Raw genomic sequence first — 57671 nt, forward strand, 5'->3', positions numbered from 1 at the left:
GAGCGGCTACCGCGATCGTCATCATCGTTGTCATCACGACTGCGACCTCGGCCACCTGAGCGGCTACCACGATCGTCATCATCATCGTCATCACGACTGCGACCTCGGCCTCGTCCGCTAGAACGGCTACCACGATCGTCATCATCATCGTCATCACGGCTACGACCTCGGCCACTTGAACGGCTACCGCGATCGTCATCATCATCGTCATCACGGCTGCGGCCACGACCTCGTCCGCCTGAGCGGCTACCGCGATCATCATCATCGTCGTCATCACGGCTGCGACCTCGGCCTCGTCCGCTAGAACGGCTACCGCGATCGTCATCATCATCGTCGTCACGGCTGCGACCACGGCCTCGATCACCTGAACGGCTACCGCGATCGTCATCCTCATCGTCATCACGGCTACGGCCACGACCACCTGAACGGCTACCGCGATCGTCATCATCATCGTCGTCACGACTACGACCGCGTCCACCATTTTTATGGCTTAAAGCACCCGCTTCACGCGCTTCCTCAGAGGTAAATTCATGTGCGTTACCACTTGCATGCGCTGCTCGGCCAGCTTCACGAGCTTCTTCGGAAGTAAATTCATGCGCATTACCACTCGCATGGGCTGCTCGCCCACCTTTACTCGCTATTTCTTTAACTCTTTCAGGATCCATACTTGCAAATCCACGATTTGAAGTACCTGTACTATTACTATTGTTATCATCATCTTCGTATCTAGTATTAGCCATAGTTATATCTTCCTATATTTAATTATAGTCACTACCGCTTTTAATTAACGGATTTAATAAAGATAGAAGATTTATAATATTTTCCCAACCAAGTGATGTATCAATCCTTTTAAATGTATATAAAACAAGATTGCAAATTATTTATAACTTTATTATTTATAAAATATTTTAAAATTTTAAATTATTATAATTTTTACCTTTTAAATAATCCACATACCCATTATTACTCAATCAAACATTACAATATATTTTTACAAAGGCATTTAAATAAACAACACTCACAACAAAAAATTTCAAAACGTACAGACTGATAAAAAACAAGAACACACTTACCGTTGAGCAAATATTTAACAAACAATTAATTTAATTATAAAACAATCACATATGCAATTACATTTTCAAAAAAAATTTACTTGCGAGATTAAAATGAATATTTAAAACTAATTTAAAATGATAGGAGTAATTAAACAATGCAATTAAAAAATCAATACTCAACTCTACAATATCTGCATATTTCTATACCTGAAATTTTATTAGGCCATATTAAGTCTAAGAATTCATGGCAGAGCTACGATCAAGAATGGAGCTATAGATTAGATCCTCCTCATGCTAGCCATCCATTTCAAAGAGATTTATACATTATTAAATCAAAGAATATTCAGCAAGAAGATATATACTCAAACTCAGACGACATATCTATTAAAAATTCAGAAGATATAGAAGCCGCTAAAAAAATAATTAAGCAAATATTAGACCTATCTAATAATCTACCGATAGAAAACTGGTTAGAGGATACAGAAAATCGATTTATTATTAAAAGTATGATTGATAAAAATAAAATCAAATTAATAAATATTATTTAACTTTTAAATATAAAATATTTATTTACATCCTTATATATAAAATAACAAAGACAACTTATTAAAAAATTCATTTTACTCATATTTACGTAGCAATAGATCATTATAGAAAAATTAGATATTAAAGCAGAGGTATTTGAAACATGGAAAACTCAACCAATCATTATCCAACATCCGCCCCCGCACAAGTTCAATCTCATCAACCAGGCGATCAGGAAAAAATGCATCCTGAACCAGAAATTATAAAAAGCTCCCATAAAGGAAGCGATAAGTTAAAAGATAAAGTTGCCGTTATTAGTGGTGGTGATAGCGGTATAGGTCGTTCTGTTGCAGTATTATTTGCCCGCGAAGGCGCTGATGTTGCAATCCTTTATCTTGAAGAAGATGAGGATGCCGAAATCACCAAAAAGCTCGTTGAAAGAGAAGGACAACATTGCCTTTTATTAAAAGGTGATATTTCTGACCCAGATGTTGCAAAACTAGATATTGATAAAGTTCTACAACATTATGGAAAAATTAATATTTTAGTGAATAATGCTGGCGTGCAATATCAGCAAAAAGAAATTGAAAGTATTAGTAATGAGCAATTAGAAAAAACATTTAAGACAAATATTTTTTCAATGTTTTATCTGACGAAAGAAGCAATTCCTTATATGGAAGAAGGCGACAGTATTATTAACACAACCAGTATTACCAGCTATCAAGGCCATGATGAGCTGATTGATTATGCCAGCACAAAAGGTGCGATTACGACTTTTACACGTAGCTTATCGAACAATTTAATGAAACAAAAAAAAGGAATTCGGGTAAATGGTGTTGCGCCGGGACCAATCTGGACGCCATTAATCCCGAGTAGTTTCGATGCAGAAACTGTCGAGAAGTTTGGTAAAGACACGCCAATGGGAAGAATGGGACAACCAAGTGAAGTTGCACCTGCCTACCTTTTCCTTGCCTCAGATGATGCAAGTTATATTACAGGTCAGGTGATTCATGTAAACGGTGGCCAAATCGTAAATGGTTAATCCGTAAGATATAAAAAAGCCCTGAAAGATAAATCTTTCAGGGCTTTTTTTGTTTATTAAGCTGGTACCTGAGCGGCTATTTGTTCTCGTGACCAAACACGATGAGCCATAATCAGTTTTTTGAATTTTTCAGCAATAGGCTGGAATTCATCTTCAACTAAAGTACCTTCATCAGCAACTAAACCTAGCGGTTCAAGCAAATCAGATTTATTACCTAAAAACGCAATTGGTTTTAAATGCTTATAAGCTTCGAGTACATAGTGGCGCGCTACACCATCTTGCAGCACAGCATTTAAGTTATCGCCATCAGGAATAATTACCGCATCATAAGCAATTGAAGGTTCAGCCATTTGCATACCATCAGCGGTAATAATGTTGTCTTTATGGTCTTTTACTGGAGCCAAGCTCGGCGCTAGTAAATGAACAACCGCACCTTCTTTAATCGCCCAATTTTTAATAGCTTCAAGTGTATCTGACTTCACAAGGTTATGAATAAGTACTGCAACTTTTCGGCCTTGAATATCTGCAGGAGGGAAAGCCAAGAAAGATAATTTAGCCGATTTTTCAACTGCGGTTTTCTTATAATCTAGCGTCAAATCAGGAACTTCAATTCCTAAATTAGCGCCTACTTGTCGAGCTAAGTCGAGATCAATGTTTGCCAAAATTTGTTGAACTTGGCGCTCACGAATGTGTTTTCTTTGCACTTTACTTAATTCAAAAGTATAGGCATCGACCACATGCTTTTGCTCGTGAGGGGCAAGGCTTTTGTAGTAAAGGCGCGGTTGTGAAAAATGATCGGAAAAGGTTTCACTTCTTTGACGAAGCTTGTGTCCGCTAATTTGTTCAGGATAGCTTTCAAAGCCACCATTTGAAGCAGCGGGTGGCGTTTCTGCTGGCCAATCATTATCAATTGAGTTTGGTTGATATGAAGCCTGCCCTTTATGAATCGTATGTTGGTGAATACCATCACGTTGATTGTTGTGGAATGGGCATACCGGTTTATTGATCGGAATTTGATGGAAGTTCGGTCCCCCCAAACGACTTAACTGTGTATCGGTGTACGAAAATAGGCGTGCTTGTAGAAGTGGGTCATTTGTAAAATCAATTCCTGGCACAATATGTCCCGGACAGAAAGCCACCTGCTCTGTTTCTGCAAAGAAATTATCTACATTTCTATTTAAAACAAATCGGCCGATTGGTGTTACTGGAACCAACTCTTCAGGAATAATTTTAGTTGGATCTAACAAATCGAAGTCAAAGTTCATTTCATCTTCTTCTTCGACAATTTGTACACCCAACTCCCATTCAGGATAAACCCCATTCTCAATTGCTTCGTAAAGATCTCGACGATGGAAATCTGGATCTTTACCTGCAAGCTTTTGAGCCTCATCCCACACTAAAGCACTTAAACCTTGTTTAGGGGTCCAGTGGAATTTCACAAAATGTGATTTACCTTGAGCATTAATAAGACGGAATGTATGAACACCAAAGCCTTGAATTGAGCGTAGATTACGTGGAATAGCACGGTCTGACATTGCCCAAATTACTGCATGAGCTGACTCAGGGACTAAAGATACAAAATCCCAGAAAGTATCGTGTGCAGTTGCTCCTGTTGGCATTTCTGTATCTGGTTCAGGTTTTACCGCATGAACAAAGTCTGGAAACTTAATACCGTCTTGCACAAAAAATACTGGCGCATTGTTGCCGACTAAATCGAAATTACCTTCTTGGGTATAAAATTTAATCGCAAAACCACGAATATCACGGACGGTGTCAGCAGAGCCACGTGATCCCTGCACTGTTGAGAAACGTACAAAAATTGGCGTTTGGATGCTTGGATCAGTTAAAAATCCTGCTTTTGTTAAACGTTCATTTCCTTCATACGCTTGAAAGTAACCGTGCGCGCCTACACCACGCGCATGCACGATACGTTCAGGAATACGTTCATGGTCAAAATGAGTAATTTTCTCTCTTAAAATAAAATCTTCTAGTAGCGTCGAACCACGAATACCCGCTCTTAAGCTATTCTCGTTATCCGCTATTTTAACACCTTGGTTTGTGGTTAATGCTTCATTGGTTGCATCGTCTCTGACTGAATCTAATTGTTCAGTTTTTTGGGTAGTATTGGCTTTATTTGCAGCATCAGCTCCAGCCATTTCACTTGTTTTATTTGTTGATTTAACATTATCAGTCATGTTCATTACCTATGTTTTAAAGTTAAACGTGGGGTGAATTAAAAACTTCAAGAGTTAGTTTTTGTTAAAGGAACTTAAATATGGAAAAAGAAGCTCGACATATTTACGCGTGCTCCAAAGTCCAATGCTTTTATGGTGTGAATCTGGGGCCAAAAACGGAGTCAGCTTGCATATTTTTATGGCGAGATCATGTGATTTCTGAACACGCTCTTGTAAGGCATCAAGTTCGCCATCAGAGATATAGCTAAACAAATAATCTTGAATACGTTGGCTATTATTTAATGCCCTGCTATATGCCAAGACATTAGAAGAATGATCATCGCCTGCAATCCAGTCATGAATAATTTGACGCTCTACAGGGTTAAACACCCCAAACATTTTTCCATTTTCTTCATTAATCATTCGCCAGAACACACTCAGTTCAGGGTCAGCCTTAAATTTGATCCACTTGTGTTCAATTAAATGTGATAACAGGCCGCTAACATCATCTGGATTTGATAACCATTGATTAATCGTTTTACATCCGAATTGTCGGCTTTCGTTATGAATTAACTGACCAACTAAAGCTTTTCTTTTCAAAATTTTAAGGACTAAATCTTCAAGATTTAAATTTTTAATAATTTTTGAAGATGAAACACCATGACCATTAAGAGCAAAACCGCGCTTCAATTTATTAAAGAAAAGTTCTTTATCTCTATATTTATCGTAAATATTTTCTATAACTTTAATTGCTTTATCTGCATGCCCGTTATCAATGTTATCGATAGTGATGTGCAAATTAAAATATTTAGAATCAATACCTAATTCTGCAAGCTCATAATTGCTGATGAGTAGATGAAGTGGTAATTGCTCATAGCCTAAATTAAAGCCCACAATCTCTGGAATGAACTCAGACGGAGCATAACCAAGCGCCAACTGAATTACGGCATTATGGTAATATTCATCTTCTAAAAGCACATCAAAACTATCGAGACCCAAACTACGTAGCAAGTCATCATAAATACAGACATGGTTTGCTTTCGGCTCACCTAGTCCCAGCTCTTCTAGATAAGTAATAATGAGGTCATGAAAAATCGGATCATTCCAGTAGTGAACTGAACTATAGAGCCATGCACCATCTACTTTTTTAGTTGGGGAAACCTTAATTAAAAATTCGAATGCCTGACCGACATTCTTAAAATACTCTCTCTCGCCCCCGTTTTGTCTACGGTTTAGGTAAGTCTGAAATAATTCACAGTTTTCTTTATTGTCATTCTCACACCATGCTTTAATCATATTTATATTTGAAGGAAAATCTATTTCCTTTTGATCTAGTTTATCTATTTCTTTAATCAGAAAATCTCTTGCTTTCTTTTCTTTTTCAAAACTAGAAATATCAGGATCAAGGAAAAAAACAAATAATTCGTAATAGTTCTGTTGATTATCTTGTAGTAGGTCTAATAATCTTTCTTTCACTACAACAGGCATTTCTATTCTCCTTTAGTGAGATATAAATTACCATACTTTAATCAAACCATAATCCCAGCACCCCTTTGTTATATTACGTTATTAAGAAACAATCATTTCCCACAAAAATCTTAAAATTCAATACCATGAAAATTAACACAACATTACATTCTCAACTTTAGAATAAATTAACCTTCTGTTTTTATAAAAAATATATAAATTTTAAACTTAAATTACATTTGAGTTACTTTGAAAAGTATAAATATTAAAAAATTAACAAAAAGAAATTAAAAATAATTTTATAACTAAATTAAAAAACATGTAAGGAGAAAACAAATGTTTAACTCATGTTGCAAATTATTAGCACAAGAAAAAATTAAAATTGCACTTTTTGAAAGTGCTTCTGCGGGCTATCTAGCTTACCGCTTTTCTTTAAGCCCCTATTCGGGCGATATTCTTATTGGAAGCTTGGTCAGTTATGACTTACGTGTCAAAGAAAATACACTTCATATCTCTTCGGAACTTATTGAAAAATATACACCTGAATCGATGCAAGTCACCATAGAGATGATCAAAAAAGGCAAAGAACTCTTACATGCCGATCTTTATATTGCATGCACAGGACTCTTAAAAAAGGGAGGTTCTGAAACTAAAGAAAAACCTGTAGGGACCTTCTTTTATTCTATTTATTATAAAAATCAGTTCTATAATTTTAGACGAATATTCAAAGGACCACCTTGCCTTAAAATAAGACAACTTATTTATTGCATTTCTAAAGATATAGAATACATAATATTAGATAATAAAAAATAGATATTCCTAAATATAAAATAACAAATACACATTTAGAAATGATCATAGTATTTCTTTAACACCAATGTACTTAAATGTAATTTAATCAACTTTCATATTAATTATGTTTATTTGATAAAAATTACATTTTATAGAAATCAATGTTTTATTTAATTTTAGAAGTTACAGTTAAATATTGGGTAACACCCTTAAGCTTCACATTATAAATTTTCATGCTTAAATAAACCTATCTGAAGCTCTCAGATAAAACACACATCATAAATGATATGAGGTAATTAAAGATGAGCACTACTAATAATCAAAGCAATCAACGTGATAATCAACAGCAACAACAACAGCAAAATGACAACCGCAATAACCAGCAACAGCCAAACGGCAACCAACAGCAAAATGATCAACAGCAACAAAACAATCAGCAACAACAGCAAAATGACAACCGCCGCCAACAACAAGGCTCTAATCAAAAAGATTCAGGCCAACAAAACTCAAATAACAACAATCAGCAACGCTAATCCATTGCTGACTTGAATGTCATTTGATGCGGTCATTCATTTTATTTAGGAAGGTGAACTCACCTTCCTAAATTTAACATAAGCATAAAATTAAATAATAGATGAGGAAAAACTGATGACAGATCAAAATAGCGATCACGCACGACTGCCAGCTGGCGACCATAATTATTCTGACACTTATTGGCGCGAAAGTTACCTTACTCGTCCTTATTATCAAGAAGCTCAGCTTACTACACCAGATCTAGATTTCGATCGAGATTTTTCAGCAGCCTATGAGTTAGGTCATCGCGCACGTACCGAATCACAGCAAGGTACTCAATTTGAAGATGTCGAAGGCGGCCTAGAACAAAAGTGGGAAGAACTCAAAGCTGAATCTCGCTTAAAATGGGAACATGCAAAACAAGCGATTAAAGATGCATGGAATGGAAGATAATTTCTTTTTTTAATATTTTCTATTAACCCAAAACTATGAGCTTATTTCCGATTGGCCCTCGGAAATAAGCTCTTTTTATATGTATCTATTTAACTTTCTTTTTTCTTAAAATATTCAATAATTTCTTCTCCGTTATTTACAGGCGTTTCTGAAGTAGAATAAGTTTCCTCATAAGCGTAGGTAGGTAAAGCAACCTTCGCTTGGATTGGTGGTAACTTTTCTTGTCCACCTGTTGTAATCCGTTCAATAAAACCTGCAAGCCATAATACAAATTCTTGAGTATTCCTACTCTTAGGAATAATACTTAAATCCAATTTAATTTTAGATTCTTGTAGAGGTTTAATCAGTAATTCAGCAAAATCAATATAATTGTATAAAAGCTTAAGCTTTGTCCCCTTAAGCTCATGTCTGAGTTCAATCATCAAATTGTTGAGATCTTCCATAGGCTCATCTGTAAAGCCTTTTTTTTCTTTAACATTTTGATATATTTTCTCAGCTATTCTTAAGTACTGGGGCATATCCTTACCTTTATAAAACTGTCATCACTAAAATGAATTTTGGATGAATATAAGTAATTTATTGTGTTTATTTTATTAATTTTTTGAAACGATAACTCATCCTAGCAACAATTTATTAACAACAAATTTATAGAAAGACTATAACTCACTAATTTATTGATTAATTTTATATTTTCATATAATTATTTTTTTTATTATGTTACATATTTTATAGAAAATAACGATAAGAAAACCCACCTAAAAGTGAGTTTTCTTAAATGAAATAATTATGAGTTTTTATTCATTTGCTGAGGAACGGTTGGATCATTAGAGCCATGTGTTCCATCATCATCTGTTGAGTTTCGATCTTGGCAAGCGCTCATACCCATAGCAATTGCAACGACCATACTCACTGCACAAAAAATTCTTACCATTGCGGTCACCCTGATTAATTTTAAGATGTAGGCTTATGAATAACATTATCTTCTGTTGGCCTACCGCTGCGGTTCTCTTAACTTTTGTAGATTATGCAAGCTTTTGTAAAAATCAAAATTAAATAAATGATTAAAAAATACCATTCTTGCAATTGATATTTTAATTAAATTTTGGCACTGGCTAATTATTTAAGATTGTTATATTCAGAAAAGTAAAATTGCTCACCCTTTCTAAGTTTGTGTCTTATTAAGTCAATGATTGCAAACAATATATAAATTAACAATTAATAAATATTTGATATATAAACATTTAAACTCAAACATTAAGATTAGGTATAATAATTAATCAATCGTCTAAATTCTAAATAATCGCTTATTTTATTAATCAAAATTTAAAAATATTAATATTTGTTTATATAAACCAATCTTTTATTTTTGCAATTGACCCGCTTTAATGCTCAGCTTATCATGCTCCGGCTGACCTATTTTGTCAGTCGGTTTTAGCAGATCGTCTACCTAAGTGCACTAAAAACACGTTTTTTGGTGTGGAGCCCCTCGTGCCTTTGACGGAGGAACGGGAGTGGGACACCTTCGGGTGTGCTGGTTTCTTAGGTATCAGTCTGCTAACCCTCTTTCGTTTCACCACCATAATTAATAGCAGTGATTGGGCGTAACTTCTTTTATCAAGGAGTCTCTAATGACTATTATTTTATATCATTTTATTTTTCTTAAACTTCATTATCTTATCGTTCAGCTTAAAACACTTTTAAAGAATTCCTCTCATCTTTTCACCTATCCCGACTTTTATCTTTACACGGAAAAAATCTCAAGATTTAACGCCAGCTAAAGATTAGCCCCTCTATAAGCATAACTTAACGATAACAACAACCAACGAAGAGCAATAATGATGTTTTTTTCATATCGTATTGTTTTAGTGTGCACCCTATTAATAAGTTCTATAAGTTTATTAGGTTGCAGATCTATTAGTAAAAACGAATTCAATACCCATTGTATGTGGTCAGGCCGTGCGCTCTCACAATGCAATTGTATTTATAACTCTTTAGAAGAACATTATTCGCCACAATTTGTACAAGACCTACCAAAAGTAAGCTTACAAAATATTGACGCGAACATGAACTTTGTGGAAACCATGAATGAAACAATTCACCAATGTCAGTTAAGTGCAAGAAAAGACCCAATTAACTGATATTTGCATGCTCTACCAAGAAATCTAAAAAGACCCGTACACGTTTAGGAACATATTTATCATGACCGATCCAGACAGCATGAAATTCTTCAGAAGCATGAATATTCCAGTCTTCAAGAATTTTAATTAACTGCTTTTGTTCTAGCGCTTTTCGAATTTGAAATTCATTTAGCTGTGCAATGCCAACATCGGCAAGCGCTAACTGCAAAATCGCTTCTCCATGATTTACTCTTAAAACCTGAGTAGGCAGGAGTGCGATTTCTTGATCTGCTTTTTTAAATAACCATGTTTTATTCTGGCGTTGATAACTTACGTCTAAAAGTTGGTGTTCGTAAAGTTCATCTGGATGCTGTGGACAACCGCACTGTGTAATATATGTTGGTGAACATACATAATGTTTATGCGTGCTCCCCAATGAACGCGCCACTAGATTTGAATTTTTTAATGGCCCTGTCCGAATGGCAACATCAATTCTTTGCTCAACTAAATTAATGACTTCATCACTTAAATGAGCCTCTAATTCAATTTGTGGATAGCGCTGATTAAATAAAGAAATACAAGGTAATAAAAAATGCGTCCAATATGAAAGACTGGTATGAATTCTTATTCGCCCTTTCGGTGTGTGTTTGGCAGTAACCGATTGTTCAAGCTCATCTAGCTCACTGAGTATTTGAAGACCCTGCTCATAAAACTGGCATCCTTCACTGGTGAGTTGAAACTGGCGTGTTGAACGGTTAAGTAACCTTACCCCAAGTCTTTTCTCTAAACGAGCAATTAATTTACTGACAGCAGACGGCGTCATGTCGCATGCTCTTGCTACAGCAGAAAAGCTTCCTAACTCGACCACACGAATAAAAATTGCCAGCTCGCCAGATCGATTAATATCAAAATATGACATAACGAAATCTATTTATGAATCTGTTTCACAAATCTTATTCCGCTTAGACCGCTATAACAAGCCAGCAATTTGTTTCAAGATAACTTTAATTCGTTTTAAAGAGTTCATGAGATGAAACTTTATAAATCCGCCCTATTCTCTCTGGTTTTAATTACGAGCTTTGCACAAGCAGAAGTACAAAAGAGCGAATGGATTACCACTTGGGCAGCTAGCCCCCAAAAAGTCTGGGATAAAGATTTTGTTTTCCCGACTCATATTCCTGAACAAATATCTAACCAAACGATCAGACAAGTGAGTCAAATTAGTTTGGGTGGTGTAAGTGTTCGACTTGTTTTTACCAATCAATATGGCAAAAAACCGCTTTATATTGATAAAACAACAATTGGCTTAGCGGACACAGCAAGTCTGAAATCTAAGAGCGCCTATCCTGTGTATTTTTCTGGGCAACTTAAAGCAAAAATTTTACCGGGCAAACAACTAGTGAGTGATCCAATCGAATTAGCTGTTCCCGATCATGCGCAGTTAATGGTAAATAGCTTTATTCAAAAGCCAACAACCTTTAAAACATTCCATTGGGATGCTAAACAAACCAGTTGGATTATTACTGGTAACCAGACAGCACACTTAAGTGTTCCTACGAATGCTCAAGCAACAACGGCGAGGTTATTATTGTCGGCAGTAGAAGTAAAACCGAAGCGTAAAGCTCATGTTGTTGCAGTTATTGGAGATTCCATTACCGACGGCGCAACTGCAACTCTAGATGCAAATTCTCGATGGACTGATTTTTTAGCTAAACGTTTATCAGCAGACCATGTGGCTGTCATTAATAGTGGAATTTCAGGAAATCGGTTACTTAACGACGGTATGGGTGACAGTGCTTTAAAACGTTTAAAAACTGAGGTGTTTCAATACTCAGGGGTTAAAACTTTAATTGTGCTGGTGGGTATCAATGATATTTCATGGCCCGGTACAGCTTTTGCACCTAAACAACAAATACCGTCTTTTGAAGCATTAACTGAGGGTTATAAACGTGTTGTAAAGGAAGCTCATGAGCAAGGTATTCAAGTGATTGGGGCGACGTTACTTCCCTTTTCAGGTGCTTTACCCAATACACCTTTAGATAATTATTACCAACCCAATAAAGATGAATTACGTCAGCGAATCAATCACTGGATGAGAACCAGTAAAACATTTGATGGGGTTCTGGATCTTGAGCAAGGCTTAAAAGATTCAAAACATCCTGAGCGATTGAATCCAATTTATGATTCTGGTGATCATTTACATCCAAATGATAAAGGTAATCAGCAAATGGCAAATCTGGTTCATTTAAACCAGTTACTTAACAAATAAAACTTCCAAATACAGGTAGGAATAATTTCCCTACCTGTATAAATATGTATTAGCCACCCTCTAGTTCAGTAGAGAGTTTTGGAGCAATATTTTTTTCTTCAACAGCATGTCGTCGCAGAACCATAACAGCGAAAAGCGCCAAAATTGCAGGGATTGCGATCATCACGAAATTCATCTTATGGGGCAATTCTAATACTAATAACATGCCTGTTAAGATTGGACCAACAATTGCCCCAATACGACCAACACCAGAAGCACAGCCAATCCCAGTAGAGCGCACACTCAATGGATAATATTGTGCAACGTAGCTATAAAGCAGAATTGAGGTACCAATCGTTGCAGCACCTGCAACAGTAACCAAACCATATAAAACATAGGCTGGTGACTTAAAGCCTAAACCTATTAATGCAAAAACACCCGCCAGCAACATTCCCATAATTACAGGTTTTAGATGGAATTTATCAGACAAAATACCACCGCCAATTGAACCGATCATTGCGCCAACATTTAGGGCAAGCAAGAATAAAATACTTTTGCCCAATGAATACCCTGCTGCAAGCATGAGTTTTGGTAACCAGCTGCTTAAGGCATACACCATGAGTAAGCACATAAAGAACACGAGCCAGAACATGAGCGTATTAAATGCACGACCTTGTTGAAATAATCCTTTTACAGAACTACCTGTGGGAACATTATCTTCATTAAGTACTAATTGCGTATTGATCGTTATGGTTTGCTCAGGTGAAATTTTTTGAATAATGCGCTGTGCCTGTTCAGTTTTCCCAGTCTTAACCAAGAAGGTTAAAGATTCAGGTAAAAACTTCCAAATAACAGGTAATAAAAATAGTGGAATACCGGCAATTAAAAACATAATTTGCCATCCCTGACTTTCAACCAAATAACTACCAATTAAGGCTGAAAGAATTCCCCCAATCGCATAACCACTAAACATACTCCCTACTAGAGTACTGCGTATGCGTTTAGGTGCGTATTCCGAGGTCAGAGCAACTAGATTTGGCATGACCCCACCAATGCCTAGCCCCGCCAAGAACCGAAGTACCCCAAACTCAAGTGGACTTGATGCAAAAGCGCCTAAAAAAGTGAACCCGCTAAAAAGAGTGATACAAATTAAAATCACATTTTTACGGCCTATTTTATCTGCCAAAGTTCCAAAGAACATTGCCCCAAACATCATTCCACATAGAGCCGTACTTGCTAACATTCCCGCCTGTACAGCGGTCAACGACCACTCTTGCATTAGCAAAGGCAGCACTACTCCATAAATAACCAGATCATACCCATCAAAAATAATAATTAATAAGCACCAAAGTAAAATACTCCAGTGATACGATCTAAACTTGGCCTGATCAATAATTTCATTTACATTTAATTTAGAAGTTGTCATTTACCCACCTCCTCTGTGAGATAAATTCATATTCAATTCTTTTAAAAAGAAAAAACAGATTATTCAAGGTTTTGTTGAGTAAATTAAAAGTCATAAGTCGCCATCATATTGAAGCGGTTATCAATCCCGTTACGTCCATCAAAAGTTTCTCGTTCGCCATACACATATTCGACACCCAACGTAATTGGCTTGTAAGGGTTATAAAGTGCATTTACCCAGCCCTGCCAAAGCTGTTTGTTTTGAGTGGTGCTATTACGTTGTAACTCGGCAAAACGGTTGTCATCTTTGGCTTTCATATAGCCATAAGCTAAGGTTGAACGGATTTTTGGCGTAAATTGATGAGTAATACCCAAAGAAACGGTGTCAAATTCATTGCTATGCATATTGTTTTGATCATCTATTGCATAGCCGCTATTACTCCATAGCAAGAAACGCCCATCTCCTTTGACATGGTAATAATCGGCTTTGAGTAAGGTATCGGGCGTAATTTGATATTTACCGCCGAAGCCCACGCCCCAAGCGACTTGCTCATCATTATTAGTTCTTTTTTCGGCAACTAAACTACGGGCAGATAACATCGAACCATTGGCAAATTTATGATTTAAGCGTCCTACCAAAGCTGGTAAGCGCATTTTATTGTCAGGGTCAGTTGTCGCAGTATATTTCGGGTCTTCAACAGATATTGCAAAACTCGTATTGGCAGTTAAGTTATCGCTATAGCGGACGAGAGGTGATCTTAATAATGCACTGCCTACAAATGTGCCTGCATCAATCGTTTCAGGATAATATTCAGGTGCGATAAATGTTGACCACGTTTGACCGATGAGCCATTTATCAAACGTTAAATAAGCATGGCGTATCCGAAACTGATCACGAGTTGCAGCCCCAAAGAAGTCCATTTCCAGTTTCCCGCCGACATCACCCGCAGCAGTTGGAGTTTTAAAATTCAACCCAAAACGTGTCACATTAACGGTACTGTGTAATTGGTCTTTTTGAGCAGATTCTTCTGGCGTATTTTCGAGTGGAACACCGCTAATATTGTTATACATGGTAGATGCGCCCTTCATTTGATATGAAGCATCTGCCCGTATATATCCATATAAGTTAAATTCAGCACCAGACTTAGTTAACACTTGTTTTGTAGGCTGAGCAGCTTGAGGAGTTGCAGAAGTTGCCAGCTCCACTCTTTGTTGCGATAAAGATTTTTGAGCTTGTATATTTGCTTGTAGCATAGCCCGTAGTTCTTTTACTTCTTGGCGAAGTTGTTCTATTTCAGGATCTGTTTGACCTGCAAAAGCAGAAGACACAAACAGGGTCACAGAAATAGCTAATAGGCTTTTTTGAACCGTTGTATTTAAAGCATTTATCATAAAACTTTCCTTTTTTGATCTTTAATTAGACTTAAAGATCTCTACGTCCTTTTTGTTATGTGCCTATCTAAAACAGGCCCTTAGAAATCTGACTTTCTTCCTCTAGAAAGTCTTTCATCATATTTTTTAGACAAAACCTCCCTTAAGCAGCATTGAGGCCACTTTTTAATGTGTTATAGGTAAAGCTAGTTCTTCTAATTTTTTTCGTTTTTTATATTCTCATCCTCTTTGAGAATATTTAGGTGTTAAGACAACATTCCCTTGTCTCTACTGACATTATTTTTTTGCAATAAAACCCTGATACGTCAAAATTTGCGTATATGGCTGTATGCTTTCAAAGCCAGTTTTTTCCAAAAGTTTTATATACCCTTCTGTAGTTAAGCTAAAAAAGTCTTGCGCCATACGCTCTAACATTTTCTGACATTGCTCTTCAGTTAAACCTTGAGCCAAACATAAATAACGTAGTGCTTGAAGCTGCTGTGGGTTTACACAAGTCATTAAATCGTAGGTAAGTAAAACTGCTTTTTCTTTTAAGCGATCATAAATATCTTTAAAAAAAATAGGTTTTATGTCGTCTGCAATAAAATGAGCCACGAGAATAGAAAGTGCAGCATCAAAGCAATTTTCCAGAGGCAAAGCCGAAGTTTCACCATGAACAAAGGTCACTTGAGAAGATTTACCTAAAAGTTCAACCTGTTCTTGGGCTTTGTGCAGCATGGTCAAAGAGGGATCAACTGCTGTAAATTTCCAGTCTGGATGCCGTTTAAGTAAATATTCAAGTTCATAACCCGTACCACAGCCCACAATTAAAATATGAGCATTAGGTTTCAACACCGATTGTAAAATGGCATCCACCTGTTGATGGATGACTTCATAACCTGGAATTAATTTACGAATATGTTCGTCATATCCTTCGACTACTTTTGGGCTATTAAAGTCTTTTGCCATTTTGTTTTATCCTCTATTTAAACTGCCTTTAATTTTATAGTTTGCTGCACTTTGAACGGGCTTTAGATTTCTTTAGTCAAAGACATTTCCAGTTAAGTTAAGTTCAGCTCGCATAATTTCCTGCAATTTAAACTTTTGTGCTTTGCCTGAAGCGGTCATTGGAAACTCATTAAAGAATCGGACATAGCGCGGCACTTTATTATGAGAAATGTGCTCTTTGCAGAATTGGCGAATGCGGTCTTCATCAATTTGATGATGCTCATGCAAAATAATACAGGCACAGAGTTCTTCACCATATCTTGCATCTGGCAAACCAATGACTTGGACATCGCTCACATCTGGATGGGTATATAAAAAGTCTTCAATTTCTTTTGGAAAGAGATTTTCCCCACCACGAATTACAACATCTTTAATGCGGCCTTTAATTTTAATAAAACCATCTTGATCCATTTCGGCAATATCACCTGTATGCATCCAATCAGCTGAATCAATGACCTCTTTGGTCTTTTCTTCTTCGCCCCAATAGCCAGCCATCACTGAATAACCACGAACGCATAGCTCACCCAAAGTCCCTTGCGGAACAATCTGTCCTTCTAAATCGACAATTTTAATTTCAACATGCGGATGAACATGTCCAACTGTACTCACACGTTTATCAATCGAATCATTTACCGAACTTTGTACACTTACTGGTGAGGTTTCAGTCATGCCATAACAAATCGTGATTTCAGACATATGCATACGGTCTATGACACGTTGCATAATTTCACGTGGGCAAGGACTACCTGCCATAATGCCTGTTCTTAAGCTCGATAAATCAAACTCATTAAATTGCTCATGTTCTAAGGTGGCAATAAACATGGTTGGCACGCCATAAGCTGCCGTACAACGTTCTTGATGAATCGCTTTTAAAGTTTCTAAAGGATTAAATACCGCCGATGGATAGACCATCGTTGCCCCATGCGTAACGCAGGCTAAATTTCCCATGACCATACCAAAACAATGAAACAAAGGCACTGAAATACAAACTTTATCTTGGGGGGTTAAGCGAATCCCTTCACCTACAAAATAACCATTATTTAAAATATTATGATGGGTCAACATGGTCCCTTTGGGATTCCCTGTTGTACCTGAGGTAAATTGAATATTAATGGTTTCATCAAATTGATGTTGCTTCGCTAATTGTTTTAATTGTTCTAGCTCATCAGAAGTTGGCGTAGTAACTAAATCACTAAAACGATGAATGCCCGTATGTTGTTGGTCATCAATTTTAATCACAAATTTTAAATGTGGTAGTCGCTCTGAACTAAGCACTTTATCCGGACTGTTGGTTAATTCAGGGGCTATTTTTGTGAGTAATTCTTGGTAATCAGTGGTTTTGAATTGAGAAGCAATAATCAATCCTTTGCATGAGACTTTATTCAACACATATTCAAGTTCATGGCTTTTATAAGCTGTATTCAGGTTGACTAAAATAATCCCTGCTTTAAAAGCTGCAAATTGGGTTACCGTCCATTCCACACAGTTAGGTGACCAGATGGCTAATCGATCTCCTTTTTTTAATCCCAATTTTAAAAGGCTACACGCAAAAGCATTTACTTCATCCTGTAAAGCTTTATAGGTTAGTCGTCTGTTTTGATGAAAACTAACGATTGCTTCCTTTTCAGCATATTGCCGACAAGCCTGATCGAATTGTTCACCAATGGTCATACCCAATAAGGGCTGTGTGCTTGGTCCCGAGGCGTAGCTTAACCGTTCTTGTTGCATTGAATCATTCTCCTTGATTCTTTTAATTCTCTTCATACCTGATCTAATTGTTGTTACTGCAACTACTTTTCCAAACCGCCTGCTTTGTAATGTTTATCCTTTATATGTCCTATTTCTTCTGCACAGCATCTACACAAAAGTCAGCAATCTGTTTTGAAAAATAGTCTTTGTGTGCATGATCAAACTTTGTATTTTGAGCTGGGTCTAGGGGTTCAACCACCACATAGGTCATGGCGCCGACAACACAAAGTGCTGCTGTATTTAAATCATCCAAGACAAACTCACCACTTGCATTTCCATCCGCAAGTATTTTTTTAATACTTTGTTTAATCAATTGTTTCACACGAAAACGCTCATGTTCAACCGTTGAATCGACGGGTTCAAACATGAGTGAATATGCAAGCTGAGGACTATTCAGTGCCCGTTTTACAAAGGTTGCCACCGCCTTGTGTAATTTCTGCTTTGCCGATAACTCACTTTCGGTAATCGAATCAATCACCAATAATTCTGTATTAATAGCCTCGGACAAAACCTCAATCAGCACTTGGCTTTTATTATCAAAGTAGCGATAAACCAGTCCACTAGATACACCCGCTTGCTCTGCAATGGTTTGTATTTGCGCGTCTTTAAATCCTCCCTCTGAAATTATTTTTCTGGCTGAATTCAAAATCGATTTACGATTTTGCTCCATCCGCTCTTGCATTAAAGATGATCGTTTATAGCTCATAATTTATTCTCTAACAAATAAAATGAATTGTAAATCATTTTATGAATCTGTATTCACTTTTTCAAAAAATCATTGTATGTTACTTATCAAATACCCACAAAATATTTTATGGACAACAAATATAACCAATAGGATGAAAATATCATGAACCTACGCAGCTTGAATTTCGGTCTAGATGAAACTTTAATTGCGCTTCAAGATTCGGTAGCCGCTTTTTGTGCAAAGGAAATTGCACCAATTGCCCAACAAGTTGATCAAGACAACAAATTCCCTGCACATCTCTGGAAAAAATTCGGAGATATGGGCCTTTTAGGCATGACAGTTTCTGAAGAATATGGCGGTGCCAATATGGGTTATTTAGCTCATATTATTGCTATGCAAGAAATTTCCCGTGCTTCGGCAGCCATTGGTTTGTCTTACGGTGCTCATTCTAATTTATGTGTAAACCAGATTAACCGTAACGGTAACGAACAACAAAAACAGAAATATTTACCAAAATTGATTTCTGGTGAATATGTAGGTGCCCTTGCGATGTCTGAACCGAATGCAGGTTCTGATGTGGTCAGCATGAAATTACGTGCTGAGCAAAAAGGTGATCACTTTGTTTTAAACGGTTCAAAAATGTGGATCACCAATGGCGGTGACGCCGATGTGTTGGTGGTTTATGCAAAAACTGACCCTAAAGCTGGCGCGAAAGGCATGACTGCTTTTCTAGTTGAAAAAAACATGAAAGGCTTCAGCCACGGTAATCATTTAGACAAGTTAGGCATGCGTGGCTCTAACACTTACCCACTGTTCTTTGACAATGTAGAAGTCCCTGCTGAAAATGTACTCGGCGGTGTTGGTAACGGCACAAAAGTACTGATGAGTGGTTTGGACTATGAACGTGCAGTTTTAAGTGCTGGACCTTTAGGCATTATGGATGCCTGTCTAGATGTGGTAATTCCTTATTTGCATCAGCGCGAACAGTTTGGCCAAGCTTTAGGTGAGTTCCAGCTTATGCAAGGCAAACTTGCCGATATGTATTCAACTTGGTTGGCATGTAAAGCACTTGTCTACGCTGTTGGTGCTGCCTGTGACAAAGCTGATCATGACCGCAGCCTACGTAAAGATGCTGCAAGTGCCATTTTATATTCTGCCGAAAAAGCAACTTGGATGGCTGGTGAAGCAATTCAAACTTTAGGCGGTAACGGTTATATCAATGAATTCCCTGCTGGCCGTTTATGGCGCGATGCAAAACTTTATGAAATTGGTGCAGGAACTTCTGAAATTCGCCGCATGCTGATCGGCCGCGAACTCTTCAATGAAACCAAATAATAATTATAAATAAGGATGCATCTTATGAACCAATTACAAAGCAAGATTAATGTTCGAAGTGAAGACTTCAAAACAAACCAGCAAGCCATGCAAACATTGGTCACAGATCTAAAACAAGTTGCCCAGCGTATTGCTTTAGGTGGCGGTGAAAATGCCCGTCAAAAACATTTGGCTCGAGGTAAACTTTTACCCCGTGAACGTATTGATCAACTGGTTGATGTCGGCACGGCATTTTTAGAAATTGGTCAATTGGCAGCGTACAACGTTTATGAAGATGATGTTCCTGCTGCGGGTGTGATTGCTGGTATTGGTCAGGTGAACGGCATCACTTGCATGATCGTTGCCAACGATGCAACGGTTAAAGGCGGAACGTATTATCCCCTTACGGTTAAAAAGCATTTACGCGCCCAAGAAATTGCCGAACAAAATCACTTGCCTTGTATTTATTTGGTAGATTCAGGCGGTGCCTATTTACCCATGCAAGATGAGGTTTTCCCAGACCGCGATCACTTCGGACGTATTTTCTATAATCAGGCACGCATGTCGAGCCTAGGTATTGCCCAAATTGCTGTAGTGATGGGTAGCTGTACCGCAGGTGGTGCTTATGTTCCTGCCATGTCTGATGAGACCATTATTGTACGTAATCAAGGTACGATTTTTTTAGGTGGCCCTCCTCTGGTAAAAGCTGCGACTGGCGAAGTGGTGAGCAGTGAAGATTTAGGCGGTGGCGATGTACACACACGTCTTTCGGGTGTGGCTGACCACTTAGCTGAAAATGATGAACATGCGATTGCGATTGCACGAAACATTGTCGCTAACTTAAATAAAAAACCAAATGAGTTAAACAAGCAAATTGATGAGCCACTATTTGATGCATCTGAACTCTACGGCGTAGTCCCAAGTGATGCACGTAAGCCTTTTGACATTCGCGAAGTGATTGCGCGTATTGTAGACGGCTCTCGTTTTGATGAGTTTAAAGCACGTTTTGGTTCAACACTGATTACTGGTTTCGCTTCCCTCTATGGTATGCCAGTCGGGATTATTGCCAATAACGGAATTTTATTTTCAGAGTCCGCACAAAAAGGTGCTCACTTTATTGAGCTATGCACACAGCGCAATATTCCATTGTTATTTCTACAAAACATTACGGGCTTTATGGTTGGTCGCCAGTATGAAAATGAAGGTATTGCAAAAAATGGCGCCAAACTAGTGATGGCAGTTGCAACCGCAAATGTACCAAAACTCACCCTAATTATTGGTGGTTCGTTTGGTGCGGGTAACTACGGTATGTGTGGCCGTGCTTATTCACCACGCTTTTTATGGACATGGCCAAACTCTCGTATTTCAGTCATGGGTGGCGAACAAGCAGCAAGCGTACTCTCAACTTTAAAACGTGATCAGATTGAGCAAAAAGGTGCCGAGTGGTCAGCTCAACAAGAAGATGAATTTAAGCAACCCATTCGTGAACAATACGAGCGCCAAGGTCATCCATATTATGCTTCTGCACGTCTTTGGGATGACGGTGTAATCGACCCAGCTCAAACTCGTCAGGTACTCGGTTTAAGCCTTGCTGCCGCTATGAATGCACCAATCCAGCCAACCAAATTTGGCGTGTTCCGCATGTAAGAGGTGTATATGAGCTATCAATTTTTACAACTCGAACAACAAGGTCAGGTTGCCTATGTTTGGCTGAACCGCCCTGAACTGCACAATGCTTTTAATACGACAGTTATTGAAGAGCTGCATGCTTGCTTTAAGCAAATCAATACACGAGATGATATCCGTGTTGTGGTTTTAGCGGGTCGTGGCAAAAGCTTTTCGGCAGGTGCCGACCTCAACTGGATGAAACAGGCAGGTCAGGCATCTTCAGCAGAAAATGAAGCAGATGCATTAAAACTTGCGCAAATGTTAGATGCACTTGCAACACTTAAGCAACCGACGATTGCTCGTGTGCATGGTATTGCCTTTGGCGGCGGTATGGGTTTAGCATCGGCATGCGATATTTGCATTGCCAGCACTGATGCCAAGTTTGCAACATCCGAGGTTCGTTTAGGACTTGCTCCATCTACCATTAGCCCCTATGTAATTCGTGCAATTGGTGCAAGACAAGCTTCTCGTTACTTCTTAACTGCCGAGCGAATTTCAGCACGTGATGCCAAACACATTGGTTTGGCACACGAAGTAGCAGATGCCGAAGACTTAGATAAAAAAGTTCAAGAAATTATTGATGCACTATTACTCGGTGGCCCGCATGCTCAAGCGGCATCAAAACAACTCATTCAAATGGTGAGCAACCAGACCATGAGTAATGACTTGCTGCAACAGACAGCACATCATATTGCTCAAGTTCGTCAAGGTAGCGAGGCAAAAGAAGGCCTGAGTGCCTTTTTAAATAAACAGCAGCCTGCTTGGGTTTCTAGCTCGAATAACAACAATTAAGGACGATCATCATGTTTGAAAAGATTTTAATTGCGAACCGTGGCGAAATTGCCTGCCGTGTGATTCGTACAGCTAAAAAATTAGGTATTGCAACGGTTGCCGTTTACTCAGATGCAGACGCAAATGCACAACATGTCAAACTTGCAGATGAAGCGGTTTATATTGGTCAGTCCCCTGCAACGCAAAGTTATTTACAAGCCGACCGCATTATTCAAGCAGCAATTGATACGGGCAGCCAAGCGGTTCACCCAGGCTACGGTTTCCTTTCTGAAAATGACCAGTTTGCACTCGCTTGCCAACAACACAACATTTGCTTTATTGGCCCACCAGTGGATGCCATTTTAGCGATGGGTTTAAAAGCGACCTCGAAAGCTTTAATGGAAAAAGCAGGCGTTCCTTTAACACCGGGTTATCACGGAACCAACCAAGATGCTGACTTTTTAAAACAACAGGCAGACCAAATTGGCTATCCTGTTTTAATTAAAGCCAGTGCGGGCGGCGGTGGTAAAGGCATGAGTCTGGTTGAGCGAAGTGAAGATTTTCTGCATGCCTTAGCCTCTTGTAAACGTGAAGCCAAATCGAGCTTTGGTAATGATGACGTCTTAATTGAGCGTTATGTGATTCAACCTCGCCATATTGAAGTTCAAGTGTTTGGCGACACACATGGCAACTACGTACATTTATTTGAACGTGACTGCTCTGTACAACGCCGACACCAAAAAGTGCTAGAAGAAGCCCCTGCTCCACAAATGCCAAGCGAGAAACTCGATGCAATGCGCCAAGCTGCAATCGATGCTGCACGCGCGGTAAATTATGTTGGTGCCGGTACGGTTGAGTTTATTGTAGAACAAGACGGTACAGCGTATTTCATGGAAATGAATACGCGCTTACAAGTCGAACACCCTGTCACTGAAATGATTACAGGTGAAGACTTGGTTGAATGGCAACTTCGTGTGGCTTATGGCGAACCTTTACCTAAACTACAAAACGAATTGCAGATTCACGGACATGCGCTCGAAGCACGTATCTATGCTGAAGAACCAGAAAAAGGCTTTTTACCTGCCATTGGTAAAATTGACTATCTACACTACCCAACTCAAAACCAATATGTGCGTGTAGATAGCGGTATCGTTGAAGGCGATGAAATCACGACGTATTACGACCCAATGATTGCGAAACTCATCGTATGGGGTAAAAACCGTGAAGCTGCGCTCATTCAAATGCAACACGCTTTAAGCCAATTCCATGTAGATGGCTTAGGCAACAACATTGCTTTTCTTGAAAAAATTGTTCGTAGCGAATCGTTTAAACAAGCCAAACTTGATACCAACCTGATTCAACGTGAACAACACTTCTTGTTTAGCCCTGAAGAGATCAAACCAGAACTTGTGGTGGCTGCGGCATTTATTGAGTTTTTAAGCAAACTTAATAACAACAGTTCAAGCCAAAAACAGCTTTGGCAAGCTCAGCCGCTTTGGCGCTTAAATATTGCCTATCAGCACAGTATTAAACTGAATTATTTAAACCAAAATATCCAAATCAAATTTGCCTCAAATGAACAGGGCTTCACCGCGGAATATAACGGTCAAAGCTACCCGATTTCTGGTCAATTGATTGATGCACATACGGCCTCTGTTCAAATTGGCGGATCTAAGCAAAAGCTATCTTTTAACCAAAGTCAGCAAGGCATTATCTTGTTCCAAAATGGACAAAGTTATAAGTTTGCTTATATTCTCCAAGACTTTAACCAAGCAGATAGCCAAGCCGATGAAGGCCACCTAAAAGCACCAATGCCAGGTGTGGTCACACAAGTTTTGGTGAGCGCAAATCATAGCGTTAAAAAAGACGATATTTTAATGACGCTTGAAGCCATGAAAATGGAATATACCATTCGTGCCCCTAAAGACGGCCTAATTGTAGATTCCTATTTCCAAGTCGGTGATCAGGTCAAAGCTGGTGACGAGCTTGTGGAATTTCAGCCTGCTCAGGAGGAAGTTGCATGAGTGAGTTTGTCAAAATCGTGGAGGTCGGCCCCAGAGATGGCCTCCAAAACGAAAAGCAGGCTTTAACCGTCGAACAACGCTTAAACTTCATTAATGACCTGATTCATGCAGGTCTGAAATCGATTGAAGTCGGTTCATGCGTTTCGGCAAAATGGGTACCGCAAATGGCTCAAAGTGACGAGCTATTTAAGCAACTCCCCCAAACACCCGATGTGCAATTTAGCCTACTCACCCCTAATATCAAAGGTTTTGAAACTGCTCAAGCGGTAGGATGCAAAGAGGTAGCGGTGTTTACCGCAGCTTCTGAAAGTTTTACCCGTAAAAATATCAACTGCTCAATCGATGAGAGCTTTGAAAAATTTAGCGATGTCATGAGCGCGGCAAAAGCACATAACATCCGTGTGCGCGGTTATGTCTCTTGTATTGTCGATTGTCCATATGAAGGCGCAATTGCCCCTGAACAAGTAGTGAAAGTTGTTAAACGGCTCTATGACATGGGCTGCTATGAAGTATCTTTAGGTGAAACCATTGGCACGGCTACACCAGATCGAGTTCAAAAGGTTTGGCAAGCCTGTCTGGCTGAACTCGACAGCAAGGTTTTAGCTGGACATTTCCACAACACCTACGGCATGGCGATTGCCAATATTTATCAGTCTTTACAGCAAGGCATTCGTGTTTTTGATTCTTCCCTTGCTGGACTTGGTGGTTGCCCTTATGCCAAAGGTGCCTCTGGCAATGTATCGACCGAAGATCTGTTTTATTTGCTGTCACACATGGGGTTTGAAACGGGCATTGACTTAGAAAAACTGATGCAAGCCAGTCAAAATATTAGCCATGTATTAAACCGAAAAAGCTTGTCGAACTATGCAAATGCTTATTGGCAAACCAAGTGTGCGTAGTCATAAATTAAAATAGCTCAGCATCTGGTATAAGGCTTAATATTAGGCCGAGTACCAGATTATCCTATCTCACCTTTATCTCATTTCGTTTAGGAATTGGGCCTAAATCCCTCATGCAATTTATTTAAAATCTATTATTCATCTCTGTATTAAATGCCCCTCTCAACAGAAGCATTCTCTACCCTATTTTTATTCTAAATCCGTATTATTCTTCATCCTTTTTCAATTGTAGTCCTTAAAAAATTTATCTCATTATTTATAAAAATAAGATGCATCCATTTCAATTCTTGGCGAAATATATTCTTCCACCCAGTCTAACCATGCACGTGTTTTGGCATCAATAAAATGGCGTGAAGGCAATAGCGTATAAACTCCAATATCGGGCGAACGCCACTCTGGCAAGATATGGCATAATCTTCCATTCTGAACTGCATCTAAAGCCGAAAACATCGGCAATAACGCCACGCCCATATCTTGTTGCACCACATCTAACAATAATTCTGGGTTATCTGCAATTAACTGCCCGCCAATATCAATTTTGTAAGACTCCCCCTGTGCATTCAACAAGTGCCAATCTGGCGTAATAGACGGGTTTACTAAGCGTAAACAGGCATGATTTTTTAAGTCTTCTGGAGATGTTGGTACCCCATGTTTTTCGAGATAAGCAGGTGAAGCACATAAAACAGAAAAAATAGTGCCAATTCTGCGTGCAACAAAACGGGAGTCTGTTAATGATTCGGTCAGATAAAGACTGACATCCACCCCTTTTGCCAACAAGTCTGGAACGTACTGTGAGGTCGTATATTCCACCGTTAACTCTGGGTAATTTTTACAAAACTCGGCCATTACTGGAAAAACATAGTGATGCCCAAAGCTTCCCATGCTTAATACACGTAAACGTCCTTTCGGTTTTGAAACGGTTCCAGCAACTTCTGATTCAGCTTCATCCACCATTGAAATAACTTGCCGACAACGCTCCGCATAAGCTGCTCCAATATCGGTCAGTGCCTGCTGGCGCGTTGAGCGTTGTATGAGTTTTGTACCTAAGCGTGTTTCTAGCTCGCTGATAAGACGTGAAACCTGTGCTGTGGTCAGATCCATCTGCTCAGCTGCTGCTGTGAAACTCCCGCTATCAATCACTTTCAGGAATGCATGCATTGCATGCAATAGTCCACCATCGAGATTTTTGCGCATAACGTAAATATGTTTTCCTAAATTACGGATTGTTGCACCAGTTTAGTTCAACCACAATGACTAAATGTACATACATTGGCACTAATTCTTTTTAAGAAGAGGAACCGATCTTTTTTTATTTCGTATGTCACTTGCTCCAAATATTCAACTGGATGTTGAAAAAAGAAAGTAGTCCGAGCTACTAAAAATTCTAAGGAGATATAAATGAACATAGCTACAAAAGTCACTCCAAATATTATTGCAACAAAGGATGTGTCACTTGAAGATAAATATATAAGTGATAACGGTACAGCATATATGACTGGCATTCAGGCACTTGTTCGATTGCCTCTTGCCCAAACTCGCCGTGACGCGATTAATGGTTATCATACTGCTGGTTTTATTTCTGGTTATCGCGGTTCTCCTGTTGGTAACTATGATAGTTTCCTTTGGCAAGTTCAAGGATTACTTAAATCCCATAATGTTGTATTTCAACCTGGTGTAAACGAAGACTTGGCTGCTACCGCAATTTGGGGTACCCAACAAGTTAATCTTTCCGGCCAAGGCAAATATGATGGAGTGTCTTCATGGTGGTATGGTAAAGGCCCGGGTGTTGACCGTTCAGGCGATGTACTCCGCCATGCTAACTTAGCTGGTACCTCTGAACGTGGTGGTGTCGTTGCTTTATTTGGTGATGACCACTCATGTAAATCTTCTACCATCCCGCATCAGTCTGAACATGTTATGATTGGTTGCGGTATTCCTATTTTCTACCCAACATCCGTTCAACAAATTTTAGACTTTGGTGTTCACGCCATTGCTGTTTCACGTTTTTCTGGCCTTTGGTCTTCAATGAAGCTCGTCAGTGAAATTGTTGAAACTTCTGCTTCTGTTCATGTCGACCTAGACCGTGTTACTCCGGTTATACCAGAAGATGTCAATTTCCCAGCCGACGGCGTTAATATTCGTTGGCCAGATCATGGTATTCAGCAAGAAGAACGTCTTTATAAATACCGTTTACCTGCTGTTTTGGCCTATGCCCGCGCGAATAAAATCAACACTGTTACATGGCCTTGTGAAAATGCCCGTATTGGTATTGCCGCAAGTGGTAAAGGTTATTTAGATACGATTGAAGCCTTACGCATTTTAGGTATTGAAGATGAAACTGCCCAACAGCTTGGGCTACGTGTTTATCAGGTTGGACTGATTTGGCCTTTAGAACCACAAGGCGTTCGTGAATTTGCCGAAGGTTTACAAGAACTGATCGTTATTGAAGAAAAACGTCCAATTATTGAAACACAAATTAAAGATGAGCTGTACTCACTGCCTGATGGCAAACGCCCACATGTGATTGGTAAAGCAACTGATGGTAAAGGTGAATGGAGTACTTCTATTGAAGAAGCACCGCTCATTGGTCACTATGAGTACCAGCCTGAACCTATTGCAAAAATGCTGGCTGCTCGCTTCTTAAAACTCGATATTCCAGAAAGCTTAAAAACACAAATCCAAAGCAGAATCGACTTACTGCTAAAAGCAGAGCAAGAATCAAAACGTGTTATTGATCTTGCTGAACGTAAACCGTATTTCTGTAGTGGTTGCCCACATAACTCTTCAACAGTCGTTCCTGAAGGTAGCCGTGCATTAGGCGGTATCGGTTGTCACTATATTGCCGTTTCACTTGACCGTGGTACCGAAACATTCTCGCAAATGGGCGGTGAAGGTGTAAGTTGGGTGGGTGCATCACCATTTACCAATGAAAAACATATTTTTGCTAACCTTGGTGACGGAACTTACTTCCACTCAGGTTACTTAGCAATTCGTCAGTCTATCGCTGCAAAAACTAATATTACCTACAAAATTCTCTATAACGATGCGGTCGCTATGACAGGTGGTCAGCATGTAGATGGTCATTTGAGCGTTGCACAGTTAACCCGTCAGCTTGCTGCTGAAGGTATTAAAAAACAAGTCATCGTGACTGATGAAGTTAAACTATTAAATGAAGAAGACGGCATTGCACCAGGTGTAGAGATTCGCCACCGTAATGAACTCGATACGGTTCAACGCGAGCTTCGTGAAGTTTCAGGTGTAACCGCTTTAATTTATGTACAAACCTGCGCCAGTGAAAAACGCCGTCGTCGTAAACGTGATGCCTACCCTGATCCGGCTGAGCGTTTATATATTAATAGTGATATTTGCGAAGGCTGTGGCGACTGCTCGAAAAAATCAAACTGTTTATCTATTGAACCTGTAGAAACAGCTTTAGGGACTAAACGTCAAATTAACCAAAGTAGCTGTAATAAAGACTTCACTTGTGCTGAAGGGTTCTGCCCTAGTTTTGTGACTGTTCATACACGTGATATGAAACGTCCAGCTAAATTTGAAGGTATTGGTGCAGGCTGGCCGACATCACCAGTCATTCCTCAGTTATACGATGTTCCAAGTCGTATTATGGTCGGTGGTATTGGCGGTACAGGTGTTGTGACTATTGGTGCACTTCTTGGTATGGCGGCTCACCTCGAAGGTAAAGCAACCCGTGTGATGGACATGGCAGGTCTTGCTCAAAAAGGTGGTACGGTTTATTCATACGTACAACTTGCAGCAACTGATGAGCAAATTTCTTCTACCAAAATTCCGGCAGGACAATGTGAATTACTGATTGGTGCAGATGCCGTAGTCGCTGGTGGTAGCGCTGCTCTATCGCGCTTAAAAGATGATGCTTTGGTTATTGTGAATGAAGACAGTACCCCTACTTCTGACTTTATTAAATCTCGTGACTGGTATGCGCCTATTAGTGATTTAATTGATCGTCTTCGTGGTCGTGTTCGTCAAGGTCAACTTGTTTCTCTACCAGCAGCTCGCATTGCAACACAACTAATGGGCGATGCAATCTATACAAATCAGTTGTTACTCGGTATGGCTTGGCAATCTGGTCGTATTCCGCTGTTACGTGAAAGCATTGAAAAAGCTATTCGCTTAAATGGTACAGCCGTTGACAAGAACATTGAAGCTTTCCGTGTCGGTTGTCACCTTGCAAGTGACCCAACTTTAGCTGCACGTTTAGTTGCTGCAATGCCAAAAACTAAAACTCCGCAAACTTTAGCTGAACTTGTTGAAGACCGTTCTGCTCGTCTAACAGACTATTGGAATGAAGCTTACGCAGCTAAATATCGTACCCTTGTTGAACTGGCAGCTAAAAAACTACCAGAAGAATTAACAGGTACGATTGCAACTCAGCTTTATAGAGTCATGGCATATAAAGATGAATATGAAGTTGCACGTTTGTTAACAGGTAAAAGCTTCAAAGAGTCAATTGAAACCCAGTTCGGTAAAGGCTTACGTTTAACGTATCACCTTGCTCCGCCAGCGTTACTCGGTGGCCTGAAAAATGTTCGTAAACGTGCGTTTGGTTACTGGATGCGCTTCCCAATGATGATGCTTGCGCGCTTACAATGGCTTCGTGAAACTTTCCTTGACCCATTTGCACGTCAAGAAGAACGTCAACACGAACAAGCATGGCGTGACCGTTACATCTCATTTGTTGAATCACTTGTTGAAGCACCAGACAATCATAACTTAGCAGTTGCTGAACAAATTGCAAAATTACCAGCAGAAGTTCGTGGTTATGGTCATATCAAAATGAAAGCAATGGACGCAGCAAAACAACGTTGGGATGAACTTACACCAACACTCATTAAAGTTCGTAGCTAAGAAGTTGCTTGTAATCTAAATCTGAAAATAAAAAAGTCATCCCTAAGGATGACTTTTTTATTGACTTAAATATTTATTTAGTCATTTTACGTAACGTCAAAATCTGTTCGCTTCGACCAAATGGACCATACACATCATGTAAAACTGCACTGGTTAAACCAATACCATCCGAACCATATTGCTGAACAGTTTCCAGACCTAACCATTTACCTTGCGGATAACGGTGCATGTGAACTTGCAAATCAAGATTTGGGAAGCCCCACGTAAATTCGCCTTCTTGTCTAGGCACAATTCCGTTTGCTGTATCTATCATGCCAATCAAATGTGCAAAATCTGTCGTCGGCTGCCCTTCAACCATTTCTTTATCATTATTGAGCCAAACAATGCCTTTACCTGCGCGATGCTGATCATCAGTTTTAGTGACGAGTGTCTGGATAAAACCACCCGGCCATCTTTTCATACCTGTCCATTCTGTAAAGGTATCTGGATGATGAACTGGCTGATCTTCAAGCCCAGCAATATCGGAACTATCTTGAGTACACATGCGCCATGCTCTAGCCACAATACAGGTTTTACCTTGTGCTTGCATTTCGGCTTCAATCAATTCAATGGTTTTACCGGCACGAATCACATGTGTCTTAATCGTAAATTCACCAAATGCAATCAATCCAAAAATATCAAAACTAATTCGACCAATTCGCATATCTTGTCGTGGTGAAAATTGCTCTAACTCAGCTGCGATTACGCCACTTGCAGGGGCCATGTGCTGTTCATGAGGGTTCCAAGCCCCTTGTGCATGAACAGTTGAGCAATAATGAGCAATAACTTCGCCTTGAGGACCAATTGTTCTATTCAGTAATTGATAATAAGCATTCATGATTTTCTTTCCGTAGTCCTTATCCAACATCAATATTTGATGAAAATTCACGTTTTAATGCTTATGTTAACCCTCTATTTGTTTGGCTCAAGTGGTTTTTCCTACCAAAAACTGATGAGTCTAAAGTTACAAATTTAATCAATGGGTAAAATTTCGCATGTCAATTTCACCCAGTGATTCTAGATATTACGATTCATTAAAATGCAAAAGCATCTTGATCAAGTTCCATGATCGATTCAGCGCCAGACTCAATAGAAGCAGCATGGCTCTGTGTACGATGTAAAAGTTTTTGATAGAAAAACTTAGCTGTCGTTAACTTTGCTTTATAAAAAGCTTGCTCTTGTGTACCCAATTCTAATTTTTCATAGGCAACTTGTGCCATTCGAGCCCACAAATAAGCGAACACGACGTAACTGGAAAAATAAAGATAATCTACTGAAGCGGCCCCTATTTCTTCTGGGTTGTGTTTGGCTTTCTCTGCAATCGTTTTGGTCAGTGACAACCATTGTTGCTTAAGCTCAGCTAATTTTTCCAAATAAGATTTTAGCAATTCATTTGATTGCTGTTGATTAATAAATTGATCAATTAAGTCCGTCATATTTTTTAGAAGTTTGCCTTCCGACTTGAGGACTTTACGCGCCAGTAGATCTAAAGACTGGATTTCGGTGGTTCCTTCATACAATGTTGAGATACGCGCATCACGTACAATTTGCTCCATACCATGCTCAACAATAAAGCCATGGCCGCCAAACACCTGAACCCCATGTTTGGCAGATTCATTGCCTGATTCTGTTAAAAAAGCTTTAGCAATTGGCGTTAAAAAAGCCAGTAATTCATCGGAGTGTTTTTGCTGTTCTTGATCGTTTGAACTTTCAACAATATCGACATGCTGAGCTAAAAAGTAAGCCAGTGCACGACCACCTTCAGAAAAAGCTTTTTGTGTCATTAACATCGAACGCACAGCGGGATGCACAATAATTGGATCAGCATTCTTCTCAGGATATTGAGGACCTGATAATGATCGCATAGCGAGGCGCTCTTTGGCATAACTTAATGCGCCTTGAAATGAAATTTCAGAAGCAGCAAGTCCTTGTATTGCCGTTCCAATACGTGCGGTATTCATAAAGGTAAACATACAATTAAGCCCGCGATTTTCAGGACCAATTAGATAACCTTTCGCACCATCAAAATTCAATACACAGGTGGCATTACCATGAATCCCCATTTTATGTTCAATCGCACTACAGATGACTTCATTACGGTTTTCTAAATTACCCTCATCATCTACATTAAATTTAGGCACAATAAATAAAGAAATACCTTTAGTCCCTGCGGGTGCCTGAGGCAAACGGGCTAAAACAATATGAATAATATTTTCAGAAAGATCGTGTTCACCTGCCGAGATAAAAATCTTTTCACCCGTAATTGAGTAACTACCATCCGAATTTGGCTCTGCTTTTGTTCTAATTAACCCAAGGTCCGAGCCCGCATGCGATTCGGTTAAACACATGGTTCCAGTCCAGACACCGCTAATGAGTTTAGTCAAAAACTTCTGTTTTTGTTGTTCAGTGCCATGATGCTCAATTGTTCTCATTGCCCCATGAGACAAGCCCGGATACATCGCCCAAGCCCAATTAGAACCACATAACATTTCAGAAATGGCAATCCGCAATAAGGTCGGTAAGCCTTGTCCACCATATTCTGGGTCGGCAGTTAAAGAGGTAAATCCAAGCTCAGCATATTTTTGGTAGGCTTCTTTAAAACCTTTCGGCGTTGTGACTACGCCTTGATTTAAATGGCACCCTTCCTGATCACCATTTTGGTTAATCGGTGCCAACTCATTTTCACAAAAATCTGCTGCTGCCTCTAAGTATTGATCAATTAATTCTCGATTTACGCTTTCCTGATATTTGCTTAAACCTTGATAGTTCTGTTCTGTTTGAAGCATTTCATGCAGCACAAATTGCATATCGCGTAATGGAGCTTTGTATAAAGGCATCGTTTTTTCCTTTCACTTCTCTGCCTGTTTCATGGGCAGATATTGTTTTTCCTTAAAATGGACTTTTATTGTTTCAATCTCACCAAAATATCAAAAAATTTCTTATAGCAAAATATATTCTCACTAATTTAATAAAATTATCGTAACTCATAAATGGAGATAAAACATAAACACATGTTTTAAAATACAAATATAGAATGAAAAGTAATTAGCATTGCTTAATCAGAATAAATTTTAATTTTGTATTGCAAAATTTTATTCCGTAAAAATTCAATTTATAGTATCGTAATTAGATTGCTTAATTATCCAAGGACGATTCATGGAAAGCCCGAAATACACAGGTCTTGAGTTTTTAACCGCTTTAAAAAATGGTGAAATTTCTCCATCACCTATGGCTCATACCATACCGATGGAACTCGTTGAAGTTTCCGAAGGTAAAGCAACTTATAAAGTTACCCCTCGCAAAGAACATAGAAATATTCAAGGCGGTGTACACGGCGGCTTTTGCGCCACAGCTTTAGATACAGCAACAGGCAGTGCAGCTCATACATTACTTGAACATGGCGTTGGCTATGGAACCATTGATTTAAATGTAAAAATGATCCGCCCTATGCAGGTTGATACATCTTACTATGCGACAGCCGAGTTGATTAATGCGGGCCGTAATATTATTAGTACCGAAGGAAAAATCGTAGATGAGAACGGCAAAATATATGCCTTTGCTTCGGCAACCTTAATGATTATTCGCAAATAATAAAATATTGAAGCTCCTGTTTATGGAGCTTTTTCTTGCTTTGTGATCTTACCCATTTCATAAAAATCTAAGCGATCAATCATAAAACTTAATATTGCCATCGCTAAACCCAAAGCGGCACACGCTTCCCATCCCCAGTGTTTCCACGCATACACCGCAATAAAAGAACCTAAGGCGGCTCCACCAAAATATAAAGTCATATAAATTGAATTAATACGGGAACGCGCCTCGGCCGAAATTCGGTAGACCAGATTTTGGTTAAGTACATGAAATGCCGACAAACCGAAATAAGCCATAACAACCCCAACAGCATAGGCAACCAGAAACTGCTGTGCAAAAAATAGCGGTATCCATGCACTTATTAATAGGCCCATGCAAATCACTGCAATTTTATTCTCAAGCCCTGCCGCAATTTTCTTACCTGCCCAAGGGGTCGCAAATACACCTGCCAATCCAACAATCCCAAATAAACCAATCTGGAAATCGTTAAAGTAATAAGGCTCATTCGCCAAAATAAAAGTCATGGTGGTAAAAATCAGAGCCAAAATACCAAAGCCAATTCCTCCTGCCAAACCACGGCGCAGTAAATGAGGCTGATGAGCTGCCAATGAAAATAGTGAACCATAAATCTGTAGAATATTGAGTTGATGAGACTTACGCGCAATTGGTAACTTCACCCACATCACCCAAGCGAACACTAAAATGACAATTCCGCTAATTAAATAAACCGCATGCCAAGACCAAACTGTGGAAAGCAAGCCTGCAATAGAACGCGCCAATAATATTCCCAAGAACAAACCACTCATGAGAGTACCTACAACTTGAGGACTTTTTTTGGGGCTAGCTAAACCTGCGGCGAAAGGAACTAAAACTTGAGTCGCAATTGAAAAGAATGTCGCTAAAAAGGTGAAGCCATATAAAGTTGGCAAGGTTTGACTTAAGGATAGCCCTATTTGGGCAAGACCCGTACAACACATGAGCAAGCAAATATAACTTCGCTTTTCAAAAAAATCGCCTAAGGGAACCAATATAAAAAGACCAACTGCATATGACAGTTGGCTAATGACAATGGTTAAAGCAACTTGATCAGCACTAACTTTTAATGCTTCAGCAATCGAATAGATTAAGGGCTGGTTATAATAGTTTGAACCCGCACAAATTCCACATGTCATTGCCATGATAAAAATAAAGCTTTTTGACAGTATATTTTCTGCATTGGGCTTAACTATTTTTTCCATTTTTAACTACGCCCTATTTTAAAATTTATACATCGATACAAAGTTTACGCGTGATACATCAGCGGTTCTGCCATCAAATACTTCTCGTTTGCCTTGATGATATTCCATACCAATATCCATTTGCTCAATCGGTGAATAAAAGACGTTAGCTGCGTAATCCGTTAGACGTTTGTTAGCATCTGGGTTGAGTTTGGCATAAGCTGTGTCATCATCATAATCAAACATCGAAGCCGATAAGTTTGCACGCCATTGCTCATTAAATTTATATGAATAACCAATATTGATGCTATTCAACTTATTCATAACCAAATCTGTTTTGTCTTCATTTAAAGAAAAATCACCCGCGGCATTTAAATTTGTTGAATTTGCCAAACCACTTTGGGTGGTGTACGGCATAAATTTTTGATCACCAACAATATATTGATAATTTGCTTGTACCGACTGCTGAGGTGTTAATTGATATTTTAAGCCGCCTCCAGCACCCCAGCTTACTTTCTTAACCGTGGTAGTTGCGACATCTGTGGATTTTTCATTAATAAAGCCTTGAGCAAGTGCCGTTAAAGGCCCTTGTTTAAAGCTATAGCGACCCGTTAAAGTTGGAAATGCCGAGACTCTCGAACCTGTATATTCCAAGGCTACTTTTAAATCATTATTGGCATCAATTTTCCAGTCATAGCGAATTTGAGGAGTACGTGTATAAGAAGTGCCCACAAATTGCGTGTAATCGACAGCTTCGGTACGGGTTTCCATGTTAGACATGAGTGACCATGTTTGACCAAAGGTCCAGTCTTTATAGGTGAAAAAAGCATGACGGATACGGAATTTACCATCCCCTGTTCCCATGTTAGAGCTATCAAAGAAATCGGCTTCAATATTCCCTGTAACCGCTTTATTTGGGCTATTAAAATAAACACCTAATCGGCTTGCATTAATCATGGCATCAGAGCGTGCATGATTTGAACGTTTTTCACTTTCAAAAGGTGTTCGGTACAAACTGCTGGTCGTTCTACCACCCGAATCAGGCGATGATTTAAAATCAACCGCCGCATCAATACGGGCAATACCGTAAACCTTCACGTTATCCGTCCAAGTGACCCACGAAGGAGCAACTGGTTTCTCTGTTACAGTCGCTTTAGTTTTTTCTATGTTCTCTTCAATCTTTACCTGTTTGACCTGTAAATTATTTTGAGTTTGTTTCTGAGCAGCAAGTTCTGCTTTTAATTTTTGCAGCTCGGTTTCTAGCAAATTAATTCTTTGTTCTGTGGTATCTGAAGAATTTGCAAAAATAGTCCCTGAAGCCGCAGCGCAAGCTGCAGCTAAAATTAATTTTTTCATCTTTTAATCCTTAAAGAAGCGTTTTTCCGTGTGTATTTAGGCTACACGTGCATCGATTAATTCACAGTCTGTAACTGCTTGTAATTCATCAAAACTAAGACCTTCCACCATTTCTGTGACATAAGCTTTTTGGTCTTTGAGTTCAATAATGCATAAATCGGTATAAATACGATTGACACACTGCTCACCCGTCATTGGATAGCTCAGTTCTTTTACAATTTTGGACTCGCCTTTTTTAGTGACGTGTTCCATATAGACATAAATCGTTTTTGCGCCGACTGCCAAATCCATAGCACCGCCGACCGCGGGTACATCATCTGCTTTACCAGTATGCCAATTTGCCAAGTCCCCATTTACCGCAACTTGGAATGCACCAATTACACAAATGTCCAAATGACCGCCACGCATAATGTCAAACGAGTCACCATGATGCATAAAGCATCCACCGTCTAACAAAGTGACGAGTTCTTTTCCAGCATTAACCAAATCTTGGTCTTCTTCACCAGGTTGTGGTGGTGGACCAAAAGCCAAGACACCATTTTCCGAATGTAAAAAAATTTCTTTGTCTTTAGGCAAAAATTTAGCAACGTTGGTCGGTAAGCCAATACCTAAATTGACATAAGAACCTTCAGGAATATCATTGGCAATGAGTTTGGCAATATCTTCACGAGAACGTTTTTGAACTGACATTAGATATCTCCTACTTTTACAATGTGCTGAACAAAAATTCCCGGTGTAATAATGCACTCAGGGTCAAGCGTTCCTAGCTCTACGGTGTCATTCACTTGAACAATTGTGGTCTTAGCGGCTTTTGCCATGATCGGCCCAAAATTGCGGGCTGCTTTGCGGTAAGTTAAATTGCCCCAGCGATCAGCTTTATCGGCATAAATCAGTGCAAAATCAGCTTCAAGTGGATATTCAAGTACGTAATTTTTACCGTTAATGGTTCGGGTTTCTTTGCCTTCGGCAACTTTGGTGCCATAACCAGTCGGAGTAAAAATAGCACCTAGACCCGCACCTGCTGCCTGAATACGACATGCCAAATTACCTTGCGGAACCAGTTCCAACTCAATTTTTCCTGCTCTATATAAGTCTTGAAAAACGGTTGATCCCGCAGATTTTGGAAATGAACAAATCATTTTTTTAACGCAACCAGCAATAATCAGATTTGTTAAACCACGATCCCCCGAAGCCGCATTGTTATTTACAATGGTCAGTTCTTTTTTTCCTAAATCGATTAAGGCTTCAATTAATTCAGCAGGTTGTCCCGTCACACCGAACCCGCCTGTCATGATGGTTGCTCCATCAGGAATAGCTTTTAAAATCGGTTCAATGTCACTGGTGATTTTATTTATCATCTCACTTGTCCCTTTTCATCCTTAATTTAAGGTGACAGATTGATCTGTCACTCTGCCTTTTGCGGGTTAAATAGTCGGTCTTTAATAAATAACAATGGAATTACACCGCAGATAAAATAAGCCGCAGCCATCACCAAGAGCCCTAAACCAATAGAACCGTTTTGCGATAGAAAACCAATTGTTAATGGAGAGAAAATAGAAAGTACTTTGCCAATGTTATAAGCACCGCCCACTGCCGAACCTCGAATTGAAGTTGGGAAACTTTCCGTCATATAGGTGGCATTAATTGCGTATGGAATACCGTAAAGGAAACCGAAGAACAGCATCATCCATAAAATGTTGGTTGGTGTATTTAAATAAACAATAACTGGAATAAATAAGGCTGTGCCAATGGTTCCGAAAGCGAATACAGCGCGGCGCCCTAATTTGTCTGCAACGATCCCTGCGATTACTTTGGCAAACATCATAATCAGGAAAGTACCGACCATATACATGGCCATTTCTTTAAATTTGATGCCAAGATCAGACTCTAAATAAGCTGGTAACCAGTTACTTACGCCGTAATAACCAAACTGCAATGCACCTGTACTAATAATCCAAAGTACAAACATGGTGCCGTGTTTCTTATCTCTTAAAATTTCAAGATATGGGTTTTGACGTTTTTTAGGTTGATTACTTTGAGCGACTTCTAGAGCTTTTAATTGACGTGCTTTTTTCCAAGACTCAGGTTCAGGTACACAAAAGTGCATTAAAACTGACAATACCAAAGGGGTAATCGCAATCCAATATAGGAAACGCCAGCCATGTTCAGGAATAATATGTCCTGCTAATAAAGTCGCTAGCAACGAACCTAAGGTATAACCCGTCATAAGAGTAGCCAAAACAGTCGAGCGATGTTTGGTTGGCACCATTTCTGACATTAAAATATTACAGGCAATATAGAGCGCACCTAAACCCATCGCTCCAAAAGTTCTTAAAACTGCAAATTGCATATAAGAATCAGTAAAACCCAATGCACTGGTTAAAACTGAAGAATAAGCAATAAAGAACACAATAATGCGGACCCGCCCAAAACGGTCACAAGCCCAACCACCAATCAGGCCACCAATTGCTGAACCTAAAAGTGTTAAACTGCCTAATGTTCCAGCCTGTACACCCGTTAAATGAAATTCTGTTTTAAGACTGGTCAGGCTTAATGCCAAAAAACCTAAGTCTGCCCCATCACACAACAATGTTAAAAAAGCGAATATAAATGCGGTAATCCAAATCTTTTTTGGTGTCTGGATAGCTTCACTGCTAGCCGTATTTTGTGCAACTGTTTCTGTTGTCATGTCCATATCCTCAGAAGGAACATGAGGCATCCAATGCCTCATGGCATTTGTTTTTTATTAGGTAGTAGCTTCCCTAATCATGTTTTTGGCAATAATAATTTGTTGAACTTGCGTAGTCCCTTCATACAAACGGAACAAACGGACATCGCGATAAAAACGCTCAATGGCATATTCACTGATATAGCCTGCGCCACCATGAATCTGTACACAGCGGTCAGCAACGCGTCCGCACATTTCGGTTGCAAACATTTTTGCGCAAGACGCTTCTGTACTAATGTTTTCGCCATTATCACGGCGGCGAGCTGCATCTAGGACCATACATTTAGCCGCATAAATCTCAGCTTTTGAGTCGGCAAGCATGGCTTGAATCAACTGGAAGTTCGCAATAGGCTGACCAAACTGTTTACGCTCAATTGCATAGTGCAATGCGTCGTTTAACATACGCTCAGAAACGCCCACACTATATGCACCAATGTGCAAACGCCCTTTATCAAGCACTTTCATGGCCGTTTTAAAACCGACACCTTCTACGCCGCCAATCAGTGCAGAAGCAGGTATACGGCAATTTTCAAAAATCACATCACAGGTGTGTGAACCCTTTTGCCCCATTTTTTGGTCAATTTTGCCCAATGTAATGCCCGGTGTATTAGCCTCAACTAAAAAAGCTGAAATACCACCTGACCCTTTAATTTCAGGATTGGTTCGAGCCATTACAGTGAAAGTTGCAGCATGAGGTGCATTGGTAATAAAACGTTTGGTGCCGTTTAATACATAAAAATCGCCATCTTTTACGGCACTGGTTTTTAAAGAGGCTGCATCAGAACCAGATTCAGGCTCTGTTAAACAAAATGAACCAATAATTTCGCCACTTGCATAACGAGGTAAATATTTTTGCTTTTGCTCTTCTGTGCCATCAATCAAAATTGCACTTGAGCCAATACCGTTATTAGTACCAATTAAAGAGCGAAAAGCTGGTGAAGTTTGCCCAAGTTCAAATGCAACTCTGACTTCTTCTTCCATGGTGATACCTAGGCCACCATATTCTTCAGGAATTGTGAGGCCGAACAAACCAAGCTCACGCATTTGCTGCACAATGTCATCTGGAATTTTGTCTTTCTCTACCACTTCGTTTTCACGAGGGATCAATTCATCTTTTACAAAATCTCGAATTGTTGAAAGTAACTGCTCCAACATCCCTTCATCACGGATCATCTGTGATCTCCCTTTTTATGTATTTCCATCGCACCCATCAGCCATCTCCAGCTTGTCTGGATACCATGTTTTAAATCTTGTTTACTGCGGATGTGTTTCATAGTACGAGAACGAAAATACAAATTTCAAGCTTTTTTGAAAATTAATTTCGTTAAACGAAATTTTAAAAATTACCATTACGCAATATCAAGTACTTAGCATATTTCATAGTTCATTATCGTTTGAACAGACTAAATAAGACTTGAAATAAATTCCAAAATAAGCATCATAAAAGGAATATAGTTTTGATGTGCGAAACAGGGAATCCAAAAATGAGTATATCAATAGGGAATAATTTCGTAGAAGTCGACTTTTCTATTCAAAAAATAGCGGTTGTTAAAATTAACCGACCTGAAGCAAAAAATGCACTGAATACAGAGGTTCGCAAACAACTAGCACAAGCTTTTACCGAATTAAGTTTTAACGATGAGATCAATGCGGTTGTGCTCACGGGTGGTGAAGAAGTCTTTGCCGCAGGTGCAGATCTAAAAGAAATGGCAACCGCAACTTCCACAGAAATGTTATTGCGTCATACGGAACGTTATTGGAATGCGATTGCTCAATGCCCTAAACCTGTGATTGCTGCAGTAAATGGTTATGCATTGGGTGGTGGCTGTGAACTTGCAATGCACGCTGACATTATTATTGCGGGTAAAGGCGCAACCTTTGGCCAACCGGAAATTAAAGTCGGTTTAATGCCGGGTGCTGGTGGTACACAACGTTTGTTCCGTGCTGTGGGTAAATTCCATGCCATGCGCATGATTATGACGGGTGCCATGGTGAAAGCCGAAGAAGCTTATATCATTGGCCTTGTTTCACAAGTCACAGAAGACGACCAGACCATTCCAACTGCGATTCAAATGGCGCAAAGCCTCGCCAAAATGCCTCCAATTGCCCTGCAACAAATTAAAGAAGTTGCGTTGATGAGCGAAGATGTTCCATTAAATGCAGGCTTAACACTAGAACGAAAAGCATTCCAGTTACTGTTTTCGACCGAAGATAAAAATGAAGGCGTTCAAGCTTTTATCGAAAAGCGTAAACCGTCTTATCAAGGTAAATAACTCAAAACTATAATAACAAAGGAATGAATATGGCCAGAAAAATATTGATTAGTGCAGGTGGTTCAGGAATTGGACGATGCATTGCCGAGGCATTTTTAAACAATCATGATGACGTTTTCGTTTGTGATATTAATGCTAAAAGCCTAGAACAGTTTCAGAAAGACTATCCAAAGCTGCATATACATACATGTGATTTAGCTGACCATAAACAAATTAAACTCATGTTTAGTCAAGCAGTTCAGAAACTTGGTTATATTGATATTTTAGTCAATAACACAGGCATCTCCGGTCCGACCGTTGCCGCAGATGAGCTAAGTTTTGAAGACTGGAATACAGTTATTAATTTAAACCTGAATAGCACTTTTTTAATTACCCAGTTAGCCATTCCCTATTTAAAGAAAGCACAGTCAGGCGTAATTATTAATATGTCATCTATTGCTGGCCGCTTAGGCTATCCATATAGATTAGCTTATTCCACCTCAAAATGGGGGCTGATCGGTTTTACCAAAACGCTTTCTATGGAACTCGGTGCAGATAATATTCGGGTTAACGCTATTCTTCCAGGTGCGGTAGATGGTGATCGAGTTCAACGCGTATTACAGGCCCGTGCCGATGTAGCGCATACCTCACTTGAAGAAGTGACTCAAAATGCGCTGAAAAATCAGTCGCTCAAATATTTTGTCAATCCAAAGCATATTGCAGATTTATGCCTATTTATAGCGTCAGATAGTGGCCGCTCAATTTCAGGGCAAATCTTACCCATTGATGGTGATAAACAATGCTTAAGCTAAATCACCAAACCCTATTTTTCCGTTTAATTTCTAATATAGATTAATCATCAGGATGATCGACATGACTTATGATATTAAAAGCATGGCTGTGATTGGTGTCGGTATTATGGGCAGCGGCATTGCTCAAATTGCTGCGCAGTCAGGTCATACCACTTATTTATATGATGTCAAAGCAGGTGCAGCAGAACAGGCCAAAGAAAAACTGGCTGCCACATTTCAAAAGTTAGTCGACAAAAATAAAATTACGCCTGAGCAAGCAGCTCTAGCAAATAGTCATTTAGTTGTTGCTCATCAAATTGAAGATTTAAAAAATTGCGACCTGATTGTAGAAGCAATTGTTGAACGTCTAGATATAAAACAAAGCTTGATGCAGCAGCTTGAAGACGTCGTTTCAGAAAATGCCATTTTAGCCTCGAACACCTCTTCTCTGTCTATTACAGCGATTGCTGCAAACTGCAAAAAACCTGAACGTGTTGTGGGTTATCACTTCTTTAATCCAGTTCCACTCATGAAAGTGGTCGAAGTCATTCGTGGTTTAAAAACTGACCCACTTATTATTGATGCCTTAAATGATCTGTCTCGTGCATTTGGTCATCGCCCTGTTGTGGCAAAAGATACCCCTGGATTTATTATTAATCATGCGGGTCGGGCTTATGGAACCGAAGCACTCAAAATCTTAAATGAAAACGTTTGTGACATTAGTGAAATTGACCGAATTTTACGTGACGGCGTTGGTTTTAGAATGGGTCCTTTTGAATTACTTGATTTAACTGGCCTTGATGTTTCTCATCCAGTCATGGAGTCGATTTATCACCAGTACTATGAAGAAGCCCGCTACAAACCAAACCCGCTCACCAAACAAATGCTAGATGCCAAGCAACTTGGACGTAAGGTTAATCAAGGTTTTTATAATTATGAAACCGGTTCAAAAACAGGTGAACAACCTGCTCAGTTTGTAGAGCGTTTAGCGCAATATCCAAAAGTTTGGATTGCCGCAGATTTCTTAGACGATAAAAAACAGCTCGAAGATTATTTAACTCAGCAAAATATTGTCTTAGACACTCATCCTGAACCACAAACAGATAGCTTATGTTTACTTGCTTGTTATGGTGAAGATACAACTCAAGCGGCTACCCGTCTAGGGGTTAACCCTGAACAAGCTGTTGCTATAGACATGCTTTATGGCATTGCAAAGCATCGAACCTTAATGCCTTCACTTGTTACCAAATCTGAATACAGACAAGCAGCTCACTCTATTTTCAATCTAGACGGAAATCTGGTGAGCATGATTAATGAAAGTATTGGCTTTGTTACGCAGCGCGTTTTAGCAATGGTCATTAATTTGGGCTGCGATATTGCCCAGCAAAATGTTGCCACTGTAGATGACATTAATGCCGCAGTGCGTCTTGGTTTAGGTTATCCATTTGGCCCAATTGAATGGGGTGATCAAGTCGGCAGCCAAAAAATATTACTCATTCTGAACCGTATAACAGCACTTACGCATGACCCGCGTTACCGCCCTAGCCCGTGGTTACAGCGTCGTGTCGCACTTCATTTACCTCTTACTTTTACTCACGAGTCTTGAAAAGGAATTTCTCAATGTTAAATGCATATATCTATGATGGTTTACGTAGTCCATTTGGCCGTCATGCAGGTGAACTTGCCTCAATTCGCCCTGATGATTTAGCAGCAACTGTCATTCAAAAACTATTAGAAAAAACTGGTGTTCCGGGTGCTGATATTGAAGATGTGATTTTGGGCGATACCAACCAAGCGGGTGAAGACAGTCGTAATGTGGCACGCAACGCGCTGTTACTTGCGGGATTACCAGTCACTGTGCCGGGCCAGACAGTAAACCGCTTATGTGCTAGTGGTTTAGGTGCAGTAATTGACTCAGCACGTGCTATTACTTGTGGTGAAGGTGAACTCTATATTGCAGGTGGTGTAGAAAGTATGTCACGTGCTCCCTTTGTGATGGGTAAAGCGGAAAGTGCTTATAGCCGTGATGCAAAAATTTATGACACCACAATTGGCTCTCGTTTTCCAAATAAAAAAATTATTGCTCAGTACGGCGGTCATTCAATGCCTGAAACAGGCGATAACGTTGCAGCCGATTTTGGTATTAGCCGTGAACAAGCAGACTTATTTGCAGCTCAATCACAAGCTAAATATCAAAAAGCCAAAGAAGAAGGTTTCTTTGCCGATGAAATTACCCCAATTGAGGTTTTCCAAGGCAAAAAATTACCACCTAAACTCGTTTCTGAAGATGAACACCCTCGCCCAAACTCAACTGTTGAAGCACTCACAAAGTTAAAACCACTCTTTGAAGGTGGCGTGGTCACTGCTGGTAATGCCTCAGGTATTAATGATGGTGCAGCAGCCCTCTTGATTGGTTCAGAAGCAGCAGGTCAAAAATATGGCCTAAAACCAATGGCAAAAATTTTGTCAGCAGCAGCAGCGGGTATTGAGCCACGCATTATGGGTGCAGGCCCGATCGAAGCCATTAAAAAAGCAGTTGCGCGTGCGGGGCTTACTTTAGACGACATGGATATTGTTGAAATTAATGAAGCCTTTGCTTCACAGGTTTTATCTTGTTTAAAAGGTTTAAATGTTGATTTTAATGACCCACGCGTAAATCCAAATGGTGGTGCGATTGCGGTTGGTCATCCACTTGGTGCATCTGGCGCTCGTCTTAGCTTAACAGTAGCTCGTGAGTTAATTCGCCGTAAAAAGAAATATGCAGTGGTAAGCCTATGTATTGGCGTAGGTCAAGGTCTTGCAATGGTGATTGAAAATGTTTCATAACCATTGAACCAGATATCCATTCATCACAACAGCGCAGTGATGAATGGATTTATTTTGCATAGCGAAATATAATGGCAAAACTATTTTGCTTTAATTATATTTGAGGATCGAATGTCTCAAAACACGGAAACTGAAAAACCAATAAATTTTGATGAGATACGTTTAGATCCTATTTCGCATATACATCGGGAAAATAACCCGCAATTTATTGCTTCTTTAGCACGCGGTTTAGAACTTTTAAGATGCTTTTCTGCAAATAATCAGGTGCTTGGCAATCAAGAATTAGCAAAAATGACCGGTTTACCTAAACCGACCATTGCGCGTATTACCAATACCCTTGTGTCGTTAGGTTATTTAAAACAATTGCCTAACTCAACCAAATACACATTAGACATTGGTGTTTTATCTTTAGGATATGCAGCGTTATCTAATATCTCGATTCGTAATATTGCTCATCAATATATGGAAGAGTTGAGTCAGTATGTTCAGGCCCCTGTGGCGATGGCAACGCGTGACCGATTAAATATGGTGTATATCGATGTCGTGCAAATTGAAACTGCATTAAATATGCGCCGACCAATTGGCTCAACCTTACCACTTCACAGTAGTTCAATGGGTCGAGCTTGTTTGGCTGCAACTCCTGAACGTGAGCGCAACTTTCTACTCGATGCACTGAAGCAAAAGAACTCCGAAAACTGGCCAGCCATAAAACGCTCTTTAGAACGAGCTTTCCGTGATTATCAAGATTATGGATATTGTTTGTCTTTAGGTGAGTGGCATAAAGAAGTGAACTCGGTGGCTGTACCTTTGGTCAGCTCTAAACACGGTCTTTATGTTTTTAACTGTGGTGCACCAAGTTTTCATTTAAATCCCGAAAAACTTGAAGGTGAAATTGGACCACGTTTAATCCACATGGTGCACAATATTCAAGATGCATTGAATGAAACGCACTAATAACCATACTTAAAAGAGTCATGGTTGTGTTGATTAAAGTTCCACTTTCATTATGACTATAGGCATGATGAAAAACGCACTCTATACCCCAACCATTATTTTAATGGCTATTGCAGCAGGCATTTGTACAGGCGGAAATTATTTTAGTCAGCCACTCATTCATTCAATTAGTGTAAGCCTAAATTTAACTGAAACGACTACAGCGTGGGTGCCGACTCTAGCCCAAATCACCTACGCATGTGGCTTACTTTTCTTAATGCCATTAGGGGACATAATAGAAAAGCGCAAGCTACTATTTATCTTTATGTTATTGGCTTCAAGTGGATTAATTATTAGCGGTTTTTCACACAATATTTATCTTTTACTGCTTGGCACCGTCATTACTGGTATATTTTCCAGTTCAGCCCAACTGTTATTACCCCTTGCTGCAAGTCTGGTTCCGATTCAACAAAGCGGCCGTGTGGTTGGCTTTTTACTGAGCGGACTGATGATGGGGGTTTTACTCGCCCGTTCCCTTTCAGGGCTGATGTCTACGCTTTTCGCTTGGAATATTATTTATCTGGTCAGTGGTTTTCTATTACTTATCATTGCCTTTATTTTGCATCGTAATATCGGGTTATTTCCACCAACCAAATCTGAAAACTACGCAAAAACTATTCGCTCTCTTCCACAGATTTTTATTCAAAATCGACGGTTAAGAACCAGAACTTATATTGGTGGTTTTACATTTGCTTGTGTGAGTTTAACCTTTACCACCATGTCGTTGCTTCTGGCTCCAGCACCCTACTTTTTTAGCGACTTTACCATTGGGCTTTTTAGTTTTGTTGGCATGTTAGGAACATTTGTTGCCAATTTTTCAGGTAAATTTATTGACCAAGGCTATATCCATAAAATTTCGATTTTTTGCGGCATTGGGCTTATTTTAAGTTGGATACTATTTTCACTTTTACCCTACCATTTCGCTTTTTACATTATTGCCTTACTCATTCTCTATGCTTCTCTTTCTGCTGTACATGTCACCAACCAAAGTATTGTATTTAAACTTAATCAAGAATTACGCTCACGGTTTAATGCGATTTATATGACTGGTTACTTTGCTGGCGGCGCTTTAGGCACAACGGCAGGAAGCTACGCTTGGAAACACTTTGGATGGACAGGTGTCTGCATTTTAGGCTTAATTTTTGCTGTGCTATGTCTTTATTATTGTGTGAGTGATGCAAAAGATCAGCACAATTAAAACTTGTGCTGATCTTATATAAAGTTGGCTAATAATTAATTTTAGGAGCTAGGCTAAATCTTATAAAAGCCCTAATAAACGTCCACGAATAATATCTTCTGCATCTTTAACAATTCGGCTGACCAGCTCATCGCATGTCGGAATATCATGAATCAAACTTGCGACTAAACCGCATGACCAAGCGCCAGCATTGACATCGCCATCAATCATGACTTTTGGATAAACGCCAGCAACCTCTTCAATAATATCTTCAAATTTAATGTTATCGCCCAATGTTTTTTCTTTTGCCAAGATTTTTTCTACAGCAGCATTATTCATGACACGTTCTGTGTTTCGCAAAGCACGCATAATTAAACGCGTATCTCGTTCGGTTGCATTCAAAATTGCCTGTTTCACATTTGCATGTACAGGAGCTTCCTGAGTCGCAATAAAACGGGTTCCCATATTAATTCCATCGGCTCCCATCGCCAAAGCAGCAGCGAGTGAGCGCCCATCTGCCATACCACCTGAAGCAACAAACGGGATTTCTAATGCATCGGCTGCTAAAGGTAATAAAATCATATTTGGCACGTCATCCTCACCGGGGTGCCCACCACACTCAAATCCATCTACAGAAACCGCATCGCACCCAATTTGCTGTGCTTTTAAGCTATGTCGAACCGAAGTACATTTGTGAATTACTTTAATGCCAGCAGCCTTTAAATATGGCATGACCTGTTCAGGATTACGCCCCGCTGTTTCTACAACCTTTACTCCACCTTTAATGATTGCTTCTACAAAACCCGGATAATCAGGAGTATTTACCGTAGGCAAAAAGGTTAAATTTACCCCAAAAGGCTTGTCGGTCATTTCTCGGCAACTTGCAATTTCTTTTGCCAGATTTTCAGGTGTACGCTGAGTTAAGCCAGTAATAATGCCTAGCCCACCCGCGTTTGAAACCGCAGCTGCAAGCTCTGCAAAACCAACATAATGCATACCACCTTGAATAATTGGGTGCTCGATTTCAAATAGTTCTGTAATTTTGGTCTTCATATTATTTCCACTCACTGTTTTATAACTAGCTTCTCATTTCCTTCGCAGAGCTAGATGCTTATTTACGCATAGATCCTGTCGTCTTTTAAAGTGATTTAAGCCAAAAATTTCACAATACAAAATTTTATACCACAATATAAAACAAAGTAATTGATAACGGAATTATTTTCCGATAGCATCATTTTAATGAGTTTAAATTTTAGACGGAAAGTTATTTAAAGGAATGAATGATGCAGCAGGACAATAAAACTCAAAATAAGCTAAAAACAGGCACAATCCATGAGTGTTTAGATAAACATATACTAACGCTCACCATGAGCAACCCTAACAAAAAGAATGCGATTAACTATGAAATGTATTCAGCCCTAAGTCAGGCATTAGATCAAGCTGCAACAAATCAAGGTGTTCATGTGGTTGTACTTACTGGTGAAGGTTCTGCATTTACCAGTGGTAATGATGTCAATGCATTCGAAACACGCGATACATCAAGTTCCGAACCACCCGCTTCGATTGTTTTCCTAAAAAACTTAGCAACGTTTCCAAAACCGATTATTGCTAAAGTAAATGGTGTGGCAATTGGTATTGGCAGTACTATGCTTCTACATTGTGACCTTGTGTATGCAAGCCAAGGCTCTATTTTTCAGTTTCCCTTTGTGAATTTGGGGCTTGTACCTGAAGCTGGCTCCACCTACATCTTGCCAAGGCTCTTAGGTTTTGCACGCGCTTCTGAAATTATTTTATTGGGTGAAAAGTTTTCGGCAGACCAAGCAAAAAATTATGGTCTGGTAAATGAAATATTTGAAGCAACTGAGCTGGATCAAGCGGTTGAAGATGTGGCAATTAAACTTGCTCACAAACCAAGCCAAGCCTTACAGCTCAGTAAAAAGTTACTAAGAGATATGCCAATCGATGATCTACTCAATCGTATTGATCATGAGTCGACTATTTTCTCACACTGTTTACAGGGTTCCGAGTTTAAAGAAGCATTAAGGGCTTTCAAAGAAAAACGGAAACCAAACTTTCACAACCAAACAGTCTAGATACACCTACTAAAAAGCCAGCATTGAAAATCAAAGCTGGCTTTTATAAATAAATCAGATTGGTTTAGCTAATCTCGGTACGAATATTATTCACCATGTGTAAAAGACGCGGTGCAATATCTTCTTCGAGTTTTTCACGGTTCATAATAAAACTTGGACCGCCACAGTTAAACACCAGCAAACCATGTTGTTCATGGATGAGTGGTACTGCAACTGAATTTACATCTTTATGCCATTCACCGATTGAAAAACAGTATCCAAAATCTTGGTAGTCTTTAAACGCTTTGTCTAGATCACGGTTAATCTTGATCCAGTCTTCTTTGTGCTTGCTACGAATAGCATCAAGTAAAAACTCTCTTTCATCTTCAGGCATTGCAGCTAAACAAGCACGTCCCATTGAACTTAAGTGAATCGGTAAATAGGTTCCGACTTGACGACGCATGGTCATATTGCCTTTACCTTGTACCACATCAAGATAAATCATATTCAGTCGATCACGTGTTGCCATTGCAACAGCAGCGCCAGCATAGTCTGCCAGATTTTTCATATATGGATGAGCAATAGAGCGAATCGATACGTTAGACAGCATGGAATAACCAAACGCAAGAACACCCACTGAAAGCTGGAATTTGCTTGAGTTAGGTACTTGTTTGATATAACCCAAACGCGACAAGGTATGTGTAAGGCGAGTAATGGTTGGTTTTGGCAAACCTGTCATCTGAGCAAGTTCTTGATTACCCAAATGTTGATGCTTAGGCGTAAAACAACGTAATAGCTCTAAACCACGTGCTAATGCAGTAATAAATTGGCGATCATTTTCATCCTGCATATCTTCAATCGGATGTAATAATTCATGCCTTAACGGCGCTAATAATTTTTCTGTCGGTTCTGCATCAACTGCATCGTTCATTGTCATACCAATCCATATTTTGTTTCGCACTGCGAAAATTATAATCTATTTTTTCTATAAATAGCAAAAGAGCAAACATCCGAGTCTGCATCTAAAAGATAACTTCATTTAACTCATTAAAGCGAAAGATTAAATATTTTATTTTCTGATTTTAAATATAATTTTAACCTTCCGCTTTTAAGCTACTTATTCAATTACGCCCTTTTCTTTAAGCTCGGCTAACTTGTCTGAAGAAACCACTCGGCCCAAAACGGCCTGCGTATGCTCACCCAACAACGGAGGAGCTGTTTTGTATTCAACTGGCGTTCTAGAAAGTTTGATTGGCGAGCCAATTACCTTCAATTTCTCACGTTGAGGATGGTTCATCTCGACTAACATTTCTCGGGCAATGACTTGCGGCTCTTGAAAAGCTTGTTCTAAGTTATTAATCACACCGACAGGAACTTTAGCGGCATAAATTGCATCTACCCATTCATCTGCTGTTTTTGTTAAAAAGTGTGTTTGTAAAATTCCAATAATTTCATCACGATGCTTAATGCGGTCTGCATTTCGGGCAAAACGTGCATCATTTGGTAAATCGGGTAAACCAATACTTCTACAGAGTTGAATAAACTGAGTGTCATTTCCACACGCGATAATAAAATCACGATCAGCAGCTTTAAACACTTGATAAGGCACAATATTGGCATGTGCGTTGCCATAACGCTTAGGGATATTTCCTGATGAAAGATAGTTCATTCCCTGATTTGCCATTGTGGCAATTTGAACATCAAGCAAAGCCATATCAATGTATTGGCCTAACCCCGTCACATGGCGATTGAGTAAAGCAGCCTGTATGGCAATCGTAGAATAAAGACCGGTGGCTAAATCAGAAAATGCGACCCCTACTTTTTGTGGACCGCCGCCCGGCAAATCATCGCGCTCACCCGTGACCGACATGAGTCCGCCCATGCCCTGAATAATAAAATCATAACCGGGCTCTTGTGCTCTTGGGCCATTTTGACCAAAACCTGTAATCGAGCAATACACCAGTTTGGGGTTAATGGCAGATAAAGACTCATAGTCCAAACCGTATTTTTTCAAAGAACCCGCTTTGTAGTTTTCAATCACGACATCCGTGTCTTGAATAAGAGCTTTAATCAATTCTTGGCCATCAGAACTGGCTATGTCGATGGCAACCGATAGTTTATTGCGGTTAGTGGACTGATAATAAGCAGCTTCTTGAGTGTCTTGGCCTGAGTCATCTTTCATCCAAGGTGGCCCCCAAGAACGGGTATCATCACCGACTTTCGGTCGTTCAATCTTGATTACTTCTGCGCCTAAATCGGCAAGAATCTGTCCACACCAAGGTCCTGCCAACACCCGACTTAAGTCAAGTACCCGAATTCCATTTAAAGCACCCATCTTCATCCCACTATATTTTATGACTTATTTCCTATAGGAAAACTTATCCATTTAAAATTTCGCATAGCGATATATATTTTTAATATACACAGGTCTTTTTAAAAATCAAACTATAATTTTCCACTAAAAATAATGTTTTTTTATAAGAAAATATAGCTTAAATAAATCAATAAATTAGCTAAAGACAAATCAATAACAAAGTACCGCATTGCGAAATTAATTTTCAAAATATATTGTTTTGCATTCATCCTTTGATTACTATCGCTTCAAATATTGATGATTTTACGAACATCACCTTGATGTTTTTTGCATTTAGTAAAAAGGACGAGACTATGATTCGAGATCAGGAAACCTTAGATCAACTTGTTGATATGATTCGACAATTCGTTGAAGGTATATTAATTCCTCATGAGAATGAAGTCGCTGAAACGGATGAAATTCCTCAGGATATCGTTGAACAGATGAAAGCTTTGGGTCTATTTGGTTTAACCATTCCCGAAGAGTACGAAGGTCTTGGACTGACGATGGAAGAAGAAGTCTATGTCGCTTTTGAACTAGGCCGTACCTCTCCTGCTTTTCGCTCTCTTATTGGGACCAATAATGGCATCGGCTCAAGTGGCCTGATCATTGACGGTACTGAAACACAGAAATCATTTTTCTTGCCGCGTTTAGCACGTGGTGAAGTGATTAGTTCTTTTTGCTTAACCGAACCAGATGCGGGTTCTGATGCTGCTTCTTTAAAAACCAGCGCAGTAAAAGAGGGTGACTTTTATATATTAAATGGCACCAAACGCTTTATTACCAATGCCCCTCATGCTGGCGTATTTACAGTCATGGCACGTACAAACTTTGATATTAAAGGCGCTGGTGGCATTTCTGCTTTTATTGTCGATAGCCAAACTCCGGGTATTTTTCTTGGCAAACGCGATAAAAAGATGGGGCAAAAAGGCGCTCATACCTGTGACGTTATTTTTGAAAATTGTCGTATTCCTGCTTCAGCACTCATTGGTGGTGTTGAAGGTGTTGGTTTTAAAACTGCCATGAAAGTGCTGGATAAAGGCCGTTTACATATTGCGGCTTTGAGTGTTGGAGCAGCAACCCGAATGCTAGATGATTCTTTAAATTACGCTATTGAACGTAAGCAATTTGGACAACCAATTGCCGAATTTCAACTCATTCAAGCCATGCTTGCCGACTCAAAAGCCGAAATTTATGCAGCCAAATGTATGGTCTTAGATGCTGCACGCCTACGCGATGCGGGACAAAACGTTAGCACCGAGGCTTCTTGCGCAAAAATGTTTGCAACCGAAATGTGTGGCCGTGTCGCTGATCGCTGCGTACAAATTCACGGCGGTGCGGGCTATATCAGTGAATATGCCATTGAACGTTTTTATCGCGATGTCCGTTTGTTCCGTCTTTATGAAGGCACCACCCAAATTCAACAAATGATTATTGCCCGAAACATGATTCGCGCGGCTTCTTAATCAAATTTAAAGCACTTCAAAACGACTTGAAGTGCTTTCAGTCAAATGTAGGTAATGGATTATGGCTACAAATTACAAAAAAGGTCTTTCTCGTATACAGCCTCATACGTGGAAAATAGCATTTATTTTTGCATTTTTGGCGCTATTGGTAGATGGTGCAGATTTGATGATGCTGTCTTATAGCTTAAATAGTATTAAGGCAGATTTTGGATTAAGTTCAGTACAAGCAGGTATGCTCGGCAGTTTTACATTAGCAGGTATGGCTGTTGGTGGAATTTTTGGGGGATGGGCGTGCGATAAATTTGGTCGCGTCCGCATTGTTGTTATTTCTATTTTAATTTTCTCACTCCTCACCTGTGGCTTAGGTTTTACTCAGAGCTTTCTTCAATTTGGTATTTTAAGATTTTTTGCATCACTTGGTTTGGGTTCACTTTATATTGCCTGTAATACCCTCATGGCCGAATATGTACCAACACGTTTCCGTACAACTGTACTCGGCACGCTACAAGCTGGCTGGACCGTAGGTTATATTGTTGCAACCTTACTTGCAGGCTGGATCATTCCGGATCATGGCTGGCGCATGCTGTTTTACGTTGCGATTATTCCCGTTGTTATTGCTGTTCTCATGCATATTCTGGTACCTGAACCAGAAGCATGGCAAAAGTCTCGACTACAACAACCTGTTGTGGCTCAAGACGCATCGAAAACTTCAGCATTTAAGCTTATTTTCCAAGATAAACAAAACCGCAAGATGTTTATCTTATGGGCTTTAACCGCGGGCTTTTTGCAGTTCGGCTACTATGGTGTAAATAACTGGATGCCGTCATACCTTGAAAGTGAACTGGGTATGAAATTTAAGGAAATGACGGCCTATATGGTAGGTACATATACCGCCATGATTTTAGGTAAAGTTCTTGCAGGCATGATGGCAGATAAATTAGGGCGTCGTTTTACCTACGCGTTTGGAGCAATCGGTACAGCTATTTTCCTACCGCTAATTGTTTTTTATAACTCACCAAGCAACATTCTATATTTACTAGTCACCTTTGGTTTCCTCTACGGCATCCCTTATGGCGTAAATGCAACCTATATGACCGAAAGTTTTGCGACAGCCATTCGCGGTACAGCTATTGGTGGAGCCTATAATGTCGGACGTTTAGGTGCTGCATTAGCCCCTGCAACTATCGGTTTCTTAGCATCTGGCGGCTCGATTGGTTTAGGTTTTATTGTGATGGGTGCAGCTTATCTGATTTGTGGTGTGATACCCGCTCTATTTATTAAAGAAAAATTATATGACCCTCAAAAGTCATAAAAAGATCTATCACATAGGTCATATGCCTATATGGTTGATAGTTCTAACAATCTAAATATATGTTTTGGATCGTTAGTAGGATATAAGGAATCTACTACTCAACGTAAGTTATTCCTTATTTCCATATATGTAGAGTTTATCTACTCTTCATTTTAATTTTTTAGGTAAGCTTAGCTCCCAAGGGAGCTAAGCTTAAAAATATATAGACCTAAACTTTGTTTAAGGTCGTTCACCCTGCCCCAAACGGCGTTCAATATCATCTAAAACATTTGGCAGGTCAGCGACACTATCAATGGCGTAATGAGCGCCCGACGCATTCATTTTTTGGTATGCCTTATCTTTTAGAACAATCTATTCATTAACCGATAATGCACTCCACTCCTCAAAGCTTAAACCGACTTCGTTACCGCTAATCGCAAGCCCTACCGTCCAGCATCCTGCATTTAAACCTTCATCAATACCCACCACGGTATCATCCACTTTTAAAACAGTTTTAATGTCAGACACATCGAATTGAATTAGGTTTTTCCATAACATTTCAGGATATGGACGGCTATATTACTGCCTTGTAGAATTAGAACTGTATGGTCAATAAAAACCCAAACCTTCTTGAGTAATTTAAAAAACACACTCACCACCTTATATTTAAAAACTCTTAATATAAAATCACTCATTTAATAAAAACTAATATATTAAGAAAATTTGTTAATTTTTAAATAAACATAAAATTTTAATTTAGCTAAAATTCTAAACAGCAAATTTAATTAAAAAAACAAGATAAGACATATCCGCAGATTTATTGCACAAAAATCATGACCCCACCTCCAAGACCAAATACTATCCAATTATTTATTCAAACTAATTAATATTTAATTCATAAAATTTAAATTAATTTATTAAAAACTATTAAATATGAAATTAAATGCTTAAAAATTTGTCAGGATATAACCGAAAATTTCTAAACAACTTTAACAAAAAATTTATAACAATTTGAAAAATATAATAATTTTAAAGTTTCCCTCTACTATAAAATAAAGTTTCGGATATTTACCCCTATATATTTTCTATATTTTATCGAATGATAAAAAAATACTATCAAACAAATAATAAAAATAAAAAAAACTCTTGTAATAATAAAGTTAATTATTTACCAAATGTTATATTTTAAAAATTTTTATTAGAAATAGCACCAATAAATAGATTAAAAAAATAACATTCAAAAAAATATACTAACTTTTCTTCTTGTTTTTTTATGAATGTATATTTAGATTTAATTAAGATTATTTAAAATCACATTTATATTTTCTTGACACAGTTTAAGAAAAATTAAATTTTACTTAACACTAACGATAATATTTTAAGGAGAAAGTATTATTACGATTAAATCGTGTGAGATTTTAAATCAATTATATTTCTGTACTTAACCATAAAAATTCACCCAGCGTTAAATCATATTCAGCCAGGAAAGATTAAAAAACTTATGAAACTTAAAACAAAATTTTCGCATCTCGCTTATAGCTGTGCATTCGTATTATTCGGTTCCATGCAATTTGCCCATGCCGCACCTTTACTCACGTCCCATATCACAAATGAAGTCAGTCCTGCACCTACAGCCAATGCATGGATTGAAATTGATACTCAAGCGTTTGAAGATAATATTAAAAAGGCAAATCAGTTACTTAGTGACAAAACACAACTTTGTGTGGTTATGAAAGCGAACGCATATGGTCATAGTATTGATCTACTTATGCCGAGTGTGATGAAATTAAATGTGTCTTGTATTGGTATTACCAGTAATGCAGAAGCGGCAATGGTCCGTAAGCATGGCTATAAAGGCAAAATTACACGTTTACGTACAGCAACTGATAGTGAAATCATCAACGCACAAGCTTTAAATATTGAAGAGCTTTTGGGCAACTATGATCAAGCCTCTCGTCTTTCACAGTGGGCAGCAGCTAATAATACAACTGTACATTATAGTTTAGCTTTAAATTCAGGCGGTATGGATCGTAATGGTCTTGAAATGTCTACAGCTCAAGGTAAAGAACAAGCTGTTGCAATCACCAAGCTTCCCCATCTTAAAATTGACGGCATTATGACCCATTATGCTGTAGAAGATGAAAAATATGTCCGTGAGCGTCTGGCTCAATTTAATGAACAAACAGCATGGTTGATTAAAAAAGCCAAACTGAATCGTAAAGAATTAACATTACACACAGCAAACTCATTTGCTACGGTAAATGTTCCTGAATCACATTTAGATATGGTCCGTGCAGGTGCAATTATATATGGGGATTTTCCTAATCACCCAGAATATAAACGCATGATGGCATTTAAAACACAAATTGCTGCAGTTAATAATTACCTTAAAGATTCAACTGTAGGTTATGACCAAACTTATACGTTGACACGTGACTCTAGACTCGCAAACTTACCTGTAGGTTATTCGGATGGCTACCGTCGCAGTTTTAGTAATAAAGCTTTTGTTTTAATAAATGGGCAAAAAGCGCCAGTGGTTGGTCGAGTATCAATGAATACTGTTATGGTTGATGTAACAGATATTCCTCAAGCCAAAGCAGGCGATGAAGTTGTATTATATGGTCGTCAAGGGGATGCTGAGGTTAAATCTAGTGATTTAACAAGTCTTACAGGCCATATTTTGACAGAAGCCTATATCCCGTGGAGTAACTCTAACCCACAAGTGATTAAACCTCTTCAATCTCCGCAACAAGTGATATTAACTAATAGTAAAGTTACAGCAACCGCAGAGTAAACTTTAGGTTAATTGATAGGTAGCCCTGTATTTCAAAAAGTACCGGGGCTACTTTTAGTATGACCACATCTCTTAAACTATTTCTTCCTACTCCTTTTTTAGATAAAAAAAGGACATTTTCATGCCCTTTTTATTTTTATCTAGCCTTTAACTTGCATGCTTAAAACTATCAATCTGCTTAATTTCATATGGTAAACCGACATAGTTTTCGGCCAATGTCGTTCTACCTGCAATAGACCCAAGTACGTAATTTAATTCGGCTTGTTTAATCTTATGATCAAACTCACTTTCTGTTTCAAAGCGATGTAATAAATGAGTCATCCACCAAGAAAAACGCTCTGCTTTCCACACACGTTGTAAACATTTTTCAGAATATTCATCAATTCCTTGCTCTGAACCTTCCACATAATATTCAATAATTGCACTTGATAAATAAGCAATATCGGATGCTGCTAGATTCAGGCCTTTTGCTCCAGTCGGCGGAACAATATGTGCTGCATCACCTGCTAAAAATAGTTTTCCGAAGCGCATTGGCTCAGTCACAAAGCTACGTAACGGCGCG

48 protein-coding genes and 1 pseudogene (1 of these 49 only partly in view) are annotated in these 57671 nt (G+C 39.1%); 24 read left to right on the forward strand and 25 right to left on the reverse strand.

Annotated elements, in window-relative coordinates:
* A partial coding sequence (locus tag F935_RS19135) for a KGG domain-containing protein (RefSeq protein ID WP_016138521.1) occupies window positions 1-740 on the reverse strand: 740 nt, incomplete at its 3' end.
* Window positions 741-1210: 470 nt separating this feature from the next.
* Between F935_RS19135 and F935_RS08385 the strand changes: the two genes are divergently transcribed.
* Both F935_RS08385 and F935_RS08390 read left to right on the forward strand, forming a co-directional pair.
* Complete coding sequence (locus F935_RS08385; RefSeq protein ID WP_016138522.1) at window positions 1211-1603, forward strand: DUF6367 family protein; 393 nt, start codon at window positions 1211-1213, stop codon at window positions 1601-1603.
* 140 nt (window positions 1604-1743) lie between these two features.
* Window positions 1744-2622 (forward strand): SDR family oxidoreductase, encoded by an 879-nt coding sequence (locus tag F935_RS08390; protein ID WP_016138523.1) that lies wholly within the window; start codon window positions 1744-1746, stop codon window positions 2620-2622.
* A 56-nt stretch (window positions 2623-2678) separates the two neighbouring features.
* Here the strand turns inward: F935_RS08390 and katE are convergent, their stop codons facing one another.
* Both katE and F935_RS08400 read right to left on the reverse strand, forming a co-directional pair.
* Entirely contained in the window at window positions 2679-4823 is a 2145-nt protein-coding gene (gene katE / locus F935_RS08395; RefSeq protein WP_080645567.1) for a catalase HPII, read from the reverse strand.
* 48 nt (window positions 4824-4871) lie between these two features.
* Window positions 4872-6284 (reverse strand): iron-containing redox enzyme family protein, encoded by a 1413-nt coding sequence (locus F935_RS08400; RefSeq protein WP_016138525.1) that lies wholly within the window; start codon window positions 6282-6284, stop codon window positions 4872-4874.
* A 315-nt stretch (window positions 6285-6599) separates the two neighbouring features.
* On the opposite strand from F935_RS08400, the gene F935_RS08405 reads away from it, so the two are divergent.
* The 3 genes from F935_RS08405 to F935_RS08415 all read left to right on the forward strand — a co-directional run bounded on the left by F935_RS08405 (window position 6600) and on the right by F935_RS08415 (window position 8021).
* On the forward strand, window positions 6600-7076 hold the full coding sequence (locus tag F935_RS08405; protein WP_016138526.1) for a CinA family protein: 477 nt from the start codon (window positions 6600-6602) through the stop codon (window positions 7074-7076).
* 281 nt (window positions 7077-7357) lie between these two features.
* Window positions 7358-7588, forward strand: coding sequence for a hypothetical protein (locus tag F935_RS08410; RefSeq protein ID WP_016138527.1), 231 nt, complete (start codon window positions 7358-7360; stop codon window positions 7586-7588).
* Between the two features lie 115 nt (window positions 7589-7703).
* Window positions 7704-8021, forward strand: a complete 318-nt coding sequence (locus F935_RS08415; RefSeq protein WP_016138528.1) for a hypothetical protein — start codon at window positions 7704-7706, stop codon at window positions 8019-8021.
* A gap of 89 nt (window positions 8022-8110) precedes the next feature.
* Here the strand turns inward: F935_RS08415 and F935_RS08420 are convergent, their stop codons facing one another.
* Together F935_RS08420 and F935_RS18835 are read right to left on the reverse strand one after the other, a co-directional pair.
* Window positions 8111-8539: a hypothetical protein gene (locus F935_RS08420; RefSeq protein ID WP_016138529.1), complete on the reverse strand. Its 429-nt coding sequence runs from the start codon at window positions 8537-8539 to the stop codon at window positions 8111-8113.
* A 266-nt stretch (window positions 8540-8805) separates the two neighbouring features.
* On the reverse strand, window positions 8806-8952 hold the full coding sequence (locus tag F935_RS18835) for a hypothetical protein (protein WP_016138530.1): 147 nt from the start codon (window positions 8950-8952) through the stop codon (window positions 8806-8808).
* Window positions 8953-9856: 904 nt separating this feature from the next.
* Between F935_RS18835 and F935_RS19045 the strand changes: the two genes are divergently transcribed.
* Complete coding sequence (locus tag F935_RS19045; protein ID WP_016138531.1) at window positions 9857-10159, forward strand: hypothetical protein; 303 nt, start codon at window positions 9857-9859, stop codon at window positions 10157-10159.
* Here F935_RS19045 and F935_RS08430 read toward each other — a convergent pair.
* Entirely contained in the window at window positions 10152-11057 is a 906-nt protein-coding gene (locus tag F935_RS08430; protein ID WP_016138532.1) for a LysR family transcriptional regulator, read from the reverse strand. The genes F935_RS19045 and F935_RS08430 overlap by 8 nt on opposite strands.
* A 111-nt stretch (window positions 11058-11168) precedes the next feature.
* Between F935_RS08430 and F935_RS08435 the strand changes: the two genes are divergently transcribed.
* The gene (locus F935_RS08435; RefSeq protein ID WP_016138533.1) at window positions 11169-12407 is read left to right on the forward strand and encodes an SGNH/GDSL hydrolase family protein; all 1239 of its coding nucleotides are present in this window, start codon (window positions 11169-11171) and stop codon (window positions 12405-12407) included.
* A gap of 49 nt (window positions 12408-12456) precedes the next feature.
* Here F935_RS08435 and F935_RS08440 read toward each other — a convergent pair whose 3' ends face one another.
* The 5 genes from F935_RS08440 to F935_RS08460 all read right to left on the reverse strand — a co-directional run bounded on the left by F935_RS08440 (window position 12457) and on the right by F935_RS08460 (window position 18624).
* A complete protein-coding gene (locus tag F935_RS08440) occupies window positions 12457-13812 on the reverse strand; it encodes an MFS transporter (protein ID WP_016138534.1) in 1356 nt (451 codons plus the stop codon).
* 83 nt (window positions 13813-13895) lie between these two features.
* Complete coding sequence (locus tag F935_RS08445) at window positions 13896-15179, reverse strand: DcaP family trimeric outer membrane transporter (protein ID WP_155237764.1); 1284 nt, start codon at window positions 15177-15179, stop codon at window positions 13896-13898.
* A gap of 279 nt (window positions 15180-15458) precedes the next feature.
* The gene (locus F935_RS08450; RefSeq protein WP_016138536.1) at window positions 15459-16130 is read right to left on the reverse strand and encodes a class I SAM-dependent methyltransferase; all 672 of its coding nucleotides are present in this window, start codon (window positions 16128-16130) and stop codon (window positions 15459-15461) included.
* Between the two features lie 72 nt (window positions 16131-16202).
* On the reverse strand, window positions 16203-17897 hold the full coding sequence (locus F935_RS08455; RefSeq protein WP_016138537.1) for an AMP-binding protein: 1695 nt from the start codon (window positions 17895-17897) through the stop codon (window positions 16203-16205).
* Between the two features lie 109 nt (window positions 17898-18006).
* Window positions 18007-18624: a TetR/AcrR family transcriptional regulator gene (locus F935_RS08460; protein ID WP_004793061.1), complete on the reverse strand. Its 618-nt coding sequence runs from the start codon at window positions 18622-18624 to the stop codon at window positions 18007-18009.
* 144 nt (window positions 18625-18768) lie between these two features.
* Between F935_RS08460 and F935_RS08465 the strand changes: the two genes are divergently transcribed.
* Genes F935_RS08465 through F935_RS08485 form a run of 5 tightly spaced genes read left to right on the forward strand, consistent with a single transcriptional unit; the run spans window position 18769 to window position 25282 of the window.
* Window positions 18769-19941: an isovaleryl-CoA dehydrogenase gene (locus F935_RS08465; RefSeq protein WP_016138538.1), complete on the forward strand. Its 1173-nt coding sequence runs from the start codon at window positions 18769-18771 to the stop codon at window positions 19939-19941.
* 24 nt (window positions 19942-19965) lie between these two features.
* Window positions 19966-21567: a carboxyl transferase domain-containing protein gene (locus F935_RS08470; RefSeq protein ID WP_016138539.1), complete on the forward strand. Its 1602-nt coding sequence runs from the start codon at window positions 19966-19968 to the stop codon at window positions 21565-21567.
* Window positions 21568-21576: 9 nt separating this feature from the next.
* Window positions 21577-22380 carry an enoyl-CoA hydratase/isomerase family protein gene (locus F935_RS08475; RefSeq protein WP_016138540.1) on the forward strand — a complete coding sequence of 268 codons (804 nt, stop codon included), beginning with the start codon at window positions 21577-21579 and terminating at the stop codon, window positions 22378-22380.
* Window positions 22381-22391: 11 nt separating this feature from the next.
* A complete protein-coding gene (locus F935_RS08480) occupies window positions 22392-24383 on the forward strand; it encodes an acetyl/propionyl/methylcrotonyl-CoA carboxylase subunit alpha (RefSeq protein ID WP_016138541.1) in 1992 nt (663 codons plus the stop codon).
* Entirely contained in the window at window positions 24380-25282 is a 903-nt protein-coding gene (locus tag F935_RS08485; RefSeq protein ID WP_016138542.1) for a hydroxymethylglutaryl-CoA lyase, read from the forward strand. Before F935_RS08480 ends, F935_RS08485 begins: the two co-directional genes overlap by 4 nt.
* A 252-nt stretch (window positions 25283-25534) precedes the next feature.
* On the opposite strand, the gene F935_RS08490 is transcribed toward F935_RS08485, so the two are convergent.
* Window positions 25535-26476 carry a LysR family transcriptional regulator gene (locus F935_RS08490; protein WP_016138543.1) on the reverse strand — a complete coding sequence of 314 codons (942 nt, stop codon included), beginning with the start codon at window positions 26474-26476 and terminating at the stop codon, window positions 25535-25537.
* Between the two features lie 204 nt (window positions 26477-26680).
* Between F935_RS08490 and F935_RS08495 the strand changes: the two genes are divergently transcribed.
* Window positions 26681-30163, forward strand: coding sequence for an indolepyruvate ferredoxin oxidoreductase family protein (locus F935_RS08495; RefSeq protein ID WP_016138544.1), 3483 nt, complete (start codon window positions 26681-26683; stop codon window positions 30161-30163).
* Between the two features lie 73 nt (window positions 30164-30236).
* Here the strand turns inward: F935_RS08495 and F935_RS08500 are convergent, their stop codons facing one another.
* Both F935_RS08500 and F935_RS08505 read right to left on the reverse strand, forming a co-directional pair.
* Window positions 30237-31040, reverse strand: a complete 804-nt coding sequence (locus F935_RS08500) for a thioesterase family protein (RefSeq protein WP_016138545.1) — start codon at window positions 31038-31040, stop codon at window positions 30237-30239.
* A 196-nt stretch (window positions 31041-31236) separates the two neighbouring features.
* Window positions 31237-33039: an acyl-CoA dehydrogenase C-terminal domain-containing protein gene (locus F935_RS08505; RefSeq protein WP_016138546.1), complete on the reverse strand. Its 1803-nt coding sequence runs from the start codon at window positions 33037-33039 to the stop codon at window positions 31237-31239.
* 304 nt (window positions 33040-33343) lie between these two features.
* Between F935_RS08505 and F935_RS08510 the strand changes: the two genes are divergently transcribed.
* The gene (locus tag F935_RS08510; protein ID WP_080645570.1) at window positions 33344-33793 is read left to right on the forward strand and encodes a PaaI family thioesterase; all 450 of its coding nucleotides are present in this window, start codon (window positions 33344-33346) and stop codon (window positions 33791-33793) included.
* A gap of 20 nt (window positions 33794-33813) precedes the next feature.
* Here the strand turns inward: F935_RS08510 and F935_RS08515 are convergent, their stop codons facing one another.
* The 6 genes from F935_RS08515 to F935_RS08540 are packed head-to-tail and all read right to left on the reverse strand — an operon-like array spanning window position 33814 to window position 40267.
* The gene (locus tag F935_RS08515; RefSeq protein ID WP_016138548.1) at window positions 33814-35031 is read right to left on the reverse strand and encodes an MFS transporter; all 1218 of its coding nucleotides are present in this window, start codon (window positions 35029-35031) and stop codon (window positions 33814-33816) included.
* A gap of 18 nt (window positions 35032-35049) precedes the next feature.
* Entirely contained in the window at window positions 35050-36366 is a 1317-nt protein-coding gene (gene dcaP, locus F935_RS08520; protein ID WP_016138549.1) for an outer membrane trimeric porin-like protein DcaP, read from the reverse strand.
* Window positions 36367-36402: 36 nt separating this feature from the next.
* Complete coding sequence (locus F935_RS08525) at window positions 36403-37056, reverse strand: 3-oxoacid CoA-transferase subunit B (protein ID WP_016138550.1); 654 nt, start codon at window positions 37054-37056, stop codon at window positions 36403-36405.
* The gene (locus F935_RS08530; RefSeq protein ID WP_016138551.1) at window positions 37056-37724 is read right to left on the reverse strand and encodes a 3-oxoacid CoA-transferase subunit A; all 669 of its coding nucleotides are present in this window, start codon (window positions 37722-37724) and stop codon (window positions 37056-37058) included. The genes F935_RS08525 and F935_RS08530 overlap by 1 nt, the downstream gene beginning before the upstream one ends.
* A 47-nt stretch (window positions 37725-37771) precedes the next feature.
* Complete coding sequence (locus tag F935_RS08535) at window positions 37772-39055, reverse strand: MFS transporter (RefSeq protein WP_212749578.1); 1284 nt, start codon at window positions 39053-39055, stop codon at window positions 37772-37774.
* Between the two features lie 57 nt (window positions 39056-39112).
* Window positions 39113-40267, reverse strand: a complete 1155-nt coding sequence (locus tag F935_RS08540) for an acyl-CoA dehydrogenase family protein (protein WP_016138553.1) — start codon at window positions 40265-40267, stop codon at window positions 39113-39115.
* A 311-nt stretch (window positions 40268-40578) separates the two neighbouring features.
* Between F935_RS08540 and F935_RS08545 the strand changes: the two genes are divergently transcribed.
* The 6 genes from F935_RS08545 (at window position 40579) to F935_RS08570 (ending at window position 47154) form a co-directional block, all read left to right on the forward strand.
* Window positions 40579-41367 (forward strand): enoyl-CoA hydratase, encoded by a 789-nt coding sequence (locus tag F935_RS08545; protein ID WP_035366496.1) that lies wholly within the window; start codon window positions 40579-40581, stop codon window positions 41365-41367.
* 29 nt (window positions 41368-41396) lie between these two features.
* Complete coding sequence (locus tag F935_RS08550; protein ID WP_016138555.1) at window positions 41397-42158, forward strand: SDR family oxidoreductase; 762 nt, start codon at window positions 41397-41399, stop codon at window positions 42156-42158.
* A 61-nt stretch (window positions 42159-42219) separates the two neighbouring features.
* A complete protein-coding gene (locus tag F935_RS08555; protein ID WP_016138556.1) occupies window positions 42220-43743 on the forward strand; it encodes a 3-hydroxyacyl-CoA dehydrogenase in 1524 nt (507 codons plus the stop codon).
* Window positions 43744-43757: 14 nt separating this feature from the next.
* Window positions 43758-44963: a 3-oxoadipyl-CoA thiolase gene (locus F935_RS08560; protein WP_016138557.1), complete on the forward strand. Its 1206-nt coding sequence runs from the start codon at window positions 43758-43760 to the stop codon at window positions 44961-44963.
* 111 nt (window positions 44964-45074) lie between these two features.
* Window positions 45075-45917: an IclR family transcriptional regulator gene (locus F935_RS08565; protein WP_016138558.1), complete on the forward strand. Its 843-nt coding sequence runs from the start codon at window positions 45075-45077 to the stop codon at window positions 45915-45917.
* Window positions 45918-45981: 64 nt separating this feature from the next.
* Window positions 45982-47154 carry an MFS transporter gene (locus F935_RS08570; RefSeq protein ID WP_080645571.1) on the forward strand — a complete coding sequence of 391 codons (1173 nt, stop codon included), beginning with the start codon at window positions 45982-45984 and terminating at the stop codon, window positions 47152-47154.
* A 60-nt stretch (window positions 47155-47214) separates the two neighbouring features.
* Here F935_RS08570 and F935_RS08575 read toward each other — a convergent pair whose 3' ends face one another.
* Window positions 47215-48186 carry an NAD(P)H-dependent flavin oxidoreductase gene (locus tag F935_RS08575; RefSeq protein ID WP_016138560.1) on the reverse strand — a complete coding sequence of 324 codons (972 nt, stop codon included), beginning with the start codon at window positions 48184-48186 and terminating at the stop codon, window positions 47215-47217.
* Between the two features lie 230 nt (window positions 48187-48416).
* Here F935_RS08575 and F935_RS08580 point away from each other — a divergent pair, with 230 nt between their 5' ends.
* A complete protein-coding gene (locus F935_RS08580) occupies window positions 48417-49226 on the forward strand; it encodes an enoyl-CoA hydratase (RefSeq protein ID WP_016138561.1) in 810 nt (269 codons plus the stop codon).
* Window positions 49227-49290: 64 nt separating this feature from the next.
* On the opposite strand, the gene F935_RS08585 is transcribed toward F935_RS08580, so the two are convergent.
* Both F935_RS08585 and F935_RS08590 read right to left on the reverse strand, forming a co-directional pair.
* On the reverse strand, window positions 49291-50136 hold the full coding sequence (locus F935_RS08585) for an IclR family transcriptional regulator (RefSeq protein WP_013198245.1): 846 nt from the start codon (window positions 50134-50136) through the stop codon (window positions 49291-49293).
* Between the two features lie 186 nt (window positions 50137-50322).
* Complete coding sequence (locus tag F935_RS08590) at window positions 50323-51540, reverse strand: CaiB/BaiF CoA transferase family protein (RefSeq protein WP_016138562.1); 1218 nt, start codon at window positions 51538-51540, stop codon at window positions 50323-50325.
* A 332-nt stretch (window positions 51541-51872) separates the two neighbouring features.
* On the opposite strand from F935_RS08590, the gene F935_RS08595 reads away from it, so the two are divergent.
* Both F935_RS08595 and F935_RS08600 read left to right on the forward strand, forming a co-directional pair.
* Window positions 51873-53024 (forward strand): acyl-CoA dehydrogenase family protein, encoded by a 1152-nt coding sequence (locus tag F935_RS08595; protein WP_016138563.1) that lies wholly within the window; start codon window positions 51873-51875, stop codon window positions 53022-53024.
* Window positions 53025-53085: 61 nt separating this feature from the next.
* On the forward strand, window positions 53086-54336 hold the full coding sequence (locus F935_RS08600) for an MFS transporter (RefSeq protein WP_016138564.1): 1251 nt from the start codon (window positions 53086-53088) through the stop codon (window positions 54334-54336).
* A gap of 219 nt (window positions 54337-54555) precedes the next feature.
* Here the strand turns inward: F935_RS08600 and F935_RS08605 are convergent.
* Window positions 54556-54894 (reverse strand): annotated as a pseudogene (locus F935_RS08605) (phosphonoacetaldehyde hydrolase); the annotation flags it as partial.
* Window positions 54895-55816: 922 nt separating this feature from the next.
* Between F935_RS08605 and alr the strand changes: the two are divergent.
* On the forward strand, window positions 55817-57109 hold the full coding sequence (gene alr / locus F935_RS08610; RefSeq protein ID WP_016138567.1) for an alanine racemase: 1293 nt from the start codon (window positions 55817-55819) through the stop codon (window positions 57107-57109).
* 147 nt (window positions 57110-57256) lie between these two features.
* Here the strand turns inward: alr and pobA are convergent, their stop codons facing one another.
* A protein-coding gene (gene pobA / locus F935_RS08615) for a 4-hydroxybenzoate 3-monooxygenase (protein WP_016138568.1) crosses the window boundary here: on the reverse strand, window positions 57257-57671 show its 3' end. 800 nt of this gene lie beyond the right edge of the window; only the last 415 of its 1215 coding nucleotides appear in the window; its start codon lies beyond the right edge, outside the window; its stop codon occupies window positions 57257-57259.

This window comes from Acinetobacter calcoaceticus ANC 3811, from assembly GCF_000399665.1.
GTDB lineage: Bacteria > Pseudomonadota > Gammaproteobacteria > Pseudomonadales > Moraxellaceae > Acinetobacter > Acinetobacter calcoaceticus_B.

Coding starts and splice junctions, on each gene's coding strand:
- F935_RS08545 (WP_035366496.1), top strand. CDS start 40,579: ATGAGTATATCAATAGGGAATAATTTCGTAGAAGTCGACTTTTCTATT.
- alr (WP_016138567.1), top strand. CDS start 55,817: ATGAAACTTAAAACAAAATTTTCGCATCTCGCTTATAGCTGTGCATTC.
- F935_RS08560 (WP_016138557.1), top strand. CDS start 43,758: ATGTTAAATGCATATATCTATGATGGTTTACGTAGTCCATTTGGCCGT.
- F935_RS08570 (WP_080645571.1), top strand. CDS start 45,982: ATGATGAAAAACGCACTCTATACCCCAACCATTATTTTAATGGCTATT.
- F935_RS08460 (WP_004793061.1), bottom strand. CDS start 18,624: ATGAGCTATAAACGATCATCTTTAATGCAAGAGCGGATGGAGCAAAAT.
- F935_RS08590 (WP_016138562.1), bottom strand. CDS start 51,540: ATGGGTGCTTTAAATGGAATTCGGGTACTTGACTTAAGTCGGGTGTTG.
- F935_RS08455 (WP_016138537.1), bottom strand. CDS start 17,897: ATGCAACAAGAACGGTTAAGCTACGCCTCGGGACCAAGCACACAGCCC.
- F935_RS08450 (WP_016138536.1), bottom strand. CDS start 16,130: ATGGCAAAAGACTTTAATAGCCCAAAAGTAGTCGAAGGATATGACGAA.
- F935_RS08515 (WP_016138548.1), bottom strand. CDS start 35,031: ATGGAAAAAATAGTTAAGCCCAATGCAGAAAATATACTGTCAAAAAGC.
- F935_RS08500 (WP_016138545.1), bottom strand. CDS start 31,040: ATGAATGCTTATTATCAATTACTGAATAGAACAATTGGTCCTCAAGGC.
- F935_RS08565 (WP_016138558.1), top strand. CDS start 45,075: ATGTCTCAAAACACGGAAACTGAAAAACCAATAAATTTTGATGAGATA.
- F935_RS08420 (WP_016138529.1), bottom strand. CDS start 8,539: ATGCCCCAGTACTTAAGAATAGCTGAGAAAATATATCAAAATGTTAAA.
- F935_RS08480 (WP_016138541.1), top strand. CDS start 22,392: ATGTTTGAAAAGATTTTAATTGCGAACCGTGGCGAAATTGCCTGCCGT.
- F935_RS08400 (WP_016138525.1), bottom strand. CDS start 6,284: ATGCCTGTTGTAGTGAAAGAAAGATTATTAGACCTACTACAAGATAAT.
- F935_RS08585 (WP_013198245.1), bottom strand. CDS start 50,136: ATGAACGATGCAGTTGATGCAGAACCGACAGAAAAATTATTAGCGCCG.
- F935_RS08595 (WP_016138563.1), top strand. CDS start 51,873: ATGATTCGAGATCAGGAAACCTTAGATCAACTTGTTGATATGATTCGA.
- F935_RS08405 (WP_016138526.1), top strand. CDS start 6,600: ATGTTTAACTCATGTTGCAAATTATTAGCACAAGAAAAAATTAAAATT.
- F935_RS08485 (WP_016138542.1), top strand. CDS start 24,380: ATGAGTGAGTTTGTCAAAATCGTGGAGGTCGGCCCCAGAGATGGCCTC.
- F935_RS08385 (WP_016138522.1), top strand. CDS start 1,211: ATGCAATTAAAAAATCAATACTCAACTCTACAATATCTGCATATTTCT.
- F935_RS08475 (WP_016138540.1), top strand. CDS start 21,577: ATGAGCTATCAATTTTTACAACTCGAACAACAAGGTCAGGTTGCCTAT.
- F935_RS08540 (WP_016138553.1), bottom strand. CDS start 40,267: ATGATCCGTGATGAAGGGATGTTGGAGCAGTTACTTTCAACAATTCGA.
- F935_RS08495 (WP_016138544.1), top strand. CDS start 26,681: ATGAACATAGCTACAAAAGTCACTCCAAATATTATTGCAACAAAGGAT.
- F935_RS08600 (WP_016138564.1), top strand. CDS start 53,086: ATGGCTACAAATTACAAAAAAGGTCTTTCTCGTATACAGCCTCATACG.
- F935_RS08410 (WP_016138527.1), top strand. CDS start 7,358: ATGAGCACTACTAATAATCAAAGCAATCAACGTGATAATCAACAGCAA.
- F935_RS19045 (WP_016138531.1), top strand. CDS start 9,857: ATGATGTTTTTTTCATATCGTATTGTTTTAGTGTGCACCCTATTAATA.
- F935_RS08555 (WP_016138556.1), top strand. CDS start 42,220: ATGACTTATGATATTAAAAGCATGGCTGTGATTGGTGTCGGTATTATG.
- F935_RS08430 (WP_016138532.1), bottom strand. CDS start 11,057: ATGTCATATTTTGATATTAATCGATCTGGCGAGCTGGCAATTTTTATT.
- F935_RS08505 (WP_016138546.1), bottom strand. CDS start 33,039: ATGCCTTTATACAAAGCTCCATTACGCGATATGCAATTTGTGCTGCAT.
- katE (WP_080645567.1), bottom strand. CDS start 4,823: ATGAACATGACTGATAATGTTAAATCAACAAATAAAACAAGTGAAATG.
- F935_RS08575 (WP_016138560.1), bottom strand. CDS start 48,186: ATGAAGACCAAAATTACAGAACTATTTGAAATCGAGCACCCAATTATT.
- F935_RS08530 (WP_016138551.1), bottom strand. CDS start 37,724: ATGATAAATAAAATCACCAGTGACATTGAACCGATTTTAAAAGCTATT.
- F935_RS08535 (WP_212749578.1), bottom strand. CDS start 39,055: ATGACAACAGAAACAGTTGCACAAAATACGGCTAGCAGTGAAGCTATC.
- F935_RS08490 (WP_016138543.1), bottom strand. CDS start 26,476: ATGCGCAAAAATCTCGATGGTGGACTATTGCATGCAATGCATGCATTC.
- F935_RS08470 (WP_016138539.1), top strand. CDS start 19,966: ATGAACCAATTACAAAGCAAGATTAATGTTCGAAGTGAAGACTTCAAA.
- F935_RS08440 (WP_016138534.1), bottom strand. CDS start 13,812: ATGACAACTTCTAAATTAAATGTAAATGAAATTATTGATCAGGCCAAG.
- F935_RS08390 (WP_016138523.1), top strand. CDS start 1,744: ATGGAAAACTCAACCAATCATTATCCAACATCCGCCCCCGCACAAGTT.
- F935_RS08580 (WP_016138561.1), top strand. CDS start 48,417: ATGCAGCAGGACAATAAAACTCAAAATAAGCTAAAAACAGGCACAATC.
- F935_RS08465 (WP_016138538.1), top strand. CDS start 18,769: ATGAACCTACGCAGCTTGAATTTCGGTCTAGATGAAACTTTAATTGCG.
- F935_RS08550 (WP_016138555.1), top strand. CDS start 41,397: ATGGCCAGAAAAATATTGATTAGTGCAGGTGGTTCAGGAATTGGACGA.
- F935_RS08525 (WP_016138550.1), bottom strand. CDS start 37,056: ATGTCAGTTCAAAAACGTTCTCGTGAAGATATTGCCAAACTCATTGCC.
- dcaP (WP_016138549.1), bottom strand. CDS start 36,366: ATGAAAAAATTAATTTTAGCTGCAGCTTGCGCTGCGGCTTCAGGGACT.
- F935_RS18835 (WP_016138530.1), bottom strand. CDS start 8,952: ATGGTAAGAATTTTTTGTGCAGTGAGTATGGTCGTTGCAATTGCTATG.
- F935_RS08415 (WP_016138528.1), top strand. CDS start 7,704: ATGACAGATCAAAATAGCGATCACGCACGACTGCCAGCTGGCGACCAT.
- F935_RS08435 (WP_016138533.1), top strand. CDS start 11,169: ATGAAACTTTATAAATCCGCCCTATTCTCTCTGGTTTTAATTACGAGC.